At 62.2% G+C, this 57,671-nt stretch carries 43 protein-coding genes (1 of these 43 cut by a window edge); 16 read left to right on the top strand and 27 right to left on the bottom strand.

Annotation, left to right across the window (positions count from 1 at the left end; translation table 11 throughout):
• Positions 1 to 205: the final stretch of an NAD-dependent succinate-semialdehyde dehydrogenase gene (locus tag AC07OV_RS07005; protein WP_494997078.1), read on the top strand. The gene continues 1,229 nt to the left of window position 1, outside the view; the window shows 205 of its 1,434 coding nt (coding positions 1,230–1,434); its start codon lies beyond the left edge, outside the window; the stop codon is at positions 203 to 205.
• A 156-nt stretch (positions 206 to 361) separates the two neighbouring features.
• A complete protein-coding gene (locus AC07OV_RS07000; RefSeq protein WP_494997079.1) occupies positions 362 to 1,738 on the top strand; it encodes an MFS transporter in 1,377 nt (458 codons plus the stop codon).
• On the opposite strand, the gene AC07OV_RS06995 is transcribed toward AC07OV_RS07000, so the two are convergent.
• The 8 genes from AC07OV_RS06995 to AC07OV_RS06960 form a co-directional block, all read right to left on the bottom strand.
• A complete protein-coding gene (locus AC07OV_RS06995; protein WP_494997080.1) occupies positions 1,685 to 2,560 on the bottom strand; it encodes a LysR substrate-binding domain-containing protein in 876 nt (291 codons plus the stop codon). The two genes, AC07OV_RS07000 and AC07OV_RS06995, sit on opposite strands and share 54 nt — an antisense overlap.
• Positions 2,561 to 2,699: 139 nt before the next feature.
• A complete protein-coding gene (locus AC07OV_RS06990; RefSeq protein WP_176997503.1) occupies positions 2,700 to 3,869 on the bottom strand; it encodes a hypothetical protein in 1,170 nt (389 codons plus the stop codon).
• A gap of 84 nt (positions 3,870 to 3,953) precedes the next feature.
• Entirely contained in the window at positions 3,954 to 5,594 is a 1,641-nt protein-coding gene (locus AC07OV_RS06985; protein ID WP_495091887.1) for a dipeptide ABC transporter ATP-binding protein, read from the bottom strand.
• A gap of 2 nt (positions 5,595 to 5,596) precedes the next feature.
• Positions 5,597 to 6,433 carry an ABC transporter permease gene (locus tag AC07OV_RS06980; protein ID WP_495091886.1) on the bottom strand — a complete coding sequence of 279 codons (837 nt, stop codon included), beginning with the start codon at positions 6,431 to 6,433 and terminating at the stop codon, positions 5,597 to 5,599.
• The gene (locus AC07OV_RS06975; protein WP_176997500.1) at positions 6,430 to 7,383 is read right to left on the bottom strand and encodes an ABC transporter permease; all 954 of its coding nucleotides are present in this window, start codon (positions 7,381 to 7,383) and stop codon (positions 6,430 to 6,432) included. Before AC07OV_RS06975 ends, AC07OV_RS06980 begins: the two co-directional genes overlap by 4 nt.
• A 58-nt stretch (positions 7,384 to 7,441) precedes the next feature.
• The gene (locus AC07OV_RS06970) at positions 7,442 to 9,076 is read right to left on the bottom strand and encodes an ABC transporter substrate-binding protein (RefSeq protein WP_495091885.1); all 1,635 of its coding nucleotides are present in this window, start codon (positions 9,074 to 9,076) and stop codon (positions 7,442 to 7,444) included.
• A gap of 293 nt (positions 9,077 to 9,369) precedes the next feature.
• A complete protein-coding gene (locus tag AC07OV_RS06965) occupies positions 9,370 to 10,596 on the bottom strand; it encodes a M24 family metallopeptidase (RefSeq protein ID WP_178923425.1) in 1,227 nt (408 codons plus the stop codon).
• Positions 10,597 to 10,651: 55 nt separating this feature from the next.
• A complete protein-coding gene (locus AC07OV_RS06960) occupies positions 10,652 to 11,533 on the bottom strand; it encodes a HalD/BesD family halogenase (protein WP_495091884.1) in 882 nt (293 codons plus the stop codon).
• A 105-nt stretch (positions 11,534 to 11,638) separates the two neighbouring features.
• Here AC07OV_RS06960 and AC07OV_RS06955 point away from each other — a divergent pair, with 105 nt between their 5' ends.
• A complete protein-coding gene (locus AC07OV_RS06955) occupies positions 11,639 to 12,553 on the top strand; it encodes a LysR family transcriptional regulator (protein ID WP_495091883.1) in 915 nt (304 codons plus the stop codon).
• Here the strand turns inward: AC07OV_RS06955 and AC07OV_RS06950 are convergent.
• Positions 12,491 to 13,723 carry an MFS transporter gene (locus AC07OV_RS06950; RefSeq protein WP_495091882.1) on the bottom strand — a complete coding sequence of 411 codons (1,233 nt, stop codon included), beginning with the start codon at positions 13,721 to 13,723 and terminating at the stop codon, positions 12,491 to 12,493. The two genes, AC07OV_RS06955 and AC07OV_RS06950, sit on opposite strands and share 63 nt — an antisense overlap.
• 298 nt (positions 13,724 to 14,021) lie before the next feature.
• Here AC07OV_RS06950 and AC07OV_RS06945 point away from each other — a divergent pair, with 298 nt between their 5' ends.
• Positions 14,022 to 14,954, top strand: coding sequence for a LysR substrate-binding domain-containing protein (locus AC07OV_RS06945; RefSeq protein WP_176997494.1), 933 nt, complete (start codon positions 14,022 to 14,024; stop codon positions 14,952 to 14,954).
• A 495-nt stretch (positions 14,955 to 15,449) separates the two neighbouring features.
• Here AC07OV_RS06945 and AC07OV_RS06940 read toward each other — a convergent pair whose 3' ends face one another.
• Together AC07OV_RS06940 and AC07OV_RS06935 are read right to left on the bottom strand one after the other, a co-directional pair.
• Entirely contained in the window at positions 15,450 to 16,754 is a 1,305-nt protein-coding gene (locus AC07OV_RS06940) for an ATP-binding protein (RefSeq protein ID WP_494997084.1), read from the bottom strand.
• Entirely contained in the window at positions 16,751 to 17,491 is a 741-nt protein-coding gene (locus AC07OV_RS06935) for a response regulator (protein WP_176997492.1), read from the bottom strand. The genes AC07OV_RS06940 and AC07OV_RS06935 overlap by 4 nt, the downstream gene beginning before the upstream one ends.
• Positions 17,492 to 17,954: 463 nt before the next feature.
• On the opposite strand from AC07OV_RS06935, the gene AC07OV_RS06930 reads away from it, so the two are divergent.
• Positions 17,955 to 19,034 carry a sigma-54 interaction domain-containing protein gene (locus tag AC07OV_RS06930; RefSeq protein WP_495091881.1) on the top strand — a complete coding sequence of 360 codons (1,080 nt, stop codon included), beginning with the start codon at positions 17,955 to 17,957 and terminating at the stop codon, positions 19,032 to 19,034.
• Here the strand turns inward: AC07OV_RS06930 and AC07OV_RS06925 are convergent.
• The gene (locus AC07OV_RS06925; RefSeq protein ID WP_495091880.1) at positions 19,012 to 20,424 is read right to left on the bottom strand and encodes an aminotransferase-like domain-containing protein; all 1,413 of its coding nucleotides are present in this window, start codon (positions 20,422 to 20,424) and stop codon (positions 19,012 to 19,014) included. The two genes, AC07OV_RS06930 and AC07OV_RS06925, sit on opposite strands and share 23 nt — an antisense overlap.
• Before the next feature lie 123 nt (positions 20,425 to 20,547).
• On the opposite strand from AC07OV_RS06925, the gene AC07OV_RS06920 reads away from it, so the two are divergent.
• The 3 genes from AC07OV_RS06920 (at position 20,548) to AC07OV_RS06910 (ending at position 23,594) form a co-directional block, all read left to right on the top strand.
• Positions 20,548 to 21,180: a LysE family translocator gene (locus AC07OV_RS06920; protein ID WP_495091879.1), complete on the top strand. Its 633-nt coding sequence runs from the start codon at positions 20,548 to 20,550 to the stop codon at positions 21,178 to 21,180.
• 78 nt (positions 21,181 to 21,258) lie between these two features.
• Positions 21,259 to 22,317, top strand: a complete 1,059-nt coding sequence (locus AC07OV_RS06915) for a diguanylate cyclase (protein WP_495091878.1) — start codon at positions 21,259 to 21,261, stop codon at positions 22,315 to 22,317.
• 47 nt (positions 22,318 to 22,364) lie between these two features.
• The gene (locus AC07OV_RS06910) at positions 22,365 to 23,594 is read left to right on the top strand and encodes a M20/M25/M40 family metallo-hydrolase (protein WP_178923523.1); all 1,230 of its coding nucleotides are present in this window, start codon (positions 22,365 to 22,367) and stop codon (positions 23,592 to 23,594) included.
• Between the two features lie 169 nt (positions 23,595 to 23,763).
• Here AC07OV_RS06910 and AC07OV_RS06905 read toward each other — a convergent pair whose 3' ends face one another.
• From AC07OV_RS06905 to AC07OV_RS06885, 5 genes are all read right to left on the bottom strand, one after another.
• A complete protein-coding gene (locus AC07OV_RS06905) occupies positions 23,764 to 24,162 on the bottom strand; it encodes a hypothetical protein (protein WP_371319368.1) in 399 nt (132 codons plus the stop codon).
• Positions 24,163 to 24,253: 91 nt separating this feature from the next.
• Entirely contained in the window at positions 24,254 to 24,625 is a 372-nt protein-coding gene (locus AC07OV_RS06900) for a hypothetical protein (RefSeq protein WP_176997485.1), read from the bottom strand.
• Positions 24,622 to 29,373, bottom strand: coding sequence for an RHS repeat-associated core domain-containing protein (locus AC07OV_RS06895; protein ID WP_495091877.1), 4,752 nt, complete (start codon positions 29,371 to 29,373; stop codon positions 24,622 to 24,624). Before AC07OV_RS06895 ends, AC07OV_RS06900 begins: the two co-directional genes overlap by 4 nt.
• A 140-nt stretch (positions 29,374 to 29,513) precedes the next feature.
• Positions 29,514 to 32,597: an efflux RND transporter permease subunit gene (locus tag AC07OV_RS06890; protein ID WP_495091876.1), complete on the bottom strand. Its 3,084-nt coding sequence runs from the start codon at positions 32,595 to 32,597 to the stop codon at positions 29,514 to 29,516.
• A 2-nt stretch (positions 32,598 to 32,599) separates the two neighbouring features.
• A complete protein-coding gene (locus AC07OV_RS06885) occupies positions 32,600 to 33,706 on the bottom strand; it encodes an efflux RND transporter periplasmic adaptor subunit (protein WP_495091875.1) in 1,107 nt (368 codons plus the stop codon).
• A 101-nt stretch (positions 33,707 to 33,807) separates the two neighbouring features.
• Between AC07OV_RS06885 and AC07OV_RS06880 the strand changes: the two genes are divergently transcribed.
• The 7 genes from AC07OV_RS06880 (at position 33,808) to AC07OV_RS06850 (ending at position 43,361) form a co-directional block, all read left to right on the top strand.
• Positions 33,808 to 35,013: a multidrug effflux MFS transporter gene (locus tag AC07OV_RS06880; protein WP_494997094.1), complete on the top strand. Its 1,206-nt coding sequence runs from the start codon at positions 33,808 to 33,810 to the stop codon at positions 35,011 to 35,013.
• Positions 35,014 to 35,089: 76 nt separating this feature from the next.
• Positions 35,090 to 35,956: a pirin family protein gene (locus AC07OV_RS06875; RefSeq protein ID WP_495091874.1), complete on the top strand. Its 867-nt coding sequence runs from the start codon at positions 35,090 to 35,092 to the stop codon at positions 35,954 to 35,956.
• 166 nt (positions 35,957 to 36,122) lie between these two features.
• Entirely contained in the window at positions 36,123 to 37,568 is a 1,446-nt protein-coding gene (locus tag AC07OV_RS06870) for a mechanosensitive ion channel domain-containing protein (RefSeq protein ID WP_494997096.1), read from the top strand.
• Between the two features lie 122 nt (positions 37,569 to 37,690).
• Positions 37,691 to 39,115, top strand: a complete 1,425-nt coding sequence (gene aldA, locus AC07OV_RS06865) for an aldehyde dehydrogenase (protein WP_494997097.1) — start codon at positions 37,691 to 37,693, stop codon at positions 39,113 to 39,115.
• A 76-nt stretch (positions 39,116 to 39,191) separates the two neighbouring features.
• Positions 39,192 to 40,502: an MFS transporter gene (locus AC07OV_RS06860; protein WP_495091873.1), complete on the top strand. Its 1,311-nt coding sequence runs from the start codon at positions 39,192 to 39,194 to the stop codon at positions 40,500 to 40,502.
• A 1-nt stretch (position 40,503) separates the two neighbouring features.
• Positions 40,504 to 41,721 (top strand): mandelate racemase/muconate lactonizing enzyme family protein, encoded by a 1,218-nt coding sequence (locus AC07OV_RS06855; protein WP_017135452.1) that lies wholly within the window; start codon positions 40,504 to 40,506, stop codon positions 41,719 to 41,721.
• A gap of 26 nt (positions 41,722 to 41,747) precedes the next feature.
• Positions 41,748 to 43,361: a GMC family oxidoreductase gene (locus AC07OV_RS06850; protein WP_176999091.1), complete on the top strand. Its 1,614-nt coding sequence runs from the start codon at positions 41,748 to 41,750 to the stop codon at positions 43,359 to 43,361.
• 220 nt (positions 43,362 to 43,581) lie between these two features.
• On the opposite strand, the gene AC07OV_RS06845 is transcribed toward AC07OV_RS06850, so the two are convergent.
• Entirely contained in the window at positions 43,582 to 44,976 is a 1,395-nt protein-coding gene (locus tag AC07OV_RS06845) for a sodium:solute symporter family protein (RefSeq protein ID WP_494997100.1), read from the bottom strand.
• Positions 44,977 to 45,291: 315 nt separating this feature from the next.
• Complete coding sequence (locus AC07OV_RS06840) at positions 45,292 to 46,395, bottom strand: alanine racemase (protein WP_495091872.1); 1,104 nt, start codon at positions 46,393 to 46,395, stop codon at positions 45,292 to 45,294.
• A gap of 70 nt (positions 46,396 to 46,465) precedes the next feature.
• Here AC07OV_RS06840 and AC07OV_RS06835 point away from each other — a divergent pair, with 70 nt between their 5' ends.
• Positions 46,466 to 47,092 (top strand): helix-turn-helix transcriptional regulator, encoded by a 627-nt coding sequence (locus AC07OV_RS06835; protein WP_176999094.1) that lies wholly within the window; start codon positions 46,466 to 46,468, stop codon positions 47,090 to 47,092.
• On the opposite strand, the gene AC07OV_RS06830 is transcribed toward AC07OV_RS06835, so the two are convergent.
• From AC07OV_RS06830 to AC07OV_RS06795, 8 genes are all read right to left on the bottom strand, one after another.
• Positions 47,080 to 47,460 carry a RidA family protein gene (locus tag AC07OV_RS06830; RefSeq protein WP_176999095.1) on the bottom strand — a complete coding sequence of 127 codons (381 nt, stop codon included), beginning with the start codon at positions 47,458 to 47,460 and terminating at the stop codon, positions 47,080 to 47,082. The genes AC07OV_RS06835 and AC07OV_RS06830 overlap by 13 nt on opposite strands.
• 7 nt (positions 47,461 to 47,467) lie before the next feature.
• Positions 47,468 to 48,721 carry a dicarboxylate/amino acid:cation symporter gene (locus AC07OV_RS06825; RefSeq protein WP_176999096.1) on the bottom strand — a complete coding sequence of 418 codons (1,254 nt, stop codon included), beginning with the start codon at positions 48,719 to 48,721 and terminating at the stop codon, positions 47,468 to 47,470.
• A 136-nt stretch (positions 48,722 to 48,857) separates the two neighbouring features.
• Positions 48,858 to 49,817 carry a threo-3-hydroxy-L-aspartate ammonia-lyase gene (locus AC07OV_RS06820; RefSeq protein ID WP_495091871.1) on the bottom strand — a complete coding sequence of 320 codons (960 nt, stop codon included), beginning with the start codon at positions 49,815 to 49,817 and terminating at the stop codon, positions 48,858 to 48,860.
• A gap of 113 nt (positions 49,818 to 49,930) precedes the next feature.
• Positions 49,931 to 50,719, bottom strand: a complete 789-nt coding sequence (locus AC07OV_RS06815) for an ABC transporter ATP-binding protein (RefSeq protein ID WP_495091870.1) — start codon at positions 50,717 to 50,719, stop codon at positions 49,931 to 49,933.
• Positions 50,720 to 50,730: 11 nt separating this feature from the next.
• On the bottom strand, positions 50,731 to 51,492 hold the full coding sequence (locus AC07OV_RS06810) for an ABC transporter permease (protein WP_495091869.1): 762 nt from the start codon (positions 51,490 to 51,492) through the stop codon (positions 50,731 to 50,733).
• Between the two features lie 9 nt (positions 51,493 to 51,501).
• A complete protein-coding gene (locus tag AC07OV_RS06805) occupies positions 51,502 to 52,254 on the bottom strand; it encodes an ABC transporter permease (protein ID WP_495091868.1) in 753 nt (250 codons plus the stop codon).
• Positions 52,255 to 52,504: 250 nt separating this feature from the next.
• Positions 52,505 to 54,970 carry a TonB-dependent receptor plug domain-containing protein gene (locus AC07OV_RS06800; protein WP_495091867.1) on the bottom strand — a complete coding sequence of 822 codons (2,466 nt, stop codon included), beginning with the start codon at positions 54,968 to 54,970 and terminating at the stop codon, positions 52,505 to 52,507.
• A gap of 127 nt (positions 54,971 to 55,097) precedes the next feature.
• Complete coding sequence (locus AC07OV_RS06795; protein WP_176999102.1) at positions 55,098 to 57,338, bottom strand: TonB-dependent receptor; 2,241 nt, start codon at positions 57,336 to 57,338, stop codon at positions 55,098 to 55,100.
• Between the last annotated feature and the right edge of the window lie 333 nt (positions 57,339 to 57,671).

Raw genomic sequence — 57,671 nt, 5'->3', positions numbered from 1 at the left:
CTACTTCTACAGCCGCGACATCGGCCGCGTGTGGCGCATGGCCGAAGGCCTGGAAGCCGGCATGGTCGGGATCAACGAAGGGATCATCTCCACCGAAGTCGCGCCGTTTGGCGGCATCAAGGAATCGGGCCTGGGCCGTGAAGGCTCCAAGTACGGCCTGGACGATTACCTGGAGATCAAATACCTGCTGATGGGCGGTTTATAGACACAACACCGACCCCCCTGTAGGAGCCGGCTTGCCGGCGATAGCGGTCTATCAGTCCCCCACAGGCAAGCTGACCCACCGCCATCGCCGGCAAGCCGGCTCCTACAAGGGTGTTCCAACGTTACTCCGTCAAGAAAAACAATATGGAGAACACCCATGACTGCTCAACCCGTCAAAATCGACGACCTGCCCATCGGCCGTTTCCACCTGAAAATCGCCGGCCTCACATTTGGCGCGCACTTCACCGACGGCTATATCCTCGGCCTCATCGGCATCGCCTTCACCCTGCTCAGCCCACAGATGCAACTGGACGCGTTCTGGCAAGGCTTGATCGGCGCTTCGGCCCTGATCGGCCTGTTTCTGGGCAGCCTGTTTTTTGGCTGGATCTCCGACACCCTCGGCCGGCAAAAAATCTTCCTGGTCAGCTTTGTGCTGATCACCGTGGCCTCGGTGATGCAGTTCTACGCTGAAACCGCCATGGGCTTGTTGCTGTGCCGCATCCTGATCGGCATTGGCCTGGGCGGTGACTTCAGTGTCGGCCACGCGATGCTGGCCGAGTTCTCGCCGAAGAAACACCGTGGCGTGCTGCTCGGTTCGTTCAGTGTGATCTGGACCTTCGGCTACGTGGCGGCGACCTTTGTCGGCACCGCGATGCTCAGCCTGGGCGACGATGCCTGGCGCTGGATGTTGGCGTCTTCGGCGATCCCGGCCGGCCTGATCCTGATTGCGCGAATCGGCACCCCGGAATCCCCGCGCTGGCTGGTCAACCGTGGGCGCATTGCCGAAGCCCGTGCCATCGTCAAGAAACACCTGGGTGAACACGTGGTGCTGGATGAAGATCCCGCCACCCAAACCCGTTCCGGCTACGGCGTGCTGTTCAGCCGTGAATACCGCAAGCGCACGGCGTTCAACTGCCTGTTCTTTGTGTGCATCGTGATGCCGTACTTTGCGATCTACACGTTCCTGCCGTCGATCCTGCAGAAGATGGGCTTGTCCCAGGGCTTTGGCACTGAGTTGCTGCTCAACTTGCTGCTGATTGTCGGTGCGTTGATCGGTATCTGGTGCACGGTGAAATTCTCGCGACGGGGCTTCTTGATCAACTCGTTCATCATCCTCGCGGCGGCGTTGTTCCTGCTGGCGGTATTGCCGGGGAGCCTGGCGTGGCTGATGGTGCTGACCTTCGGCGTGTTCACCTTGGTGCTGTCTGCGGTGAGCAACCTGGTGGGCGTGTTCCCGGCCGAAAGTTTCCCCACCGAAGTGCGCGCCAGCGGCATCGGCCTGGCCACGGCGGTAAGCCGCCTGGGTTCGGCAATCAGCACGTTCCTGTTGCCGGTGAGCGTGGCCGGGATTGGCTTGAGCCCGACCATGGGCATCCTCGCGGCGATCCTGGTGTTTGGCGCGATCATCTCGTGGGCCTGGGCGCCGGAGACCAAGTCCCTGACCCTGAACCAGGCGTGCAAGGCCGAGGCGCCGCCGTTGTCAGGGGTTGCTGACCTGGCCCAGCCACTGCGTAAACAGGCGAACCTTGGATAAACCCTGTTTGTCCGTCGCCACATCCAGCCAATAGCCGTATGGGCCGATCACTTCCACGGGGGTGATCGGCACCAGGCTGCCGTTGGCCAGCTCGCGCTCGATCATCTGCCGGTCGATCACCGCCAGCCCACCGCCTGCCAGGGCGGTGTGGATCACTTGGTCCAGGGTGCTGAATTCCAGGCCCTGGTCCGCATCAATGTCGTCTCGGCCCATGGCCGCCAGCCAGTTCTCCCACACCTTCAAACGCTTGCCGTCGTGCAGGATATGCAGCAACGGAAAACGCCGCAGGTCGGGCGGCTGGTCGCCGGTGAACAGCTCCGGGCTGGCCACGGCAATGTGGCGTTCCATCACCAGCAACTCACTGCTGCACTGGGCGTTGGCCTCCAGGCCGAAGCGGATCTGGCAGTCGATCTCGGCCAGGCTGGCGTGGCTGTTCTGGTGGGTGACGCTGAGGTTGATGTCCGGGTAGCGCTCACAAAACCTGCGCAAGTGCGCCGACAGCCAACGCGTGGCCCAGGTGGGCGGGGCCACGATGCGCAGGCGCTGGCGCAGGTTGGGCACACGCACGGCTTGCAGGGCGCGTTCGATATGGTCGAAGGCGTCGCTCAGGTGCGGGGAGAGGGCAAAGCCGGCTTCGGTCAGGGACAGGCCCTGGGGCGTGCGGATGAAGAGGGCGACGCCGAGGTAGTCTTCCAGTTGCTTGATCTGACGGCTGACCGCGCCCTGGGTGACATTGAGGCCCACGGCCGCCTGGCTGAAGCTGCGGTGACGGGCGACTTCTTCGAAGACGCGGAGCATGTTGAGGGAGGGCAGGTGGCGCATGGTTCGGGTTCCACACATTGTTTTTATTGTTTTTTCACCGGCCCCATCGCAGGCAAGCCAGCTCCCACAATTGATCGGCGGCGCGGTCAAAATGTGGGAGCTGGCTTGCCTGCGATAGCGTCAGTGATGACGCCGCCTATTAGAAGTAATACCCGATGTTCATGTACAGCTGATTCTCCCACTGATTGCTACCCCCAGCCCCCAGGCTCTGGGTATAGCTGCTGCCACCAATGTACGGATCGTTCTTGCCGATCAACCATTCCGTGGCAATCCACAATTTGCTGAACGAAAACGACGTACCCAGGATCACCCGCTGCGAAGTCTTGAACTCATTGTCGGATTTGTCGAAGGCACTGTAGTTGGCGTACAGCTTCACGCCGCTGATCTGGTCGAACAGGTACTTGCCGCCCACGTCGTAGCTCAAGTCCGCCACGTACAGGTTGCCACGGCTGGCGACGTTGAACGTGCCGTCATACCCGCCCAGGGTCACCACGCCATCGGTGCCTTCGTTGCGCGGCGACATCTGCTGGCGCGCCGCCTGCAATTGCAGGCCCCACGGGCCGTTCTTGCCCAGGTAGTGGATGGCCACGGCGTTGCGGCGGCCGTCGTTGCCGGTGTCCTTGTTCTCCAGGGTCGAGGTCAGGCCAGACACACCGACTTCGGATTTCCAGTTCCCCAGGTCCATGGCCTTGGCCACCCGCACCACCACGGTGTTGCGCTCCTGGTTGTTGCTGCCGTCGGCCACGTAGCTGTCGGCCTCGGAAATCACGCTGGAGTAGGTCACGCCCTTGCTGGTGCCCTTGCCTTGCCACGCCGGGCGCAGGTAGTAACCGGCCTGGATGTTCCAGTCGCCACTTTGCTGGATGTACTTGGTACCGATCTGCTGCACGTCTTCCAGGCCGATCACGTTGCCCAGGGTTTCGTAGAAGGTGCTGCCGAAATACGGCTGCAGGCCGAACGGCACGGTGTTCAGGCCCACTTGCACCTGTTGGTCAGGGTTGAACTTGTAGCCAACCCAGGCGAACTTGGCGAACTGGATGTCGCCGTAGTTCTTGGTGTACTGGTACGGGTAGGAGCGCCCGTAGAAGCGGTATTGCGCCTCGCCGATCCAGGTGTCGGAGTTGTACTTGGCGCTGAGGAACGCGGTGTCCAGGCCGAACTTCTGGATATCACGGTCGGGGTCGTAGTCCCAGCGTGCGCGGATGGCGCCGCCGATGTCGAGGTTGTCGGTGACCTGGATCGCCATGGCCGGTGCCGCGAGGGCGCCGAGCACGGGGATCAGGGCGAAGTAGCCTAAGGTTGGTCGCATGGTTTGGCTCTCGTTATTGGTTTTTTTGGGCAACAGCAGCCCGTTGCCGCAGCGAACGCTGCGACGCAGGGAAAGGGGTGGAACTCAGTGCGCGGCGGGGCGGATCAGCCTCAGCGGCGGCCCGGCAGCCGGTAGTTGCGACGCCCCGGGCGCGGCCGCCAGCAGCGCCTGGGTGTAGCTGTTCTGTGGGCGCAGCAGTACCTGTTCAGCGGTGCCGTATTCAACGACTTCGCCCTGGCGCATCACCGCGATGTGGTCGCTGATCTGCGCTGCTACGCGCAGGTCGTGGGTGATGAACAGAATGCTCAAGTTCAACTGCTTCTGCAGGTCGGCCAGCAGCTCCAGCACCTGCTTTTGCACCGACACGTCCAGCGCCGACACGCTTTCATCGGCGATCAGCACTTCCGGGCGCATCGCCAGGGCGCGGGCAATGCCGATGCGCTGGCGCTGGCCACCGGAGAACTGCCGGGGCTTGCGTTGCAGCGCGTCGCGCTTGAGGCCGACCTGCTCGAGCAAGTCACCGGCCTCGGCCCAGGCGTCCTTGGCCGACAAGCCGCGCAACTGGGCGGCACGGGCGATGATGTCGCCGACGCGATGGCGCGGGTTCAACGAGCCGTAGGGGTCCTGGAAGATCATCTGGATGCGCCGACGATTGGCCGCCAACGCCGAGCCGTGCAGCGCCAGGAAGTCGGTGTCACCCACCCATACATGGCCACTGTCGCTGTCCACCAGGCGGATCGCGGCCTTGACCAGGGTGCTCTTGCCCGAGCCCGACTCGCCGACAATCGCCAGCGTCTTGCCCCGTGGCAGGTTCAGCGACACATTGCGCAGCGCCGCCACCGAGCTGCCGCCGACGTTGTAGGTCTTGGTCAGGTGTTCGATGCGCAAGGCCATTTCGCCGTCGGCACTCGGTACATGCAGTTCCGGGTGCAGCGCCGGCACTGCCGCGATCAACTTGCGCGTGTAGGCGTGGGCCGGGGCATTCAGCACCTGGTCACGCTCGCCGATTTCCACCAGGCGGCCGCCTTCCATCACTGCAATGCGGTCGGCAATCTGCGCCACCACGCCGAAGTCGTGGGTGATGAACAAGATGCCGTGCTGGCCACGCCCGCGCAGATCGCGCACCAGCTTCAAGACCTGGGCCTGGGTGGTCACGTCGAGGGCGGTGGTGGGCTCGTCGGCGATCAGCAGGTCCGGGTTCATCGCCAGTGCCATGGCGATCACCACCCGCTGGCATTGGCCGCCGGACAGCTGGTGCGGGAAGCTGTTGGCGATGCGCGGCGGGTCCGGCAGTTGGGTCGATTCGAGCAGTGCGAGCATGCGCTCACGGCGCTCGGCCCCTGGCATCTGCGGCGCATGGATGTCGAAAATCTCCTCAACTTGCTTGCCGATGCGAATCGCCGGGTTCAACGCCGCCATCGGCTCCTGGAAAATCATCGCGATGCGGTTGCCGCGCAACGCACGCAGGCGGACTTCATCCAGGGTGCAAATGTCGTCACCGAGAAAGTCAATCACGCCACCGGCATGCTTCAGGCCCTTGGCGTAGTCGCCCATGATCGCCGCCGACAGCACGGATTTGCCCGAGCCTGACTCGCCGATCACACACAGGATTTCACCCTTGCGCACGTCCAGGCTGATGCCCTGCACGGCGTGGCTGCGGTCGGCGCCCTTGGGCAGTTCGACGCTGAGGTTGTCGACCCGCAAAACGGTGTGCTGGTTACTCATGCTCAACTCCTTGCGCCTTGCTGCGCGTGTTCATCCAGCCCGTCGGCGAGCAAGCTCAGGCCGAGCATCAGGGTGGAGATGGCGATGCAGGGGAAGATCACCAGGTGCGGGAAGGTAATGGCCATGGCGCGGCCGTCGTTGATCATGCCGCCCCAGTCCGGGGTGGGCGGCGGCAGGCCGAGGCCTAGGAAACCCAGGGCGCCGATCATGATCGCGGTGTAGCCGATGCGCAGGCAGAAATCGACGATCAATGGGCCGCCACAATTGGGCAGGATCTCCACCAGCATGATGCGCAACGAGCCTTCACCCTGGGTGATGGCGCTGAGCACGTAGTCACGCGAGCGGATGTCGATGGTCAGCGCGCGCATGATGCGAAAGATCGCCGGTGCGCTGGTGAACGTCACCGCAATCAAGATGTTCAGCGCCGAGGCGCCGAGGGCGATGATGATCACGATGTACAGCACCAGCACCGGGAACGACAGCACGGTGTCGGCCACGTAGGACAGCACGGCATCCACCCAGCCATTGAAGTAGCCGGCGCACAGGCCCATGGCAATGCCCACGGCAAACGCGGTGAGCGTGGCCAGGATCGACCAGAACAGCACGGTGCGCGTGCCCCAGATCAGGCGCGAAAGAATGTCGCGACCGATCATGTCAGTGCCCAGCAAAAAGCTCGCGCCGTCGTCACCGGCGGTCATCGGGGTGAGCAGCGGCGTGAAGCTTTCCAGCGGGTCATGGGGCGCCAGCCACGGCGCGCAGAGCGCCACCAGCACCCAGCCGCCTACCAGCAGCAGGCCGAGCAGGGCCAGGGGGTGTTTGAAGGATTTGAGCAGGTTCATTGGCTGCCTCCGCCGAGACTGCGCAGGGTGATGCGCGGGTTGAGCCAGGTGTAGGCCAGGTCCGAGAAGATCTTGCTGATGCCCACCACCACGCCGCTGATCATCGCGCAGGCTTCGATCAGGTAGACGTCATGGTTGAGGGACGCGGTGTAGAGCATCGAACCGAAGCCCTTGTAGGCGAAAAATACCTCCACCACGATCACGTTGGACAGCAGCCACGGGATGTACAGCATGATCACCGTGACCGGCGCGATCAGCACATTGCGCAGGGCATGGCGCAACACGATGCGGGTGGTCGAGGCGCCCTTGAGGCGTGCCGTACGGATATACGGCGCCTGCATCACCTCGACCATCGACGCCCGCGTAATGCGTGCCAGGTAACCGATGCCGAACAGGCACAGCACCATCAGCGGCAGCACCAGCTGCACGGCGCTGAAACCGTCGCTCATGCTGCTCACGCCCGGCAGCCAGTTGAGCCAGAACACAAAGATCGCCGAGACGAACACCGCACTGGCAAAGTCCGGGATCGAGGTGGTGACGATCGACAAAAACGACACCAGCCGGTCAATCAGCGAGCCTTGGCGCACACCGGCCAGGATGCCCAGGGTCAACGCCACGGGCACCATCACCAGCAAGGCCAGCCCAGCCAGGGTCAGGGTTTGCCACAGGTTGGGCAGCAGCAGCTTGAGCACCGGCTCGCGAAAGTACACCGAGGTGCCCCAGTCGCCGGTCACGAAGTCCTTGAGCCACACCAGGTAGCGCCACACGAACGGCTGGTTGTAGCCATGTTCCAGCAGCCAGGCGGCACGCTGGTCGGCGGCGGAGTAGGGGCCGAGGACGTTGATTGCGACGTCCTCGATATTGAGTTCCAGGGCCAGGAACACAATCAGCGATACCGACAGCAGGGTCGCCAGCAGCATCAGCAATTTGCGCAGTAGAAAATGAGCCATCAGGTACATGCTCCGACGGGTGATGGGAAACCTGCCCGCAGGTGCGGGCAGCGTCGACTCAAACGCTCAGCCAGACATTGCCCATGGGGTAGAAGTCGGAAGGGTGCACCTGGAAGCCCTGCACCTTTTTGCTCACGGCGGTGAATTTGTCACCCCAGAACGGCTGCACGATCACGCAGGCGTCTTGCAGGATCTGCTCCACGCTTTGCATGGCCACGGCCCGCTGTTTCGGGTCGATGATGCCCATGGCTTTGTCCAGCGCGGCGTCGAAGGCCGGGTCGCTGTAGTGGCTTTCGTTCCACGCGCCACCGCCGCGATAGGCCAGTTCCAGGGACATCACCCCCAGTGGGCGGTGGGCCCAGTAGGTGAGGCTGAACGCGGCCTTGTCCCAGATCGGCCAGTACTGCGCCGCAGGCACCACCTTGAGGTTGATGCGGATGCCGGCTTCCAGGCAGTTCTGTTGCAGGATCTGCGCGCAGTCCTGCTCATAACGGCCCTGGGTATTGCCGACGATCAGGTCGATGTCCAGGCCCTTGGGGAAGCCCGCTTCGGCCAGCAGTTTTTTCGCCGCCGCCACGTCGCGCTCGCGCTTGGGCAGAGGGAAGTATTCCGGGTGGGACGGCGCCACATGGTGGTCTTCGCCGAGGGTGCCCATGCCGCGATACGCCACCTTGAGCATCTGTGCGTTATCGGCGCAGAGCACCACGGCTTTGCGAATGCGCAGGTCGGTGAAGGGCTTCTGGTCGCAGGCCATGCGCATGACCACGGTCTGCGCCGATTTGCAGCTGAGCAGTTGTGCGCCGGGCAGTCGCTTGGCCAGGTCCAGCTCGGCCACGGTGACGCGGTACAGCACGTCGACCTGGCCGGCTTGCAGGGCGGCCAGGTGGGTGGACACGTCGGTGCCCATGTCGATGTAGCGCAGCTCGTCGAGGTTGGCGGGCTTGCCCCAATAGTCGGCGCGCTTGGCGAAGGTCGCCTGCTTGTTCACCGCGAACGACACCAGCTTGAACGGCCCGGTGGCCAGCGGGTTTTTCGCCCAGTCGTCACCGGCCTTGAAGCTGCGGTGTACCAGGGCGCAGGTGAACGCATTGAGCATTTCCGGGATGGCCAGGATCGGCCGCTTGAGTTGCAGGCGGAACTGGTAGTCGCTGACTTTTTCGAAGGCCTTGATGTCCTGGAACGCTGTGCGGTTGACCGACTTGGAGTCGGCGGCGATCCAGCGCTCGATGTTGTGCTGCACGTCGTCGACGTTGAAGCTGTCGCCGTTGCTCCACTTCACGTCCTGGCGCAGGTTGAAGGTCCAGGTGGTGAGGTCTTCGGACGGGCTCCAGCTTTCGGCCAGGTATGGGTGGGTGATGTTGTCGGCATCGACCCAGGTCAGGTATTCGAGGGAGTTGCGCAACAGGTTCGAGGCTTCGATCCAGGTGATCAGCATCGGGTCCTGGATTTCCTGGATCGCACAGGCAAAGCGCAGGCTGCCGCCCTGGCGGGCCGGCGTGCCATCGGCGGCGTTGGCGTCGTTGCCCAACAGGGCCGAGCCGATAAAGGTGGACGCGCTGGCCACGGTAACGCCCAGCAGGGCGGCGGTGCGCAGGAATTGGCGGCGGTTGATCTCGCCGCTTTGCACCTGGGCACACAGGTCGTTTACGGCTGGATGCGGCAGGCTGCCGTCCAGGGTCGTCAAGTCTTTCATAAGCCTCTCCGGTACTTGCGAATATGCGTTTTTGTTGAACCGCAAGGGTCAATGGCAGGCGCCGATCAGGCGCAGCACAGACCGCTGTGAAGCCGGCAGGAGAACAAGGCGCAACGTAGTCAGGAGGCGGGCAATGAGGTAGGACATAGGGCAGCTCTCATGTTGTTTTTATTAGAGATGCCCGCAGTTTTGTCATTTGCGCAAAGATCGACAAACGACAAATTCTGCGCAGTAACCTTCTATAAATGCATGTTACTGGTCCTTCCCAGGGCCGCCTGTGGGGCTAGACGGGTTCAGCGCGGCAACAGGCGCGGATCGAACGGGTAATCGGAGAGCAACTCGATGCCGTGTTCGTGGATGTAGATCTGTTCTTCGAGCTTCACGCCTTCGCCGCCGTCATCGTGGCCGATGTAGCTTTCCACGCAGATGGTCATGCCGGCTTCGAACACGCCGTCGTAGCCCAGCGCGTCGATGTCCTCGCGGTGCACCACGTAGGGGTATTCACCGGTCATGCCAACGCCGTGCACCAGGGCGAAATAGCGGTTGTTCTTGTAATGGTCGGGGATCTTCCAGGCCATCTCGGCGTATTCCTTGAAGCTGCGCCCGGCCTTGAGCATTTCGACGTTGGTCTGCACCTGCTCGTAGGCGAGCTTGTACAACTCCTGCTGCTTGGCCGTGGCGGCCTGGTCGCCACACAGGAAGGTGCGCGAAAAGTCCGCGTAGTAGCCAAAACGCCCGACCACGTCGGTGTCGAGGGCCACCAGGTCACCCGCCTCGATAGGGCGCGTGCTGCATTCCTGGAACCACGGGTTGGTGCGCGGGCCGGAAGAAAGCAGACGGGTTTCCACATAGTCGCCATCGGTGGCGATCACGTGCTGGTGCAGGTGTGACCACAACTGGTTCTCGGTGATGCCGGGGGTCAGCTTGCTTTCCATCAGGCGCACCCCGGCCTCGGTGGCGCGCAGGCTGGCGCGGATCATCTTCAATTCGTTGGGCACCTTGATGCAGCGGGCGCGTTCCAGCGGTTCCTGGGCGTCGAACACCTGGTAGCCGAGGCGTTGCAGTTCAAAGGCGGCGGCCGAGGTGGCGCTTTCGATGGCGATGCGTTTACCGCCACCGCACTTGCGCACCAGTTCGTCGATTTCGGCAGCCCAATCGGCGGTGACGTTGCCCAGGAAGCTTTCGCAGAAGTAATAGGAAATCGCCTTGGCCGGGCGCACTTCGTCCACGGTGTTAAGGGTTTCGGCCAGGTGCAGGCAGCCGCCGAATTCGAAGATCACCACCGGGCCTTCTGCCGGGATAAAGGCGTAGCGGGCCGGGTTGCGCGCCGAGTACACCTGCATGTTGCGCGAGCCGGTGGCATAGCGCATGTGGGTGGGGTCGAACAGCACGCAGGCGGCGTAGTCGCGTTTCTTCAGTTCGTTGCGCACCCGTTGCAGGCGGTCCAGCTGAATCTGCTGGATCTCGTCATAGGTGGGTTCGCAGTCGGCGGGGTTACGGTTCGGGCCGGACAGACTCATGGGTGTTCCTCGCAGGGCAATTACGGTTTTTAGTTTTTTGGGGGGGAGAGGCGAATCAGTCGAGCAACTGGTCGCTGCGCACCAGGTTGCGTTCGGCTTGCAGGTGGGCTTCGGACAGGCGTCCGTAAAGCTGCTTGGTGCGCTGGGCGCGGCCGATGATTCCGGGCTTTTCCGAGTAGGCGAAGATCGCCGTGTTGCGCTCGGTGGCGCCTTGTACGCGGGTAACGCGGTGCACCGAGAAGCGGCCCTTGAAGATCTGCAGGTCGCCGGGGTTCAGCTCCAGCTCCTGCACCCGCGAGCGGTCTTCACCGCGTACCACCTGGCCGACTGCGCCGAGGTTTTCCTGGCTGCGCGAGCGGATCATCGGTGCGTATTCGAACAGGCCGCCGGCCTCTGGCTTCTGGGTCATCATGCTGACGATGAATTCGTTGGTGTCGAAGTGCCAAGGCTGTTCGGTGCCTTCGGGCATCACGTTGATCACCAGCCCGGCGAAGGGGTCGGCGTATTCGAAAATCTCCGGTTCGTCGAGGCAGGCGCCGATAAAGCGCTTCATCATCGGCGACACGTACAGGCGGTGGATGATCGCGTCGGGGGCGATCATGTCGCGGGTCACAAAGCCGCTGGTGCGCTCCATGAATGTGCGGCGCGGGTCATCCTGGGGCAGGGAGGCGTCGTCTTCGGTGAAGTAGGCGTTGACCTTGCGCACCGAGAAGAAAGTTTTGTCTGACAGCGCCAGGCCTTCCAGACGCGCCTGTTCCAGCGCTTCGGGGCGCAGGAAGTTCTTCAGCAGGCAGCAGCCGTCTTCGGCCAGTTCGGCGCGGGCATGTTCGATCAATGCCTGTAATTGAACATGGCCCGAATCATGTATGGGATACAGCTCGGTATTAATGATGTCGCTGATATCACCGGTTTCGGCATCGGCAAGTTTAAGACTCATACACGGCTCCTGAATGAGGTTGTTGTGTTGAGTCGATAGTTGCGTAAATGAGTTTTAAGGGGAAATTACAAGTTGTGATCGAATCCATCGGCAGGGGCGATAGTTATGTCAGGCGAATTGGATGGCAGTTTACTTAAAGTGTTTGTGGCAATTATCGAGTGCCAGGGTTTCTCGGCCGCAGCCGAGCGTTTGCACAAGACCCAGTCGACGGTCAGCCAGAGCTTGCAGCGCCTGGAAGAGATCGTCGGCACGCCGTTGATCCGTCGCACCAGCCGCTCCGTCGGGCTGACCCCCGGCGGGGAAACCTTCCTGATCTACGCGCGGCAGATCCTCAAGCTGCACGGCGAGGCGGTCAGCGCGGCGCAATTGCCCAATGAACAGGTGTGCATCCACCTGGGCATGCCGGAGGACTACGCCGACTATTGCCTGGGCGGCATGCTCAAGGACTTCCAGGCGCAGTTTGCTCAGGTGCGCCCGGACATCTGCTGTGAAATGTCCACGGCGCTGGTCAGCCGCCTGAACCGCGGTGAGCTGGACCTGGTGCTGGGGGTGGAACACGCCGGCCTGCAACCCGGTGAATACCTGTGCGATGAGCCGTTGGTGTGGGTGGCGGCGCCGAGCTGGAGTTGCGTGGGGCGCCAGTCTGTGCCGCTGGCGGTGTACGCCGAGGGCTGCGCGTTTCGGGCGAATGCCGTGCAGGCGTTGGCCCAGGCCGGGCGCTCATGGCAGGTGGTGTACACCAGCCAGAGCCCGCGGGGCATTGCGATTGCTATCGAGCAAGGCTTGTCGGTGGGGGTGATGGCGCGACGCTTGGTGCCGGCAGGCTGGCAGATCCTGGATGAGCGTCAGGGCTTCCCGCCGATTGCACCCGCGCGCCTGATGTACTGGCGCCCGGCCGGTTGCCAGGTACCGGAGGTGGAAGCGCTGGTGGAGATCCTGCAGCGCCAGCTGGGGCACTCAGGGTATGTGGAGCGGCAGCGTCACGGCGAACTGTCGATGGGCCATGCGCTTGAGCATTAGCAGGCAGGCGAGCACCCAGGCGGCGATCCAGGCGTGCACCACGGCAAACTCGCCGCTGGCTTGCAGCAGCCAGCCGCACAAACCATTGGCCAGGGCGCTGGCCAGGCCATAGCTGACCATGCTCAGGCTCACCACTTGCAGGCTTTGCACGGGGTTGAGGCGGGCGCTGAGGTAGGCCGCCATCAAGCCCCAGGACGGGAAGTAGAACAGCGCAAACAACCCGGCCGCTAGCCAGCTCAGCAGCAGGTTGGGGTGCCATAACATGCCCAGCATCGCCAGGCCGAAGGCGCCGATGCTCAGCGCCAACACGCGCAGTGCGCCCCAGCGATCGGCCAACGCGCCGAGCAACAGGCCGCCAATGGCGCCGCCGAGGCCGATCAATGTCCACATCGAGCCCGTCACTGCTGCGCTGGCGTGCAGGCGATCGCTGACAAACGCCGACAGGAAATTCAGAAACGGCCCACTGATGGCGCCGATAAACCCGCTGAGCAACACGATCTGCATGGCCACGGGGTGTTCCAGGCACAGGCGTAGCCACTGTTTCAACACCTGGTTGAAGGCCGGCGCTTCGGCGGTGCGGGGGGCTTGCTCGGTATGCGGGGCCAATGCCCATAGCGTCAGCAGCGTGACCAACAGCGTCAGGCCGGCACAGATCAACCAGAACTGGCGCAACGACAGGCCCTGCAACAGCGCGATCAACACGCCGTTCAGGCAGATCGCAAAGGCAGCCCCCGAAGACGCCAGCCCCAGCACACGACTGCGGTGCGTGGCCGGAATGACCTCCCGCGCCAGGGCGGCGATTGCGTTCCAGTTCGACACCGCGCACGCCGACACCAGTGCCAGGCACGCCGCGAACGGCACCACCCAGGGCGTGGCGACGGCCAGCGCCAGCAGCGCGGGGCTGAGGAGCATGGTCAGGCGCACCATGTTGCGCGGGCTGACCCACGCCGCCGCAATGCCGCTGGCGATGGAGGCGCCCATGTAGAACAGCTGCAACAGCGCGGCAATCAGGGCGGCCTGGCTGTAGCTGAGTTCAAATGCCTGGCGGATCTGCGGCAATAACGCCGAATAAAGAAAAATACTGAAGCCGTGGGTGGTGGCATTGCAGGCGGTAAATATCAGGGCCAGCAGGCCAATACTTCGCCGTGATGAAACAACGGTGTTCGACATGGCGAGGCCCCGATTTAATAAACGGTGAATAATGATGAATTAGTTGCAGGGCAGACTAACTTTTGTGGCGCATTGGCGACCAATGCTTAATTGTCTTAGTGTGCATGCGTAATACGCGTGCTATTTATGCGTGAACGACGAAATACGCTGAAAAACGACATAAAGGGTTTTCGTCGGTTTTTTCATCGTCGGCAGAGGGTGCTACCGCTGGCCCGATACAAAAAGGTATGTTGTGTGCGAATTTTCCCGCGTCGTCGTGGGATTTCGTCTCCTTGCCAGCCGCTGTCGAGTGCCCTCCATGAAACGCAAAATGCCCGGTCTCAATGCTCTCAAAGCCTTCGAAGTGGCCGGCAGTACCGGCAGCTTTACCCGGGCTGCCGAGCTGTTGAACGTGACCCAGAGCGCGGTCAGTCGCCAGGTACGGCAGTTGGAAGAACAATTGGGCGAGCACCTGCTGGAGCGCCGTCACCACCACTTGGAGCTGACCAGCGCCGGGCGCGTGCTGTTGCGGGCGTTGCACCAGTCTTTCGACAAGATCGAGCTGACGGTGCGCAGCATCCAGCAGAAAACCCACTCCAATCGATTGCACGTGAATGCACCACCGACCTTCACCAGCCGCTGGCTGATGCCGCGCCTGGGGCGTTTGCGCGAGGCCCATCCGGAGCTGGAACTGAGCATCACCACCTGTTTGCAGGACAGCCTGGCCCAGACCAGCACCCTGGATTGCGCCATCCGTTTCGGCAATGGTGAGTGGGATGGCCTGGACAGTTCACTGCTGGTGCAAGAGCGGCATATCGCGGTGTGCGCGCCGTCGTTGTACGCCCGTGAATGCAGTGATGGGGTGGACCTGAATCGCATGACCCTGCTGCACGTGTTGGCCAGCGAGGACCAGCGCTACCTCACCTGGAAACACTGGCTGGACGCGGCGCGCATTCATGGCGTGGACACCCAGGGCGGTTATGAGTTCGACCTGCTGGACCTGGCCATTCGTGCGGCTACCGATGGGTTGGGCATCACCATTGCCGACTGGCACATGGTGGCGGCGGAGTTGGCGTCGGGGCAGTTGACCCAGGTGATGAACGTGCACGTGGAAGGGCACCAGTCCTACTGGCTGGTGACACGCCCGGAGCAAACGGACCTGCCGCAACTACAGGTGTTCAGCCAGTGGTTGCAGGAAGAAATCTGGTTGGCGCAGCGCCAGTTGCAACCGTCCACCGCCGCGAGCGCCTGACCGCCCACAGATCCCTGTAGGAGCCGGCTTGCCGGCGATGCAAGCGCCCAGGTTTTTCAGGTACACCGCGTTGATGCCATCGCAGGCAAGCCAGCTCCCACATTCGACGGCATTTCAAAGGATGGACCCGGCCACCTGTGGGAGTTGTCGAGCCTTGGCGAGGCTGCGAAGGCGGTGGTTCAGGCGACATCACTATTAGCTGTGCCGCCGCTTTCGCAGGCAAGCCAGCTACCACATTCGACGGCATTTCAACGGATGGACCCGGTCACCTGTGGGAGTTGTCGAGCTTTAGCGAGGCTGCGAAGGCGGTGGTTCAGGCGACATCACTATTAGCTGTGCCGCCGCTTTCGCAGGCAAGCCAGCTCCCACATTTGACGGCATTTCAAAGGATGGACCCGGCCACCTGTGGGAGTTGTCGAGCTTTAGCGAGGCTGCGAAGGCGGTGGTTCAGGCGACATCGCTATTGACCGTGCCGCCGCTTTCGCAGGCGAGCGCCTACAGGTTGATCGTGATCTGCGCACACAGCCCGCCACCGGGGCGGTTGCTCAAGGTCAGTGAACCGCCAATGGCCACGGCCAGTTGCTGGGCAATCGCCAGCCCCAACCCGGTGCCGCCGGTGCCGCGGTTGCGTGAGCTTTCTACCCGGTAGAACGGCTGCATCACCTGTTTCAGCTCGTCTTCGGCGATGCCCGGGCCGTTGTCGAGCACCTTGATCGACAACTCGCCACCCGCCGTCGAGCCCACTTCCAGTTGTGCAGAACCGGCGAACTTCAGGGCGTTGTCCACCAGGTTCACCAGCACCCGGCGCAAGGCGTGGGGGCGGGTGTCGAGCACCACGGCGCTCTTGCCGGTGAGGCTGACCTGCTTGTTCATGTCCTGATAGTCGAACACCAAACTGTCGAGAAAGGCGTCTAGGTTGATGCGGTGACTGGCTTCGGTGGCACCGTGCACGCTGCGCGCATAGGCCACGCCTTCACGCACCAGGTGCTCCATTTCCCCGAGGTCGCTCCACAGTTTGTCGCGGTCGACCGAGTCTTCCATGAACTCGGCGCGCAGTTTCATTCGGGTGATCGGGGTTTGCAGGTCATGGGAAATCGCCGCGAGGATCTGCATGCGCTCCTTGAGGTATTCGGCAATGCGCTTTTGCATTTCGTTGAACGCCGCCGCTGCGTGGGCCACTTCGGTGGGGCCTTTTTCGTCCAGTGGCGTGGGGTGGGCGTTGGGGTCGAGGGTTTCCACGGCACGCGCCAGGCGCGTCAACGGGCGGATCGCCAGGCGCACAGCAAACCAGGTGCAGCCCAGCAACAGCGCCAGTTGCAGGATGAGCACCACCGGCAACCAGTAGGCCACGGGCTGGGCGGCGGGGCGCACGTCGAGGGTGATCGGGTTGCCGTCGGCCAGGGTCAGGTGCGCCTGGAAGTGCTTCTGCTTGCCGGGGATGTCACGAAAGGTCAGGGCATAGTGCTCACCCAGCGCATCGCTGATCGAGGTGGCTGCCATGGGTACATCGTCGCTGCGCATCGGCTCGCCGGGCTCACCGGCGTTGAGCAGGTAGCGGTAGTTCTGCCGGTCCAGGCGCGGCAGCCAGCTGGCGCGTTCATTGGCGGGCAGGCGGTCGAGGATCGCCACCGAGGTGGCCACGTCGTTTTCCAGGTTGCCCAGCATCACCGTGCGCGCGCTGATGTAGCGCTCGTAGAACTGCGCGCTGAACGACAACCCGTGGGCGCACAGCAGGCTGATCAGGAAGATCAGCGACAACTGCGACGCCAGGGTACGCGGCCAGCCCCACTTGAAATTCATTGGTCAGCCCCGAGGATTTCCACCGGCAGGGAGAACACATAACCTTCGCTGCGCACGGTCTTGATGTAGGCCGGTTCCCGCGCATCATCCAGCAAGCGCTGGCGCAGGCGGCTCACCAGCAGGTCGATGGAGCGGTCGAACAGGTCGGCGTCGCGGCCTTGGGTGAGGTTGAGCAACTGGTCGCGGTTGAGCACGCGTTGCGGGTGGTCGAGGAACACCCGCAGCAGGCGGTATTCGGCACCGCTCAGGGCCACCAGCGTGTCGTCTTCGTCGAGCAGGTGGCGGGCGGTGGTGTCCAGGCGCCAACGGCCAAAACGGATCAACCGCCCGGTTTCGCTGACCACCAGGTTGGGCGGCAACATCCGCGTACGGCGCAACACGGCGTTGATGCGCGCCAGCAATTCGCGGGCGGCGAAAGGCTTGACCAGGTAATCGTCGGCGCCCATTTCCAGGCCGATGATGCGGTCGGTTTCGTCGTTGCGCGCGGTCAGCATCAGCACCGGCGTAGCCTTGTGTTTGCCCACCCGCAGCTCGCGGCACAGCTGCAAGCCGTCATCGCCGGGCATCATGATGTCGAGCACGATCAGGTCCACGGGGGTGGTGTCGAGGAAGCTGCGCATCTGCCGACCATCGGCGACCACGGTGGTGCGCATACCGTTTTTCTTCAGGTAATTACCCACCAGTTCGCGGATCTCCCGGTCGTCATCGACGATCAGGATGTGATCGACATGATCCATGCTGCCTTCCTCAATAAGTAGTCAATGGTGCGCAGTCTAGCCACTGCCCGAGGCCTTGCCTTGTGCCCTTTGTATTGCAGTGTATCTGGCGTTGGGGAGATACACGACGACGCAAAAAAGCCGATACAGAGGGGGGCATTGGTACCTTTACGCGCTACGGACGCCATCGCTTGCAGGCGCTGGCTTGCCAGCGATGGTGGCCGCAAGATCACCGTTGTGTTCAAGGACGCCATCGCCGGCAAGCCGGCTCCTACGGGATTGATGGTGATATCCAGCCTTACGCTGCCCCCTGTAGGAGCTGGCTTGCCAGCGATGGCGATTTCAATTTCACCACTGAGCTCAGGTGGGCTTTCGCCGATGATCATGTCGGTTATGTGCTAATGAATTTTAAGTATTTCTGGTTATAACCGGTGATGAGTACAGTTGCCCATCATTCTCCATCCTCGCCGCCGGGAAATTGTTCATGAACCGTCCCCACGGGCAGCCCACGCCGATCCTGACTTTGCCCCAGGGCGAAAAAGACCCGTTGTCGATCCGCGCCAAGGCCCTGGTATTTTCCGACCCGCGTTCGCTGCAACTGCTCGACTACCTCAAGCGCGTTGGCCCCAGCGAAGCGCCGGTGTTGATCAATGGCGAGACCGGCACCGGCAAGGAGCTGGTGGCACGCTACATCCACAGCGCCAGCGGGCGTACCGGGGCGTTTGTGCCGGTGAACTGCGGCGCCATCAGCGAAACCCTCGCCGAGAGCGAATTCTTCGGACATGAGGCCGGGGCGTTTTCCGGTGCGGTGGGCCGGCGTGGCGGCTGGTTCGAAGAGGCGGACGGTGGCACGCTGTTCCTCGATGAAATCGGCGACCTGCCGCTGCCCCTGCAGGTGAAGTTGCTGCGGGTGCTGCAGGAGCAGGAAGTGGTGCGCGTAGGCTCGCGCAAGCCGATCAAGATCGATATTCGCCTGGTGACCGCCACCAACATCGACCTGGAACAGGCCGTGGAGGCGGGCAATTTCCGCCTGGACCTGTTCTACCGCATCAACGTCGCCCAGGTGCAGGTGTTGCCCCTGCGCGAACGGCCGCTGGATATCCTGCCGCTGGTGGAACACTTCCGTCGGCTGTACAGCGCCAAGCTGAAGATTGCCGAACCGATGCTGTCTGAATCCGCCACCCAAGCCCTGCTGGATTACCCGTGGCCGGGAAACATCCGCGAGCTGGAAAACGTGGTGCACCTGGCGCTGCTGGTAGCCGGTGACAAGCCGATCATGCCCAGCCATCTCAAGTTTTCCGCCGGCCTCAGCGCGATGCACGCCAGCGTCAACAACGGCGCGCCGCGCATTCCCCAAGAGGTGATTCGCGAGCAATTGTTGCGCTTGTTCGAGGTGCCGGGGGACACGCTGCTGCACGACATCGAAGACCTGATCGTGCGCGAGGCGTTCGGGTTCTGTGGCTTCAACCAATTGCGCACCGCAGATTTGCTGGGGATTACCCGCAATGCCATGCGCACGCTGCTGGTCAACCACGGCATGCTCAAGGGGCGCGCGAAGCCTTGAGCAACAGGGCTTCAAACACCTTTTGCATCGACGGCTCATTGCTGTGGGCCACGTTGAAGCGCATCGAGTCGCGATGGGCCGGGTCATAACCGAACAGCACCCCCGGCGCGAGCACCAGGCCTTGCTTCAAGGCGTCCTGCGCCAACTGCTCGCCGTTCACCCCTCGGGGCAGGCGCGCCCAGATAAACATCCCGCCTTCATACGCCATTGGCAGCTCGCAGCCACAGCGCTTGAGCCATTGCTCGACACGCCCACCGACCTCCAGCAACCGCTGCACCATACGCTTGCGGTGTTTGGCGTAACTGCCTTCGCTGAGCATGCGGTACACGATCTGCTCGAACAGCTCCGACGTAATGCCGCCGCTCATCAGCTTCATGTTGGTCAGGTTGGCCGCCAGTTGCGGTGCGGCCACCACGTAACTCACACGCGCGTTCGCGCTCAGGACCTTGGAGAAACCTGACAGGTAGGTGACCTGGTCGAGTCCGGCGAGGGCGGCCAGGCGCGGGGGAGGGTTGGGGTGCAGGTCGCCGTAGAGGTCATCCTCGATGATGTGGCACTGATACTGCCGGGTCAGTTGCAGCAGGCGAAATGCCTGGCTGGGGCTGAAGGAGTGGCCGGTGGGGTTGTGCAGCACACCGGTGGTCAGGTACAGACTGGGTCGATGCTCGGCCAATAGTTGTTCGAGGGCCGCGAAGTCGAAGCCGTCGGGGCGACGCTCGAGGGTCACCACCTTGACCCCATGCAGGGCCAGGTTGGCGTGGAAGTTGAAATAGCACGGCGCGTCCAGCAACACGGTGTCGCCGGGGCGGGCGAGCAGGCGCATCAGCATGTCCAGGCCCTGCACGGTGTTGGGGGTGGTGATGATCTGTTCCACCGGCACCGACACGCCTTCAGCGTGCAGTTTCTGTTGCAGGGCCTGGCGCAACGGCAGCAGCCCGGCCGGTGTGCCCAGCCCGGCGACGCGCAACGACGGCGCGCGCACCACGCTTCGCATGGCCTGGCGGATGGCTTCGCTGTTGAGCCAGTCTTCCGGCAGGTGGCCGCCCCCGGGGCGCAGTTCGGCGCCGACGGTGGCCAGGGGGCGACGCAACACGCTGAGCAAATCCTGGGGCAGCAGGTCGACCCAGTTCGCGCTGGTCGGGCGCACGGTGTCCATCGCCACAAAGTAGCCACGGCCCTGGCTGGACGTGAGCAGGTTGCGCCCGCGCAGCCGGTCCAACGCCTCGTTGAGGGTGAACTTGCTCACGCCCAAAACCTGAGTCAGCTCACGCACCGACGGCAACTTGCTGCCGGGGGCCCATTCGCCGTTCTGGATGGCCTGGCTGAACGCCTCGACAATCTGCTGCACTTTTGGGGTGCCTGGCGTAAAGGCAATGGCGGATACGAACATAAACCTTCCTTGCGTTTGCCGGTGATTTTACCGGTAAAGTTCGGCCGGATTAGGCCTGACTTTACCTGCCTTGTGCAATGCCGTTTGCCTAGACTGCGCGCTCTCTTCCTCGGGTCCATGGTCATGACAAGCGCGTTAACCCTGTCTTCGTTTCTCTACTTCCTGCTGTTTTGCGCGGCCATGACCTTCAGCCCCGGCCCCATGACCCTGATGTTGTTGAGCCTGGGCCTGCGCGACGGCTTGCGCAGTTCGATCCCGGCGCAGATCGGGGCGAGCGTGTCGTACCTGATTTCGATCCTGATCTTTGCCGTGGGCTTTTCCGAGTTGATCCGCGGCTACCCGGTGATCACCCAGGTCATCCAGGTGGTGGGCGTGGCGTACATCCTGCACCTGGCTTACAAACAGTGGACCAGCGGCGGCATCGCGATCGACCGGATCGGCCATGTGGAGGCGGCGCGCAGCCGGTTCGGCAAAGGGCTGCTGACCGGCTTCTCCAATCCCAAGACCCTGATCATGTTCAGCGCGGTGTTCCCCCAGTTCGCCGGGAGCGGGGGGCACAGTTCAATGGTCGACATTGCCATCCTCGGGCTGACGTTCCTGGTGCTGCAGTTCATCAGCGGTTGCCTGTACTGCTATTTCGGCCAGCGCATCAAGCATGTGCTGGAAAACCCCCAGCGGCAGAAAATGCTGCAACGGGCGACAGCCGTGCTGCTGGTGGGCGTGGCGCTGATGCTGGCTCGCGGTTTGACGCATTGATCGGGCTTATGAGCGGTAGTGGCGATTTGACGCCCCCCTGATAGACTCCAGGCATTCATCAAGGATCACACCCTCACCATGACGGCTGCCGGAGGAAATGGACTTCCGCTCGCTTCACGGTTGTACAAGTCGCGCACACTGGGGCTGACGCTCGGTTTTGTGTGCGTGGCGTTTGGCATGTACCCGTTGCATCCGCCCACCTGGGTCTGGGTGTGGATGGTGATCAACGCGTTTGTCTGGCCACACCTGGCGTTCCGCCTGTCGCTGCGCGCTGCCCATGCGTTGCGCAGCGAGCGTCGCAACTTGCTGTTCGATTCGTTCTGCGGCGGGTTCTGGGTGGGGGCGATGCACTTCAACCCGCTGCCCAGCGTGACGACCCTGTCGATGATGACCATGAACAACGTCGCCATCGGCGGGCCGCGCTTCATGCTTGCCGGGTGGGTGGCACAGGCGTTGGGGATGGGTACATCGTTGCTGCTCTTTGCCCCGGCTTTCATCGCCGTCACCACTTCGGCACAGCTCTATGCGTGCCTGCCGATCCTGATGGTGTATCCCCTGGCGCTGGGTTGGATCTGCTACCGCCAGGCGGTGACCCTGGCCCGGCACAAACGCGAGTTGCTGGCCCTGAGCCGTACCGACAGCCTGTCCGGCCTGCTCAACCACGGCGCGTGGAAAGACCATCTGGAAATCGAATTCCAGCGTTGCCGACGCGGCCCGGCGGGCGCTGCGATTGCCTTGATCGACATCGACCACTTCAAGGTCATCAACGACACCTACGGCCACGTGACCGGCGACATCGTGCTGCGCCAGCTCAGTAAGGTATTGCGCCAGAACCTGCGCGCCACCGACCTGGCCGGGCGTTATGGCGGTGATGAATTTTGCGTGATCCTGCCGGACATGCCGCTCAACCGCGCCACCGAAGTGATGGACGCCTTGCGTGATCGCTTCAACGCGTTGGCCTATGCGCAGGACCCGACGTTGCGCGTGAGTTTGAGCATCGGCCTGGCGCCCTACCAGGCGGACCACGCCGATTCCACCAGTTGGCTCAACGATGCCGACCAGGCGTTGTACGAAGCCAAGAGCAGCGGGCGCAACCGGGTCAGTTCGGTACAGGGAAGTTGGTTACGCTCGGTTTAGTGGGGTAGGGTGTTGCGGCACCTCATCACAAAAACAAGGATCGGTTCATGCTCTTCACCTTCTCCCGTACCCTGCTGGCCGCCACCCTGGCGTTGTCCTTTGCCGTGCCAGCCTACAGCGCCGAACCCCACAAACAGATCCAGGCACAGGCCGAGCAGTACAAGCCCGACGCCCTGAAACTGCTGGAGCGTTTGGTGAATATCGATTCCGGTTCTGGCTACGAGCCAGGCCTGACCCAAGTGCGTGACATTGCCGTCGACGAGCTGAAGCAACTGGGTTTTTCCATTGAGCTGGTGCCGGACAAAGCGGCCAACAACAGCCATGTGATCGCCACGCTCAAGGGCACCGGCAAAGCCAAGATCCTGCTCATGGCCCACATGGACACCGTGTTCAAGGAAGGATCCGCCGCCGAGCGCCCGTTCCACATCAAGGACGGTCGCGCCTATGGGCCGGGCGTGATGGATGACAAGGGCGGCATCGTCGCCGGCATCTACGCGCTCAAAGTGCTCAAGGATCAAGGCTTCAAGGACTACGCTCAGATCACCTTCCTGCTCGACGCCAGCGAAGAAACCGGTTCTGACACCGCCTCCGACCTCATCCGCAAAACCGCCAAGGGCCACGACGTGACCCTCAACCTGGAACCCGGCCGCCCAGCCGATGGTTTGGTCGTGTGGCGCAAAGGCAGCGCGACCGCCGTGGTCGAAGTCAAAGGCAAGGCCGCTCACGCCGGCGTCGCGCCAGAGCTGGGCCGTAACGCCGCAATGGAAGCTGCCCATCAGATACTGCAACTGGGCAAGCTCGGGGATGAAGAGAAGAAAACCACCATCAACTTTACCGTGCTCAAGGCGGGCGACCGGGTCAACGTGATCCCTGATCAAGCCACTGCCAAGGCCGACGTGCGCGCGGCGTTGCCGGAAGAGTTCGACCGTATCGAGAAAGACCTAGCGCGGGTATCGGCCAACAAGCTGATCCCGGAAACCGAAGTGAAGACGTCGTTGCAGCGCGGCCTGCCGCCGATGCCACAGACGCCGGAGTCGGACAAGCTGGTGGCGATTGCCCAGGGGATTTATGGCGAGTTGGGCAAGAAACTCACGGTTGAAGGCAGCGGCGGCGCGGCGGATGCTAGCCTGTCGGCCGGGGTCGGGACGCCGACGTTGGACGGGTTTGGGATTGTGGGTGGCAACATCCATACGCCGGAGGAATACGCGGAAGTGGAAAGCGTAGCGCCGCGTATCTACCTGCTGAGCCGGATGATCATGGAACTGAGCAAACGCTAGTCCTTGTAGTGAGCAGGCTTGCCCTGCGCTGGGTTGCGAAGCAGCCCTAATCCATCCGACGCGAATCTGTCTGAAGAAATGCGGCGTCTGGGTTGGGGCTGCTTTGCGGCCCGGCGCGAGCAAGCTCGCTCACTACAGGGGGTGTGGATTACGTTTGCTGGTATGGGGGTTACCACGTTGATGGGTCTTCAAGACTGGCTTTTTGGAGGTCGTCTTTCCAGACCTCATTGGCGAGTCGGTAGATGTCGGCGAAGAAGCCTCGGGGGTCGATGATTTCGGTTTCGTCCCATGCCATGGTTGTGTGTTCATCGTAGTTGCTCTCGAACTCTTTAGAGAAAATATAGTCTGGACTATTTAGTGCGTCTTTAAGCAAGGAGATCAGGACGTATCTATGTCTGTAGGATAGGTATAACAGCTCTTTTAAAATAAACTCTCTAATTATTATTTTCCGCTGTTCAGCATTGTTAGGGTCGTACTTCCATAGGGCCGCGCCTTTGGTTTCTTCAAGGTCGTATATCGATAGCGCCCCTAATACGTGCGAAATTCTGGGGATGTATGGAGCTTTCATGAAGGGGCATTTCAGCATTGGATGCTCACGTGGGAAAGTGGCAAGTGATCGAGTCAGGATGTTTATTTAATGCTTGAAAGATTTAATGTTTTTATTTTATTGTCCCTGATTGAATTTTTGCCTCGCTGCTGTAGCGCTTGAGGCTTTCAAGCAGTACTTTCATGAATTGTCTTTTGTCCGTTATTTCATCTTCAAAGTATGTGTCGAACAGATAAAATACGGCCTCAAAGTCATCGCCTTTTGAAAGGTATAGTTCAATGGTATCTATAAACCAAATCTGTTCATCCTCTCTGTATGAGAGGAATTCCGGCTTTGTTAAAATATTGAAAAGCTCTGAGAGCTCAGTCTCACTGTTGACGTTTTTTGAAACTATGATTTCTTCTCGCTCTAAATTTTTGTTGTTTTCCGTGCAATATGTGAACAAAAGGCCTTTGAGTATTTCGAGATTTGGTTTGTTTTTCATTTGTCAAATTCTGCATACGCTGTAATTGGGTGTCCGTCGCTATTTAAGTGTACGGTGGCCTTGGCTTGTCTTCCATATTCTAATCCGTCTCTCTTATAACCTTCGCCGATAATTTTCCCCATGTCCATTGGTATCGGAGCCTGCGCTCGGCCATTTAGTTTAAATATCAAAATTGCCCGTTCAATTGCATTAAATTGATCTCTGTGGCTAAGGAAGTGCGTGGCAGCACTTGGCGGTCTTGGCAGGCCCGCTCTCCTTCCTGTATCGAAAATCTCGATTTCGCCGGTTGTCGGGTTTTTAGCCGTTATTACGCGCTCAAGCTGGGATTCTAATGATGTTTGAGCTCCATGTTTTTCCAAGAAGTGTGCATCAGGTATGGCCTTTTCAAGCTCGTCTAGACGCCTATAGGCGTTAGCCTCAGCAAGCTCATCAATTCTTGCCTGTCGCTGCGCACGCGTCAGTTGCGGTAGCGCAGGTTCTCCGTGATTAACACTTTCCGTGGGAGATGGATTTGTGGTGCTTGGCTTGCAGCCATCGCCTCCAGGACATGTGCTTAAACCTAACGGATCTACCCACCCCGTAGGATTCGGCACGTACTGATAGGCATTGATCCCACCCGCCAACTTCACCGGGTCCGGCGTCAGGTAACGACCAATATCCGGATTGTAGTAGCGATGGCGGTTGTAGTGCAGCCCGCTTTCCTGATCGAAGTACTGGCCTTGGAAACGCAGTGGATTGTCGACTTTTCCGACGTCGAGGCGGCTGATTTCGCCGTAGGCGCGGTAGTGGGCGGACCAGACGATTTCGCCGGTGGGGGCGGTGAGTTCTTGCGGGGTGCCCAGATGATCGAGTTGGTAGTGGTAGGGCTTGGTTTGTTTGGGGCCGAAGCCTTCCAGTAAAGCCAAGGGCCGGAAGCTACCGGGTTCGTAGAGGTAGCTGCGGTGCCGGTCCTTGTGGTGCTCGGCGACCAGCTTGTCGCCTTGCCAAAAGAACTCGGTCGTTATCGCATCAACGGTTTTGCTGATACGCCGCCCAAACGGATCATAGCGATAGCTAGCAGTCTGTCCGTTGGGTTGTGTGATACCGATCAGCCGATGCTGGCAGTCGTAACGGTACTCGGTGACCAGTGCGTGCCCACGGCCCCGACGTTCACGGATCAAGTTACCAAAAGCGTCATAGTCGTAATGCCTATCCCCCTGAATCATCAACCGATTGCCCGCGACGATGTCCGGGCCGGGGCGGTTTTGCATGAGCAGGTTGCCGGCCGGGTCGTGGGCGAAGCGTTCTTGCAAGTCCTGGGAGTGGTCGGCGCGGGTGAGGCGGTTCAGTGGGTCGTAGGTGTAGTCGTGCCGGCCTTTGCGGGTGTCGAGCAGGCGGGTGAGGTTGCTGGACTTGTCGTAGGTGTAGTGGCGTGCGTAGAGGTGGTGTTCCTGCTGGGTGACGGTGTGGGCATGCAGGCGTTGTTGGTCGTCGTAGTGGTAGTGGCTGAGCAGTTGGCCTTGTTGGCGTTGGTGTTCCTGGCCGGCGTTGAACAGGTGGGAGGTGAGGACTTCGCCATTGAGTTCGACGGTGGCGAGGTGACCGCCCTTGGCATGATTAAAAACAAGACGGTTGTTGTCGGGCAGGCGCAGGTGCTGGAGTTGGCCGCAGGCGTCGTAGCCGTAGCGCAAGGTGCCCCATCCCTGGTGTTCGGCGGTGAGGCGGTTTTGGTTGTCGTACTCGTAGGCTAAAGCCCAGTGACCGTCCTCGACACCGAGGAGGTTGCCTTGGCGGTCGTAGGTGTAGTCGACGGTTTTGCCGTCGGGGAGGGTTTTTCTTACGAGGCGGCCAGCAGGATCGCGCTGGTATTTAGTAACCAGCTGACTGCCGTCGTCGCCGTGTTCGGTCTTTTCCTGCAGATTGCCGTTGAGGTCGTAGACGTAGGCCGTGCGCTGTCCATCGAACCCAACTTCCTGCTGGATCAAGCCGTTTAGGTGGTAATCGAGTTTGTAGGTCTCGCCAACCTCGTTTTCGATCTCAGTCAGCAATAACCGCGCATTGTCGTAGCGATACTTGACCTGGGTGCCATCCGCATTGATGCGACGACTGATCAGGTGCAACCCATCCGCATACTCGTAGCGGGTAACGCGGCCTAACTCATCCCGCTCAGACGTGATTTTTCCATAAGGGTTGTAGCTGTATTCCCTAAAAGAGCCCCCCGGCAACACCACCCGAACCAACCGCCCCACGCTGTCCCACTGATACTCGGTCAGCGCGCCATGTTCATCCTCCCGCGCCACCTGGCGGCCAAGGTCGTCATAGCGATAACGCTTGATCCCACCCTCCGGCAGATGCTCCTCAAGCAACTGCCCCCGCTCATTCCACACCAGCCGCAGACAACTGTTATCCGGGAACCAAACCCTCGTCAGCTGCCCATATTTGTTGTAGCTGTAGTTGGTGCTGTGGCCCTCAGGATCAATCCTGCGGGTGATATCGCCCCTGTCATTTCGCTCATATTTCCAGACCGCCTGACCGCGCCTTACAACCCGTACGAACCCATTGTCATGCTCGTAGGAGGTCGGCTCATCGTCCCCCGGAAACAGCGCCACCAAACGTCCAGCGTCGTCGTACTGATAGGCCGTGATCGCGCCCAGTGGGTCCTGCTCAACCGTCAGCCGGCCTTTGTCATCGTAGGATTTGAAGTGCTCGGCACCGTCCGGATCAACACGCTGCACCAGCCGCGCACGCCCGTCATGCACATAGACTTCCTGGCTGCCATCGGCGTTAAACACCGTGACCTGGCCGTTGTCATCCCAGGCATAGCGCGTGTCCATCTGCGAAAAGCTGGCCCAGTGCCGGACACAGCGCGCCGCCTTGCCAGACCGTTCCCACTCCCAGAAGAAACTTGCCCCACCGGCCAACTGGCGTTCGAGAATGACGTGCTGGTCGTCGTAGCGATAAACCTCGCTTTCACCGACAGCGTTAGTCGCACACACAAGTCGGCCAAGCTCGTCATAGGCGTAGGAAACGACGGTGTACTCGGTAACCCAGACAAACTCACCCGGCCCTTCAGCCCGATGAATCTGGTAGTCCACGCCAACAATGCGGCCCGACGAATAACGCAAAAACAGCGACCGCCCGACGCCGTTATCCACCCGCTCAATACGCCCCCTGAAATCTCGGGAGATACGCAGCCGGTTGTCATACGCATCGCTGATCGCCGTCAGAAAACCATTAACGAAATGGTAGAAACGCGAGCCTTGCGCCAGCACCAATTCATCGGGCGACGCCCCCAAATAAATCGCTGCTTCGGCCAAGCTATTGGTGATCGCAGGGCGCGATGCAGTGGGCAGCGGAAACTCAGTCGAACGGTTCTCATGATCCGTCCACACCACTGACTCACCGGAAACATCCAGCCGATGCGCCAGCGCATGGCTCCAGCCAAACCCCAACCCGCAATCCACTTCCACGGCGCTGGTGCGATACAGCCGGGCCCACTCAAACGGCAGCATCCCATCGAGCGTGCCGTCGGTAAGGGTGAGCAACTCCTCGCCGGTGACCATCGACACCGGACAGCCGTTCTTGCACGTAGTCGCCGAACAGGTTGCCGCATCGCCGTTCTGGTTCTTCCCCGACGCAGGCACATCATCCACATGCTCTTTCTGCGTCAGCACCGCGTTCTGCCGTGCCCGCCAGCGCATCTGCATCGTGCCTTGCTTCAACCCGCCGACCACGCCGCGAACCGCCACGGCCTTGTAGCGATCCACCGCCTGCATGAACTTCGTCAGAATCGCCAAAAGGCTCTTAACAAAACCCACCGCCGCATCAAGGATCTGCGCACCGTACTTGACCAGGCGCAACCCCAGGTAAGCCACGCCCGCCGCGGGTAATGCGATGGTCAACACCGCGCCAATCACCAGGTCAATCAGCAACGACACCGCCAACCCGGCCGCCTTCTCGGCCATCTCGCCGGGTGGCAGCGCGTTGAGCCAGAGCATCGCCGTGCGCAGCATCAGGTACAGCGCCGCCTCGTCACTGGCCAGCAACATGGCCTGTTCCATGACTTTGGGCGTGTCGGTGGCCAATTGCGCCAACTTGGCAGCCTGATCACCGAGTTGCTCGCCGAACTTCAACGGGTCTTCAAGAATCGCCTGGACCAGCTTGATGCTGTCCCACACCTCTTTGATCGCCGCCCAACTGCCAGCCAAAACACCGTTGCCAATGGCGCTGGCGGTCGAGCGCTCCCAGTGCGGCTTAAACCCGGACCATTGCGATCGCAGCCACTGTTCCAGGTCAGCCGTCAGCCCGGCGTAGGAGGCAAACAGCGCATCCATCTGTTCCTCGGAAACGCCCCCTTGCACCCGCACCTGATAGCGCTTGCCCGCCGCGCAGTGGTGCGAGCCTTTGCCGTGCTCATCGAGCATGACCACGGTGGAGGTGCCGTCATCGAGCCCAATCACCTCAACCGGGATGTTGCCGATCGGCACGTCATACACCGATTCAAACAGGCTCTCGATGTTCAGCTCGCCGCCCAGCGAGCAGTGGGTGACGGTCGAAAAATCGGCATCGGACACACTCACCGAGATCTGCGAATCACCCACCCGCAACACCCGCTCCATGTCCAGCAACGAAGGCAAGTCAGCGGCATGGCTGGCTGAATCCAACGCCTGCGCGTACCAGGCGCCCATCTGCTGGCGATACTCCGCCAGGCTCTGATGGAAGCCATCCAGCTCGTGTTCGATAAACGCTATGTGGGAGTCGTTGGTCATGCGCGACGCCTCCCGATGAGAGAGGCGTGTGAGACAGCCCCGGCAATCAGGGCGCTAACAAGATAATCCATCTGCAATCCTTCGCACTGTGTGATCAGGCGAAGGACTTTGCAGTGGTTTTCAGGCGATATCTGTAGAGCTTATCCGGCCGTTACGTGCGAGGTTTCAGCTGCATTTGTACGCTTGCGGCTCAGGACCAAACTGCACAGTGCCGGCAGGAACAACAGCGTCAACACCGTGCCCACCAACACCCCGCCTATCAGCACATACGCCAGCGACGACCAGAACACCGACAGCGTCAGCGGAATGAACGCCAGCGCCGCCGCCAGCGCGGTCAATATCACCGGTCTTGCGCGGCGCACCGTGGCTTCGATGATCGCCTCGCGAATGGCCATGCCGTGTTCCTCGTTCTGGCGGATCTGGTCGGTGAAGATCAGCGTGTTGCGCATCAAAATACCGCCAATGCCGATCAACCCCAGGATGGCGTTGAAGCCGAACGGCTGGTTGAACAGCAGCAAGGTCGGCACCGCACCGATCAACCCCAGCGGGGCGGTGGCGAAGACCATGAACATCACGCCGAACGAGCGCACCTGGAACATGATCACCGTGAGGGTCAGCAGGATCATGATCGGGAACAGCGCCGCCAGGGCGACGTTGGCCTTGGCGCTTTCTTCCACGGGGCCGCCGATGTCGATCTGGTAGCCGGCCGGCAACTTGGCAATCAGCGGTTGCAGGTCTTTGTAGGCGGCCATTTCCACGTCGGGCGGTTGCACGCCGTCGATGATGTCGGCGCGTACTTCCACCGTGGTCGCGCGGTTGCGACGCTTGAGGATGGGCTCCTCCATCACCGCCTGGAAATGCCCGACCTGGGCCAGCGGTACCGAGGTGCCGGCGCTGTTGGTCAGGGTCATGTTGTTGAGGTTACCCAGGTTCTCCCGCTGGTTGCCCTGGGCACGGGCAACAACCGAAACAGTGCGGTTACCTTCGCGCACTTCGGTGATCGGGTTGCCACTGAGCAATGCATTGAGCTGCGACTTGACCTCATTGGGCGTGAAACCCAGCAGGCGCAGACGGTCCTGATCCAACACCAGGCGATAACCGCTGGTGCGCTCGCCCCAATCGAGGAAGGCGTCCTTGGTCAGTCTGTTGGCGGCGACGACTTTGCGCACCTCTTCAGACAGACCGCGCAGTACGTCCACGTTCGGTCCGGAGACACGGAACACCACCGGGAACGGCACTGGCGGGCCGAACAGCAGTTGCGTCACGCGCACCCGTGCCGACGGAAATTCACCCGCCGCGATGCGTTCACGCATACGCAGCTTCAAGGCGTCACGGGCATGGGAGTCCGGGGTCTGCACAATTAGCTTGGCAAAGGCCGGGTCCGGCAGTTCGGGGTTCAGCGACAGGAAAAAGCGTGGCGCGCCGCCGCCCACATAAGTGTCCACCAAGCTGGTTTGCGGTTCTTCCAACAGGGCTTTTTCCAGCTGCGCGGCCACCGCCTCGGTGCTTTTGAACGCACTGCCAGGCGGCATGTACACCTCCAGGATCAGCTCTGAACGGTCGGAGTTGGGGAAGAACTGCTTCTTCACCACCCCCATGCCCAGCCCGCACAGCACAAACGCGGCCACCACCAGTCCGGTGACCAGCCAACGGCCGCGCACGCAGGCCTCCACCAGGCGGCGCAGCTTCTGGTAGTAGCGCCCGGCATAGATCGCGTCGTGGCCACCGGGCACGGGTTTGATCTGCGGTAGCAGTTTCACGCCGAGGTAGGGCGTGAACACCACGGCCACCAGCCAGGACGAAATCAGCGCAAAGCCGACGATCCAGAAGATATTGCCGGCATATTCCCCGGCGCCCGAGCGCGCAAAGCCCACGGGCAGGAAGCCGATGATCGTGACCAGCGTACCGGTCAGCATCGGCGCCGCCGTGGAACTCCAGGCAAAGGTCGCGGCATGGATCCGGTCGAAGCCTTCTTCGAGCTTCACCACCATCATCTCGATGGCGATGATCGCGTCGTCCACCAGCAACCCCAGGGAAATGATCAGTGCGCCCAGGGTGATACGGTCGAACTCGCGCCCGGTGAGCAGCATGATCACGAACACCACCGACAAGGTCAGCGGCACCGCTGCGGCCACCACCAAGCCCACGCGAAACCCCAGGGCCAGCAGGCTGATGACCATCACCACGGCCAGGGCGACAAAGAACTTGAGCATGAATTCATTGACCGCCAGGCTGATGTTCTTCGCCTGGTCGGACACCTTGGCGAAGTTCACGCCCAGGGGCAGGTCGGCCTGGATTTTGGCTTCCTGGGCCTTGAGGCTCTTGTCCAGTTCGAGGCCGTTCCAGTGCTTCTCCATGATCACCCCGAGCATCAGCGCCGGGTCGCCCTGATGGCGAATCCGATAGCTGGGCGGGTCCTCATAACCCCGGCTGACGCTGGCCACATCGGCGATGCGCAGCACGCGGCCGTTGACTTCCAGCGGCACGTTTTCAATCAGCGCCAGGCTGTCAAAAGCGCCGTCGATGCGGATGTAGGCGCGGGCGCCGGCGGTTTCCACGAAGCCCGAAGGAGCCACGGCATTCTGGGCGGCGAGGGCGGCGAAGATCTGGTCGGGCTTGATGCCCAGGGTCGCCAGGCGTTCATAAGAGAACTCGACGAAGATGCGCTGCGCCTGCTCGCCGAGGATATTGACCTTCTTCACCCCCGGCAGGTTGAGGAACCCCTGGCGCAGGTCCTCGGCCATTTGCACCTGTTGCCGATGAGGCAGGTGCTCGGCCTCCAGGGCGTACAGCGCAAAGTAGACGTCGGAATACTCATCGTTGAAGAACGGTCCGATCACGCCCTTTGGCAGTTTCGAGGCTTCATCGCTGAGCTTCTTGCGGGTCTGGTAGAACAGGTCCTGGATCTCGCTGGGCCGCGTGGACTCCTTGTAGGTCATGCGCATCGAGACAAAGCCCGGTTGGGCGATGGTCTCGACGCGGTCGTAGTAATCCAGTTCCTGCAGGCGTTTTTCCAGGCGATCGGCCACTTGCTCCTGCATCTCCTGGGCGGTTGCCCCGGGCCAGGCGGCGGTGATGGTCATGACCTTGACGGTAAACGAGGGGTCTTCAGCGCGCCCCAGCTTGCCGAACGAGAAGATCCCGGCCGCGAGGATCGCGATGATCAGGAACAGCGTGACGGCGCGGTGCTTGACCGCCAGTTCCGAGAGGTTGATGCCGCGCATGCTCAGTGGTCCTGTTTACGGTTGAGGGCCAATTGCTGGGCCGGCAGCAGGCGCACGCTGTCACCGCTGTGCAGCAAATGCGCGCCGAGGGCGACGATGGTCTGGCCGGGCGTCACGCCGCTGTCGAGCAGGGCGTCTTCCTGGCCGAGGCTGGCGACTTTCACCGGGGCGAAGGTGACCTTGTCGTCCGCGCCGATCAGCCACACGCCGGTGCCTTGTCCCGCATCCTGCAACGCGCCGATGGGCACCCGGGTTTGCTGGGCCTGGCCGTTGCCTTGCAGGCGTACGGTGATGGTGGAACCGAGGGCGAAGCGGTCGACGGCGCCGTGCAGCACGTAGCGGGCGCGGTAGGTACGGGTGGTAGGGTCGGCACTGGCGGACAGCTCGCGCAAGGTGGCGGTCACGGCCTGGTCCGGGGCGCCGAAGGGGAAGGCCAGGGCTTTCTGCGAGGCCTGGTCGCGGCTGTTTTCCGGCAGGTTGACGATGGCTTCACGGGCACCGTCATGGGCCAGGCGCGCGACGATCTGCCCTTCGGCGACCACTTGCCCACGGTCGACCCGCACGTCGGTGATGATGCCGTCCCCGTCGGCCTTGAGGATGGAATAGGTGCGCCGGTTTTCGATCTGGCTGGCGTCAGATTGCGCGGCGGCCAGTTCGGCTTCGGCCACCCGCAGGTTGGTTGCCGACTGGTCGAAGATCTGCCGCGACACGGCGCCGGTGCTGGCCAGGCGCTGGTAGCGGTTTTCATCGTCGCGGCGTTGGCGCAGCTGCGCCTGGGCGGCGTTGACGCGGTTCTTCGCCGAACGCAGGGCCAGTTCGAAGTCGCCGATGTCGAGCACCAGCAAGGTGTCGCCACGGGATACGTGCTGGCCCGGGTCTACTTTGCGTTCGATGACCTTGCCGCTGACCCGGAAGCCCAAATCGCTTTCCGTGCGCGCCGCCACCACGCCGGTGTAGGCGCTTTGTTGGGTGCCGGCGGCTTCGACATTGGCCGCCAATACCGGGCGGGGCAGGGGCACTTCGGCGGCGGTGTCGGCCTTGCTGTTGCAGCCGCTAAGGGTGATCAACAGGGCCAGGGGCGTGAGAAGACGCAGGGGGAGAAGGTTCATGACGGGCTCCGGGGGTAACCAGTGGGCAAAAAATTATGGACATAATTTTTTACGCATATTATGGTCGAAATATAAATTAATCCAGCCCCCGGATATTCCCCATGGCAAACGCCCCGGTACCGTCACGCCGCTTGTTGTTTCTACTGGTTGCCCTTACCGCCTTGGGTGAGGTTTCGACCCAATTGATCATTCCCGGCCTTGGCGCTATCGAGCACGCACTGGCGGCGCCAGCGGGTTCGGCATTGCTGGCGTTGTCGGCCTTTGTGGCGGCCTTCGGTCTTGGGCAATTGCTGTTCGGGCCGCTGTCGGACCGTATTGGCCGTCGCCCGGTTCTGATCGGCGGCCTGGTGCTTTACGTGCTGGCGACCTTGTCGATGCTGTTGGTCCACGACATTCACCAATTCATCGCAGCGCGCGTGTTGCAAGGCTTGGGCGCCTGCGCCGCATTGGTACTGGCGCGCACCGTGGTGCGGGATGTGTGGAAAGCCGAGGCGGGGCCTGCACTGGCCCTGACCATGATCGGCATGCTCTACGCCATTGTGGTGGCACCGATGGTTGGTGGCCTGTTGATCAAGCTGTTCGGTTGGCACGCGCCGATCATCCTCGCGCTGGTGATCGGCAGCGTGGTGTTACTGCTGGCCTTGCTGTTCTTTCGCGAGAGCAACCACTTCCTCGATCCCAAAGCCGGCCACTGGCGCACGCTGGGCGGGCAATACCTGGACCTGCTCAAGGGCCGCCAATACCGCGCATTCGCCGTGGCCCTGGCGTGCACCTATGGCGCCATGTTTGCGGTGATTGCCGGTTCTTCGGCCGTGTTCATCAATCTGCTGGGTTTCAGCAGTCTGGAGTACGGCATCAATTTCGGCCTGATCGTGTCGATGCTCATCGTTGGCTCCACCTATACCCGGCGCAACATCATGCGCCTGGGCCCGCAGCGGATTGTGGCGATCGGTGTGACAATGGTGGCTGTCGGCGGCGTGTCCGCCGTGGCCATTTACGAGCTGTTCGGCTTGTCGGTACTTGGCCTGGATGTTCCGATCGCGCTGGTCACCCTTGGCGGTGGCCTGGTGTTGCCGGGCTCGGTCACCGGTGGCGTCATGCCCAATGCGCACCGCGCGGGTCTGGCTGCAGGCTTGATGGGCTTTGCGCAGATGTTCGGCGCCACCTGCAGCGGCGTATTGCTAAGCCAGCTGCGCGATGGCAGTGCCGCGCCGATGATCATCATCCAGGCCTGTTTTGCGGTGACGGCCTTCATCGCGTTTCACCTGCTGCGTCAGCGCCAGGTCAAGGGATTGTCCTATACATAGAACGATCAAGGCCGCTTTTGCCGGCTAGTGCTCACCGGCCAACCGACTTAAGGTGTACTCACTTTGGAGGTACACCATGAAAAAATTGATCGGCATCTACACCAGCCCCCGCGCCCATTGGGTCGGTGATGGCTTCCCGGTGCGCACGCTGTTTTCCTACGACTCGGTGGGCAAGCACATCAGCCCATTCCTGCTCCTGGATCACGCCGGCCCGGCCGATTTCACACCCACCGAACAGCGTCGCGGTGTCGGCCAACACCCGCATCGCGGTTTTGAGACCGTGACCATCGTGTATGACGGCGAGGTCGAACACCGCGACTCCACCGGTGCCGGCGGCAAAATCGGCCCTGGCGACGTGCAATGGATGACGGCGGCCAAGGGCATCATCCACGAGGAGTTCCATTCCGAAGACTTCGCCCGTCGCGGCGGCGCCTTGGAGATGGTGCAACTGTGGGTCAACCTGCCCGCCAAGGACAAAATGGCCGACGCCGGTTACCAGACGATTGTCGACGGCGACATCCCTGTGTTGCCCCTGGCTGACGGCGCAGGGCACCTGCGCCTGATCGCCGGTGAGTTTGCCGGTGCCCGGGGCCCGGCGCGCACCTTTACGCCTATCGACGTCTGGGACTTGCGCCTCAACGCCGAAAAACCGGTCACCCTGGACCTGCACGCCGGCCGTAACACCGCGCTGGTGATCCTGCGCGGCACGGTGCTGGTCAACGGCGAAGAAGTCGCACGCCAAGGCCAATTGGCGCTGTTCGAGCGTGATGGTCGCCAGCTCACCCTGGAAGCCAACGACGACGCCAAGGTGCTGCTGCTCAGCGGCGAGCCGATCGACGAGCCCATCGTCGGCCACGGCCCGTTTGTGATGAATACCGAGCAGGAGATCCACCAGGCGTTCGAGGACTTCCACTCGGGCAAATTCGGCCAGATGCACGCCTGACCGCTCACCGTAAAACCCTGTAGGAGCCGGCTTGCTGGCGATAGCATCAGCGCGGTGTAACTCATACACCGAGGCGTCTGCATCGCAGGCAAGCCAGCTCCCACATTTTGTTTCCAGCGTTTTCATTTCATGCGATCTTCTCGGCATGTCCCCTGGAGCCGCCTGGATGCCCTCATTTATCGCTGAACACCCGATGCTGTGCGCCCTGGCGCTGATCTTTATCGACATCGCCGTGTGGCGCCTCATCTCCGTCAACCTCGCCAGCTGGAAGCTCGCCGCACGCCTGGCGATCTTCGCCGTGTACAGCGCCGTGCTGTTCAACGACGGCATGAACCCCATGCAAATGGCGCCCTATGCCGACAACACGGCCTTGCACCTGGCGGCCACGGCCTTGCAGATCGGCTGGTGGCTGTTCGCGGCACGCACCCTCACGGTGTTGCTCGGCACGGTCATGATGCAGCGGGTCGGCCACACCGGGCGGTTGTTGCAGGACCTGGTGGGCGCGGTGATCTTCCTGATCGCCATCATTGCCGCCATGGCCTACGTGCTCGACCTGCCGGTCAAGGGCGTGCTCGCCACCTCCGGCGCGGTGGCGATCATCGTCGGCCTGGCCTTGCAAAGTACCCTCAGCGACGTGTTCTCCGGGATCGTCCTCAACACCACCAAGCCTTATCAGATCGATGACTGGATCTCCATCGACGGCACCGAAGGCCGGGTTACCGACATCGATTGGCGCGCCACGCGTCTGCAAACCTCCCAGGGCAGCCTGGCGGTGATCCCCAATTCCCTGGCGGCCAAGGCCAAGATCATCAACTTTTCGCGTCCGGCCGATATGTTCGGTTTGTCGGTCAGCCTGCAAGTCAGCCCTCATGCGCGCCCGCAAATCGTGATCGAGGCGCTGGAGCGGGCGATGCAGGGTTGCCGGCCGCTGCTGGCCAAACCGGCGCCCAGCGTGGCGTTCAAGACCTCTGCCAGTGGTGGCGTCGAGTACGAAATCAGTGGTTTCGTGCCGACCATGACCCTCAAGCGCGAGGTGCGCAATCAGCTGTACGACCTGGCGTTCCGGCACTTGCAGGCAGCGGGGGTGGGGCTGTTGTCGGCCACTGAAAGCAGTGCACCGCCGGCCATGTCTGCGGCGCGGGCGTTGCTGGAGCGTTCGTCGATCTTCTCCACCTTGCGCCAGGAAGAAAAAGACACCTTCAGCCAGAACATGACCCTGCACACCTACCGCACCGGCGAGATGATCTTGCCGGCCGGGGAGGTCAGCGATCACTTGTTCATTGTCGAGTCCGGCGTGGTCTCGGTGATGCTGATCAAGGGCGGCCATAAGTTTGAGGCCGGGCGCATGGGGCCGGGGGAGGTGATTGGCGAGGCGGGGATCTTGTCGGACCAGGCCGCGCTGGCGGATTTTTCGGCGAAGACCTTTTGCACCCTGTACCGCATCGAGAAGGAATACTTGAAGCCGTGCCTGGACGCGCGCCACGACATCAGCGAGGCGATGAAGGCGTTGCTCGATTTCCGCGTGCACGCCGCGCAGGCCCTGACCCAGGAGGCGCCGGTGGTGCCGGTGAAGAAGGGCTTCCTGCAGTGGCTGCGCCAACGCGGCTTGTGAGGGCCAAAACCGACTAACCTGCATTTTTCGCACGTTACCCCACGCAATAAATCGTTTGTCCAACGGCTGGCCGATGACAAAACTGCATGTCACTCGGATAACAACAACGTTGGGCGAACCACATGCAACTCGAGCGCAATTTTTTCAACGGTCAATTTGTCGAACCTGCCAGCGACGCGCTGATCGCCGTCTACAACCCGGCCACCGAAACCCTGGTGGGCCACGTCAGCGCGGCCACCGCCGATGAGGCGATTGCCGCCGTCGACGCCGCCGCCATCGCCCAGAAAACCTGGGGCAAGCTCACCAGTATCGAACGCGCCGAACACCTGCGGGCCTTTGCCGATGCTCTGGACGCTTGCGCCGAAGCCATCGGCACGGCCCTGGCCAGCGAGTCGGGCAAGAGCGTCAGCGACGCCAGCAACGAAGCGCGCTACGCCGCCCAGATCACCCGTTACCACGCCGAATGGGCGCGCCGTATCGAAGGCGAGATCATCCCCAGCGATACCCCGGACGAAAACCTGTTCCTGCAACGCGAGCCGATTGGCGTCGTGGCCTGCCTGATTCCGTTCAACTACCCGGTCTACACCCTGCTGCGCAAGATCGCCCCGGCGTTGATCGCGGGCAATACCGTGGTGGTGCGCCCGAGCAACAACACGCCGCTGTCGGCCTTCGAGATTGCCCGCGCGGTGGTCAAGGCCGGCATTCCGGCAGGCGTGATCAATATCCTGACCATGGACCACGGCACCGCTGCCAGCGTCTGCACCCACAAAGCGGTGGGCCTGATTACCCTCACCGGTAGCGTGAATGCCGGGCGCATCGTGCTGGATTACTGCAAGGCCAACATCGCCAAGCCGTCCCTGGAACTGGGCGGCAAGACCCCGGCGATCATCGAAGCCGACGCCGACCTGGAAAAGGCCGCCAGCGCCATCGTCGCCTCCAAGACCACCCACTGCGGCCAGCTCTGCACGGCGGTGGAGCGTGTCTACGTGCACGAGGCTGTCTATGAAAGGTTCCTGGACTTGCTGAAAACAAAGATCAGCGCGGTGAAGTTCGGCGATCGCGCAACCGACGCCAGCCTGATGGGCCCGCTGGTCAACGCCAGTTCGCAAAAGAATATCCACGCCATGGTCGAGCGCGCCGTCGCCGCCGGTGCTGTACTGGAAACAGGCGGCGTGCTGCCCGAGGGTCCGGGCCATTTCTACCCGCCGACCCTGCTCAGTGGCTGCCGCCAGGACATGGAAATCATTAGGGAAGAAATCTTCGGCCCGGTGTTGCCGGTGCTCAAGTACCGCGACATCGATGAAGCACTGGCCATGGCCAACGACCATCAGTTCGGCCTGTCGTCGGTGCTCTACACCGAGAACTACCGCACGGCGATGAAAGTGGCGAATGCCATTGAGGCCGGCGAGTTGTACGTCAATCGCACCCCGGCCGACCCTTACCAAGGGTTCCACGCCGGTTGGAAGCGCTCAGGGCTGGGCGGCGATGACGGTAAGCACGGGATGCTTGAATTCACCCAGACCCGCTTGGTGGTCATGAAGTACTGATCCACGAACACCTGCTGCACCTTCAATAAAAACAATTATCAGGGCACCCGCGCATCGGGTGCCTGAGGTCCACACGATGTCCAAGCCTGCACCCGTTGCCCAGGTTTCCGTTGCCGTGTCCGCGGCAAACAGCGACAAAGCCAGTCGCTACGTCCAATTGCTGTTGCTGGTACTGGCCGCCGGGGCGATCTACCCGATCCTCTACCTGCGCCAGGTCTACCAGACCACCATGCTGGAAGTGTTCCACATCAACCACAGCGAGCTGGGCTACCTGTACTCCATGCTGGGCACGATCTTCCTGCTCAGCTACCTGCCCAGCGGCTGGCTGGCCGACCGTTTGCCACCGCGTTTCCTGATCTTCTTCTCCCTGGTCGCCACCGGCGCACTGGGCCTGTGGTACGCCAGCGTGCCGTCGATGACCGGCCTGATGATCATCTTCGGCAGCTGGGGCCTGACCACCGGCCTGACGTTCTGGGCCTCGGTGCTCAAGCGCGTGAAGATGATTGCCCACCACACCGAACAGGGCCGTTTCTTCGGCATCCTCGACGGCGGCCGTGGGTTGGTGGAAGCCTTGCTCGCCACCGTCGCCCTGGGCTTGTTCGCCTACGCCACCGAGACCCGCAGCGAGTCGGCCGCCGAAGGCTTCAAGCATGTGGTGTACATGTACTCGTTCATCTGTATCGCCATCGGCTGCGGCCTGGTGCTGCTCAAGGACCCCAAGTCCCTGGCCGAGACCGCCGCGGTGGAGAAGGGCAAGTTCAACCTGATCGCCGACCTGACCACCCTGGCGAAAATCCCCGAGCTGTGGCTGGTGACCGCCATCGTGTTCTGTGGTTACCACATGTTCTGGGCCACCTACAGCTTCTCCGACTACCTGCAAGGCAGCGGCATGACCGCCGTGATGGCCGGCACCATCACCACCATCAAGCTGTGGATGCGCCCCATCGGCGGCATCGGTGGCGGCTGGCTGGGGGACAAGTTCTCGAACATCTCGGTGCTGATCGTCGCCCTGGCGCTGGTGACCCTGGCGATGGTCGGGCTGATCGTGTTCCCGGCGTTCAACAGCCTGGGCCTGCTGATCGGCACCGTGATCTTCATCGGCCTGATGACTTACGCGATCCGTGGCCTGTACTGGGCGATCCTCGACAGCTGTGACATCCCGCTGCGCATCACCGGGCTGGCCATCGGCATCGTCTCGGTGGTGGGTTATCTGCCCGACACGTTTATCCCGCTGATCAATGGCTACCTGACCGACGCCTACCCGGGCAAGGCCGGTTACAACCTGTATTTCGGCTACATCGCCTTCATCGGCGTGCTCGGCACCCTCGCGGCCCTGACCCTGCGCGCTCGAATCAACCGTAAAAAATTCAACCAGACAGGTGCCTGAGATGAAAATCGTCGCCCTTGAAACCCATATCGTTGCCGTTCCACCGCCGCACATCGGCGGCATGTACTGGCTGTTCGTCAAGCTCAAGACCGACTGCGGCATCGAAGGCGTCGGCGAGATCTACGCCGCCACCTTCGGCCCCAAGGCCATGCTGCCGATCATCGAGGACGTGTTCGAGCGCTACCTGCTCAACCATGACCCGCACCACATCGAGCGTTTCTTCCGCCAGGCCTACTCCAGCGGTTTCACCCAGCGCCCGGACCTGACCATGATGGGTGTGGTCAGCGGCCTGGAAATGGCCTGCTGGGACATCATCGGCAAGGCGGCGAACAAGCCGGTCTACGAACTGCTCGGCGGCAAGGTCAACGAGCGCCTGCGCTCCTACACCTACCTGTACCCGGTCAACAGCAAGGGTGAGTACGACTACGACGACCCGGACCTGGCGGCCGAGTGCGCCATCGAGAACATGAACAAGGGCTTCACCGCCGTGAAGTTCGACCCGGCCGGCCCGTACACCGCGTACTCCGGTCACCAGATCTCGCTGGAAGTGCTGGAGCGCTGCGAAACCTTCTGCCGCAAGATCCGCGAAGCAGTGGGCGACAAGTGCGACCTGCTGTTCGGTACCCACGGGCAGATGGTGCCGTCGTCGGCGATCCGCCTGGCCAAGCGCCTGGAAAAATACGACCCGCTGTGGTTCGAAGAACCGGTGCCGCCAGGCCAGGAAGACGCCATGGCCCAGGTCGCGGCCAAGACCAGCATCCCGATTGCCACCGGTGAGCGCCTGACCACCAAGTACGAATTCTTCAAGCTGCTGCAAGCCGGTGGCGCGTCGATCCTGCAGATGAACGTGGCGCGCTGCGGCGGGCTGCTGGAAGCCAAGAAGATCGCGAGCATGGCCGAGGCCTACTACGCGCAGATCGCCCCGCACCTGTACAACGGGCCGATTGGCGCGGCCGCCAGCTTCCAGTTGGCCACTTGCACGCCGAATTTCCTGATCCAGGAAAGCATCATGACCTGGGGCGGGTTTCATGCCGAAGTCCTCACCAAGCCGCTGCAATGGGAGGACGGCTACATCATCCCGTCCACCGAGCCGGGCCTTGGGGTGGAGCTGAACATGGACGTGGTGCGCAAACACACGCCGTACACCGGCGAGCGCCTGCACCTGCAAATGGCGCCCACACCAGCTGACGTGAAAGACACTTCGCCCGCCAAGGGCTAAAAAAAACGACTACGCGGTAACCGTGAATGACATATGACTACATCATCGCCGGGGCTGGCGCCGCAGGCTGCGTGCTGGCCAACCGGCTGTCCGCCTCGGGCGAACACTCCGTGTTGCTGCTGGAAGCGGGTGGCAAGGACAGCTCCTGGTGGTTCAAGATCCCGGTCGGTTTCGCCAAGATGTATTACAACCCGACCTTCAACTGGATGTACTACAGCCAGCCGCAAAAGCAGCTGGCCGACCGTGCCATCTATGCTCCACGGGGCAAGGTGCAGGGCGGTTCGGGCTCGATCAACGCCATGATCTATGTGCGTGGCCAGGCCCACGACTTCAATGATTGGGCGGCCAACGGCAACGACGGCTGGGGCTTCAAAGACGTACTGCCGTACTTTCGCAAGCTGGAAAACCACCCGCTGGGCGACACCGAATACCACGGCAGCAGCGGCCCCATCAGCATCACGCCGATGAAGGGCCAGACCCATCCAATCTGCGACGTGTTCCTCAAGGGCTGCGAGCAACTGGGCTATGCCCACAGCGACGACTTCAACGGCCCGAACTTCGAAGGCGCCGGCCTGTATGACGTCAACACCCGCAACGGCGAGCGCAGTTCCAGTAGCTTTGCGCACCTGCACCCGGCGCTGGGGCGCTCCAACCTGACGGTGGAGTTGCATGCCCTGGTCGACCGCGTGTTGTTCGACGACCAACAGCGCGCCACCGGCATTGCCGTGACCCAGCACGGCGTGAGCCGCACCTTCACTGCGCGCAAGGAAGTGATTCTCTGCGCTGGCGCGGTAGACACGCCGAAGATCCTGCAACTGTCCGGCGTGGCCGATCAGCAGCTGCTGGCCGAGCACAATATTCCGCTGGTCAAGCACCTGCCGGCCGTGGGTGAAAACCTGCAGGACCACCTGTGTGCCAGTTATTACTACAAGGCCAATATCCCGACCTTGAACGATGAGCTCAGCTCACTGTTCGGCCAGTTCAAGCTGGGCCTCAAATACCTGTTCACCCGCAAGGGCGCACTGGCGATGAGCGTCAACCAGGCCGGTGGTTTCTTTCGCGGCAACGAAGAGCAGAAAGACCCGAACCTGCAGCTGTACTTCAACCCGCTGTCGTACCAGATCCCGAAAAACAACAAGGCCAGCCTCAAGCCCGAGCCGTATTCCGGCTTCCTGCTGTGCTTCAACCCGTGCCGGCCGACCAGCCGGGGCACCATCCGCATCGCCTCGAAAAACCCGCGTGATGCGGCGCTGATCGACCCCAACTACCTGAGCACCCAGAAGGACATCGACGAGGTGATCCAGGGCAGCCGGTTGATGCGCAAGATCATGCAGGCGCCGGCGCTCAAGGGCATCACCGTGGCCGAAGTCTTGCCGGGCGCGGCGGTGCAGACCGACGAAGAAATGCTGCAATACTTCCGCGAGAACAGCGGCTCGATCTACCACCTGTGCGGCTCCTGCGCCATGGGCTCGGACCCGCAGGTGTCGGTGGTGGACAAGCGCTTGAAGGTGCACGGGCTGGAGGGGTTGCGCATCGTCGATGCGTCGATCTTCCCGAACGTGACCTCGGGCAACACCCACGCGGCGGTGTTGATGGTGGCAGAGAAGGGCGCCGACCTGATCCTGCAAGACGCCGGCTAACCCGTCGCCCTGTGGGAGCTGGCTTGCCTGCGATGGGGCCCTCAAATCATGTGTTGATTTTGCGGACGCCATCGCCGCGGTGCGACGATTCGACAAGCCGGGCTCCTACAAATCCCAGGGCATCACCTCTCTCTGTGGGAGCTGGCTTGCCTGCGATGAGGCCCTCAAATCATGTGTTGATTTTGCGGACGCCATCGCCGGCAAGCCGGGCTCCTACCGGTCAGGTGGCTTGTGTGGTCAGCGGGGTGGGGCGCTGCATCACATGGCTCAAACTCATGATGATCAACGGCGTCAGCAACGCCACGTAGGCGTTATCAACCCCCCACGGGTTCCCCGCCAGAAACCATCCCACCGTCGCCACCAATGACGCAATGATGCTCAGGAACGCCCCCGTCGCTGTGCCAAACCGTGGTGCATAGAACACCAGCAACACCAGCACTGCCAGGGACGCGCGCAGGGCTTTGCCGAGGAAGGCGATCATCAGCACCTTGTCCGAGGTCAGCGCCAGGGCAATGGGCAGCAAACCCACTGCAATCGTCGCCAGGCGCACGAAGCGCAGGTTCTTCACGTCGCTTTTTTCCGGGTTGAACCACGGCTCGTAGAAGTCGCGTAGCAACAACGTCGCCGAGCCCATGCTCACCGCCGAAATGGTGCCGAACAGCGAACCGGCAAGGCCCGCCACCACCAGGCCTGCGGTCAGTTGGTCCATGCTGGCGATCAGGCTGGGAAAGGCTTGCAGCGAATCCACCTGGGGAAACAGCACCGCGCTGCACATCCCAATCAACGCCGCGCCGATACCAAACGGCACCATCAGTACCGCCACATAGAAACACGCCCGCTGGGCCTTGCCGGCATGGCTCACGGTGTTGACTGCCTGGATCACGTACTGGGTGGAGAAGATCGAACCGATGCCGGCGATCATCCACGCGATGATCTGGCCCCAGCCCACAGTGGTCCACTCAAACATGCTGGCCGGCAACTGCGCCTGCAACTGACCGATGCCGCCCACCTGCTTAAGGCCGAACCACAGTGCCAGGCCAACCCCCAGGTACTTGAGCGCCGCGTGCACGAAGTTGGTGTAAATCACCGAGCGCATGCCACCGATGCTCACGTACACCACCGAGACCACGCCGACGATGACGATGGCCAGGGTGCGGTCCACCTGCATCACGCTCGCCAACACCGCGCCGCCGCTGGCGTAGATCGACACGGCGACGATCTCCAGGGCAAAAATGGTGATGATGGACGTGGCAAAGCGCGTGCGCTGGCCGTAGTTGCGCGAGAGCACGCCGGAGATGGTGTTGTCGCCCAATTCCTTGTACTTGCGCGCCAGCAGCCAGGCGAACAATACAAAACCCAAGGCCAGGGCAAACAGGTTCCACGCGGCCGACAAGCCAACCTTGAACCCGGTCTGCGCGGTACCAATGCTCACCGCCGTGCCGATGAACTCCGAGAGCATCAGGAAGCCGATCAAAAAGGCCGGAAAATGCCCGCCACCGGTGGTGTAGTTGGTAGCACTGCGCGAGTGCCGACGCACGCCGTAGCTGATCAGCGCGAGGCTGAGCATGTACAGGCCGGTGATGGACAGGACGATCCAGGAGGAATGGGAGGGCATGGTTATACTCTTTAGGTATTTTTATAATTGGCGCTAGTTTCACCCCTCTGTTTTGTTGGCGTCTAATATCAAGTGAGTATCAGGTGATACCCACCAGGTATGTAGGAGCCGGCTTGCCGGCGATGGGTCCCTCGAATCTTCTGCCGGCCTTGCGGACGCCATCGCCGAATGCCCGGTGCATCACCTCTCTCTGTGGGAGCTGGCTTGCCTGCGATGGGGCCCTCGAATCTTGCGTAGACCTTGCGGGCGTCATCGCCAGTAAGCCGGCTCCTACAGATCCCGGCGTATCGCAACCCATCGATGGGCATGCTGGGTTTACCAGCCGCGCAAGCGTTCCCACACTTCTACGTCGCCACTCTCCAACACCGCGTTGTAACTGCCGAACTGCGCCCCTGTGGCACACGCATGGTTCGGCAAAATCCGCAGGCGTGTCCCCAGTGGAAACTGTGCAACCACCTCCGCCCCGTGCCCCTGGAACCGCGCCACACCGTGCTCCTGATTGGCACTGCTCAACAGCAACCCATCGATCAGCTCACCGGCCTCGTCACACACTTGGCCATAACCAAAATCGCGCTTCTGCGTTTGCGTGCCACGGTCCCGGCTCATCGCCATCCAGCCTGCATCGGTGATGATCCAGCCTTTTTCCGGCTGGTGGCCAATCACCGTCGTCAGCACGCTCAGGGCCAATTCATCGGTGCGGCATACGCCGATGTTGTGCATCACCAGGTCGAAAAACGCATACACACCAGCACGCAGTTCGGTGACGCCTTCCAGGCTCACCGCCGACAGCGCAGTCGGCGTGGAGCCCACGCTCACCTGTCCACAACGCATCCCGGCGGCACGAATGCACTCGGCCGCTTCCACGCAGCGGGAGCGCTCCAGTTCGGCGATGGCCTGTAAGGCCTCGGGCGTGTCCAGCCCGTAACTTTCACCCGCATGGGTCAGCACACCCACCAGGCTGTCGCCTAGCACGCGGGCAATCTCCAGCAAGACGGGATCCTGCGGTTTGACCCCGGAGCGATGGCCGTCGCAATCGATCTCGATCATCACCGCAAAGGTTTCGCCCTGTTCGCGGCCGAAATCGACAATCGCCTGGGCCCCGGCGAGGCTGTCGGTGATCAGCGTCAAGGTACAACCGCGACGGCGCAGTGCCAGGGCCTGAGGCAGCTTATGCGGTGCCATCGCCACTGCGTAGAGAATGTCAGGGATGCCCAGATCAAAAAAATACTCGGCTTCCTTGAGGGTCGACACCGTGATGCCTCGGGCGCCCGCCGCGATTTGTGCAGCCACCACCTGGGCACACTTATGGGTTTTGACATGCGGACGTAACTGCACGCCCAGGGCGTCGGCCCTTTGCTGCATACGCTGGAGATTGCGCTGCATTTTCACGGTATCAATCAGTGCGGCAGGGGTGTCCATGGTTGAAGCTCCACGATAGGGGGCAGGGTCGAAATTGACGCCCTGTCCAGGACTGGATATGTTGTCTTGCATGAAAAAGACCTCGCTTGAAGAAACCACCCTGATCAGCCAGCTCGAACAGATCGCCGAAGGCTTGAGCCAAACCTTCAGCCCGTTCTGCGAAGTGGTGCTGCACGACTTGCGCGACCCGCAGCACGCGATCCTGGCCATCCACAACAACCTCTCGGGCCGTGCGCCGGGCGATCCGGCCACCGAGCTGGGCCTGGCGCGCATCGCCGACCCCGAGTACCCGCAAATCATTGCCAACTACCAGAACCAGTTCAGCGATGGCCGCCAGGTCAAAAGCACCTCCATCGGCATCAAGGACGCCAGCGGCCAATACGTGGCGGCCCTGTGCATGAACGTCGACCTGTCGTTGTTCCGTGGCTTGCAGGGCCTGCTTGAACAGTTCGGCTCGGTGAGCGGCGACAAGCCCGGCGAATCCCTGGACCCGTCCGGGGCCGACGCCATCCGTGCGCGCATCGACCAATTCGCCGCACGCCTGGCCACCACCCCGCGAGCCCTCAAGGCCGCAGACCGGCGCCTGCTCATGCAGGAGCTCAAGGACTCCGGGTGCATGGACGTGCGCCGGGCCATGGAGACCGTGGCCTCGCACCTGGGCGTGTCGCGCGCGGCGGTCTACACCTACGCCAAGTAGCGCGCCACCGCTTCAATTTCTACCAAGTACCCATGATGCAACTCCGGCACCGGCACCACCGCCCGTGCCGGCCGATGCTCGCCCAGCGCGGCGGCGTACACGCGATCGAATTCCGGCCAGTGCCGAACCCCGGCCACATACACCGTGACCTTCACCAGGTCCTGGGGCGTGCCGCCGGCGGCCTGCAAAATTGCCAGCAGGTTATCCAACGCCAGCTGGGCCTGTTCGGCAAACGGGGCCGACAAGTTATGGCGCCCGTCGGGGCTCACCGGCAATTGCCCGGAGATGTACAGCGTGCCGTTGTGGCTGGCGGCCTGGGAATAATGGCCGGCAGGCGGCGACGCGTTTGGGGTGTGATGCAGAGTCATAGTGGTCTCAAGCAAGGGAGGGAAGGGGAGCCGGTTGAGGCTGTTCGTCGGGTGTGGTGCTGCCGATCACTGCCGTGGCCACGCCACAGCCGAACACGTTGGTGGCGGTGCGGCCCATGTCCAGGATCGGGTCCACTGCCAGGATCAGCAGCAAACCGGCTTCCGGCAGGCCCACCATCGGTAAGCCGGCCGCGAGCACCACCAGCGAGCCACGGGCCACGCCGGCCGTGCCTTTGCTGATCACCAGCAAGGTCAGCAGCACCATCACCTGGTGGCCGAAGCTCATGTCGATGCCGTAGGCCTGGGCGATGAACATCACGATAAAGGCCTGGTACATCATCGAGCCGTCGAGGTTGAACGAGTAACCCAGGGGCAGTACAAAACTGGTCACGCGCTTGGGCGAGCCGAAGTTGTCGAGTGCGGCGATGGTCTTGGGGTAGGCCGCCTCGCTGCTGGCCGTGGAGAACGCCAACAACACCGGGCTGCGCAGCAAATGCAAAAGGCGCTTGAAGCGCGCGCCCAGGGCGATGTAACCAGCGCCGCCGATCACCAGCCAGAGCAGCGCCAGGCCGAGGTAGAACTGCGCGATCAACTTGCCGAAGCTCACCAGCATGCCCAGCCCGTACAGGCTGATGGTGGCGGCGATGGCCGCAAACACCGCGAGCGGCGCCACCCACATTACGTACTCGGTGATGCGGAACATCACCTGGGTCAGCTCTTCAAGTACGTTCAGGATGCTCGACTTGCCCTGGCCTTTGACAAACGCCAGGCCCGCACCGAAGAACAGCGAAAACACCACGATCTGCAGCACCTCGTTATTGCCCATGGCCTCGACGATGCTGCGCGGGAACACATGGGACAAAAAGCCCGAGAGGTTGAAGCTGGCGGTGTTCAAACCACTGGCGCCGCTGGTGGGCGTATTCAGGCCAAGCCCCACGCCGGGCTGGAACAGGTTGGCCAGCAGCAGCCCGATCAGCAGCGACACCACCGAGGCCAGTAGGAACCAGCTCATCGCCTTGAGGCCCACACGACCAATGGCGCCGCTGTCGGCCATGCTCGCGACCCCGCTGATCAGCGTGGCCAGCACCAGCGGCGCGATCACCATCTTGATCAGGCGCAGGAACACATCGGTCACCAGGTTGAAGTAACCGGCGAGGGTCTTGGCGGTGTCGGCGTCGAGTTGCGCATGCAACACGGCTCCCACCAGTACACCCAGGAGTATCGCAATCACGATGGCCCGGGCCAGGTAACGGTTTTTCATAAGCACCTCTTGTTGTTGAGGCCCGGGGCACGCCCGGGCGTTTTTTATCGGCGGCAGTTTTCAGCAGGCAAAGCGGGGCCGTCAGCGCCTCGGCGGGCGCTTTTCGGCCATTAATCAGGTGTGTGCGGGGTGCGGGTCAGCCTTGTAGCAGGCTCGCGTATTTTTCGATGTCGACGTTGCCACCGGTGACGATGATGCCCACGCGCTGGCCCTTGAACCGGCCGTTGGCATTGCGCAAGGCCGCCAGGCCCAGGCAACCGGTGGGCTCTACCACCATCTTCATGCGCTGCATGAAGAAGCGCATGCCGTCCACCAGTTGCGCGTCGGACACCGTGAGGATGTCGTTCACCTGGTCACGGATGATCGGGAACGTATGCTCCCCCAGGTGCTGGGTCTGGGCGCCGTCGGCAATCGTGGCCGGGGTCTCGATGTGCACGATGCTGCCCGTCTGGAATGAACGCTGGCCGTCATTGCCGGCCTCGGGTTCGACGCCGTACAGCAGGCAATCCGGCGCCAGGGCGCGGGTCGACAGCGCGGTGCCCGAGAGCATGCCGCCACCGCCCAGGCCAACGAACAGCGCGTCCAGAGGGCCGGTGAATTCCAGCAGTTCCTTGGCGGCGGTGCCTTGGCCGGCGAGCACGTCGGGGTGGTCGTAGGACGGGATCAGGGTCATGCCGTGCTCTAGCGCCAGGGTCCGGCCGATCTGCTCGCGGTCTTCAGTGACGCGGTCGTAGAACACCACGCTGGCCCCGTATTCACGGGTGGCTGCGACCTTGGCTGCCGGCGCATCGGTGGGCATGACGATGGTCGCCGGCATCTGCAGCAGGCGCGCGGCCAAGGCGATGCCCTGGGCGTGGTTGCCGGAAGAGAACGCCACCACCCCGGCCTTGCGCTGCTGCTCGTCAAAGCGCGAGAGGGCATTGAACGCGCCGCGAAACTTGAACGAGCCGGTGCGTTGCAGGTTCTCGCACTTGATGAACACCTGGGCGCCGGTCTCGGCATCCAGGGTGCGCGAGGTGAAGACCGGCGTGCGATGGGCAAAGCCTTCCAGGCGCTGGGCGGCGGCGATGACGTCGTGGTAGGTGGACAGTTGCATGGGACGGACCTCTGGAAAAGTACCCGGGCACGGAAGCCCTGTTGTCTATGTTTGGATAAAATATCCATATCAAGACAAATTGTAAAGTTCCGTCTGTCACATGCGCTTTGGCCTCAGTGGCCCACCAGTTCCTCCAGCAACTGTTCCTTGTAGCCTTGCAGCACCGGCGAGGCACGGTCCCGTGGGTGGGGCAGGTCGACGCGGATTTCATGCTTGATCCGCCCGGGGTGGGCGTCCATCACAATCACCCGGTCACCCAGGTACAGCGCTTCTTCGATGTCGTGGGTCACCATGATCACCGTGCAGCGCTGCTGCACCCAGATGCGTTGCAGCTCCCGTTGCAGGTGCACGCGGGTCAACGCATCCAGGGCGCCCAGGGGTTCGTCCAGCAGCAACACCTTGGGCTTGTTGATCAGCGCCCGCGCGATTGCCGCACGTTGTGCCATGCCACCGGAGAGTTGATGGGGATAGGCGTTCTCGAAGCCGCTGAGGTTCACCAAGGCAATATGCTCGGTCACCAAACGGCTTTTTTCGGCCTGGGGCAGAGTGTGGTTTTTCAGGGCCAGGGCGATGTTCTGGCTGACGGTCATCCACGGGAACAGGCGGTGATCCTGGAACACAATGCCGCGCTCCAGGCCTGTGGCAGCAATGCGCTTGCCGTCCAGCAGAATATCGCCCTGATACTCGGCTTCCAGCCCGACGATCAGACGCAGCAAGGTGGATTTACCGCAGCCACTGGCGCCGACAATGCTGATGAACTCCCCCGGGCGCACGTCGAGGTGGATGTCCTGCAACACCGGCAGGTCGCGGCCTTCGATGCGATAGGCCTTGTTCAGGCCGCGAATCTGCAGGGCGCCGGTCTGCACGTGCTGGTGGAGGGTGTGGTGGGCAATGGCATTCATATCGGGACCTTTCAACGGAGGTTGCGCCAGCGCAACAGGTGGCGGCTCAGCAGGGTGAACAACAGGGTCATCAAGTAGCCGAGCAAACCGATGCACAACACGCTCAGCACGATCACCTCCATGCGCGAACCGGCTTCGGCGTTCATCATCAAGTTGCCCAGGCCGGCGCCGGAGGACAGGAACAGCTCACTGCCGATCGCCGTGACCCAGGCAAATGCCAGGGCGTGCAATACGCCGGTGGCGATGCTCGGCAGTGCGGCCGGCAACAGCACCTGGGTGAACTGTTGCAGCGGCGTCAGCCCCAGCACCTGGCCGACTTCACGGTAGCGGCGCTCCACATGGCTGAAGCCTTGATAGGTGTTGAGCACCATCGGGTAAAACGCCGCGAGGCTGACGATCAGCACCTTGGAGAACTCGCCGTTGCCGAACCACATGGCAATCAGCGGGATCCAGCCGAGCATCGGCACCTGGCGAATCGAATGGAACAGCGGGCCGATCAAGCGGTTGGCCACGCCTGACAGCGCCATCAGCACCCCCAGCGTCACGCCGAACAAAATGCCCAGCACCAGGCCGGTGCTGGTGCGCGCCAGGCTGGCCAGCAGGTTGACCAGCAACTCGCCGTTGCCGAGCATTTCCCACAGCGCCGAGCCAATCGCCGACAGCGGCACAAACGCATACGCGCCTGCCGCGTTTTGGCGCGAGGCGTATTCCCAGGCCAGGATCAACAGCAGCGGCAGCAACAGGCCGCGTGATTTTTTCAACAAGGGCAGCATGGGGAACTCCTAGCGGGTCTGCCAACGGAACAGGCGTTGTTCGAGGCGTCGAAAGCCGTAGTCGAGGCCGAAGCCGATCACTCCGGTGACCACCACGCCGACCATCACCACATCGATGCGCAGCATCTGCCGGGCCATTTCGATCATCTGCCCCAGGCCACTGTCGGCCGCCAGCAACTCAGTGGCCACCAGCACCACCCAGGCGCGGGTCAGGCTGATGCGAAAACCGGTGATGATCGGCGGCGCAGCGGCGGGCAGGGCCACCAGGCGTACAAAGCTCGGCCAGCGCAGGCGGTACACATCGGCCACTTCAAAGTAACTGCGCGGGATGCCGCGCACGCCTTCGCCGGCCGCCAGGGCCACCGGGAAAAACGCGGTCTTGGCGACGATGATGATCTTGAAGGTTTCATCAATGCCGAACAGCAGCACAAACATCGGGATCAACGCGATGCTCGGGATCTGGCGCAGGGTGTGAAACAGCGGGCCGCAATACGCCTCGACGTTTTTCGACAGCGCCATCAGCACGCCAAAGGCCAGGCCGCACAGCGAGCCGATGCCAAACCCCAGGCCCAGGCGCGACAGGCTGTTGCCCAGGTGGTCGAGCAGTTCGCCGCTGGCAAGCAGGGCTTCAAAGGTTTGCAGCACCTGGGCCGGTGGTACCAACAGGTTGCGCGGGAAGATGGCGAGGTGCGCCACCAGGGCCCAGGCGAACAGCAGGGCCAGGGGTGAGATAAGCCAGGTGAGGGGGCGGAGTCGGCGCATGGCAGGTCTTAATTCAGCTGAATACCCGACAGCTATCGCAAGACATGTGCCATGTACGAATCCCGAACACCCTGAAGATCCCCTGTAGGAGCTGGCTTGCTAGCGATAGCGATGTTCCGGTCGACATCATGGTTGGCTGTGCCGCCGCCATCGCTGGCAAGCCAGCTCCTACAGTGGATCTTCAGGGAGATGGGTTGATGCCTGGGCAGCAGAAGGGTGCTGCTGGAGCAGCACCCCTTCAGCAGTCGCCTCAGAAGTCGTAGCTCACACTGGTGTAGTAGAACGCACCCTGGGCACCTTCGGGGCTGGTGATCGAGTACTTCGGCACGCCGTACAGTTGCGCGCCGTCGGCCTTGTCCGGGTGGGTGTCGAATAGGTTGATCGCGCCCACCGAAACCTTGATGCCTTTGTGGAAGGTGTACGACAAGTCCACGTCGGTCACCCATTGCGGACTGAAGGTCTGGTCCAGGTTGGGGTTGGTGGCGTTGAGGCTTTTCCATTCGCCATACCGACGCTGCGCCACGGTGAGGCCCCAGTTCTCATACAGCCAGTTGGCGCTCAAGGTCAGCTTGGAATCCGGCGTGCCGTCCTCGATCAGGCCCTGGGTGTTGCGCCCGACAATCTGCGAGCCCTTGATATTGCCCACGTCGCGCAAGCCGGTGATGGTGGTATTGGTCTTGGCAAAGCCGCTGCTCAGGTTCAGGCGACCCCATTGCTGCAAGTCCCACTGATAGTTGCCGGTCAGCTCGATGCCGTCGGTGCGGGTGTCGGCCACGTTGGTGTAGAACGCCGCGCTCTGGATGTTGGCGTAGGGCGTGCCGGCAAAGATCGGCGTCACCACGCTGGCCGGCAATTGGTCGGAGAGGGTGATGCGGTTGTCGATGTTGATGCGGTAGGCGTCCACTGTCACCGAGGCGTTTTCCAGGGGGCGCCACACCAGGCCCAAGGAGTAGTTGGTCGACTCTTCCGGCTTGAGCGCCTTGCCGCCCAGTGCCTGGGCTTCGGGGCTGTTGGCGCGCAGGGTGCGTTGTTGCACCTCCACGTAGTTGCCGCTGCCCGGCGGCTGCTCCACCACCTGCACACTGAACGACGACATGCCGCTCTGCACCAGCGACGGCGCACGGTAGCCGGTGCTGGCAGTGGCCCGTGCGGCGATCTGCGGGGTGAAGTCATAACGCAGCGACAGCTTGCCGTTGGTGGTGTCGCCGAAGTCCGAATAGTGCTCGGTGCGCACCGCCACGCCCGCCTGGAACTTCTCGGTGATCTGGCCTTCGACGTCGATGTAGGCGCCGAGCACCTTGCGCTCCAGGGACGCCGCGTCCACCTGGGTAATACCCGAGTAATAGCCGGGAATGCGCCGCCCGGTGATCGGGTCGACCGTATTGAACAACGGCCCGTTCTGCCAGCCAGCCGCCTCACCGGCACTGAGTTGGTAGTTCTCTTTACGCCAGGCCAGGCCAGCCGACAGCGTCAGCGGCTTGTACAGCAAGTCGGTGGGGAAGTCCCGCACCCAGTCCAGGGTCAGGTTGGTCTGGTCGTTCTCGCGCTTGCCGGTGTAGATGTTCGACGGGCTGTTCACGCCATAGCTGGGGTTGATCGCGTTGCGGTCATCGGACTTAAGCGTGTTGTTGCCATGGTTCAACGCCAGGTCGAACTTGCCCAGTCGATCGTCCTCGAAGCGCAGGCCACCGGTCACGGCATAGTCTTCCAGGCCGTAGCGGGTCACCGGCAAGCGGCCGTCCGGGTAACGTTGCAACGCGGTGCTGCCGTAGTTGTTGCGCAAGGTGGTGGGTGGGTCGAAGAAGCCTTCGGCGTCAGTGTTCTTGTGGGCGTAGGTGGCGAAGCCGTAGGCGGTGAAACCCTCGCCGAGGCCGATCTCGCTGTTGGCCACGACGTTGTACTGGTCCGAGATATTGCCCGAGCCCCAGCGCCAGGTGCGGTAGCGGTTGTTCTGCTCGCGCGGCGTGTTGACGCTGGTGTCGCCGGGGTAAAAGATCCGATTGTCAGGGTTGGTGTCGCTGGCCGGGTCCTGGCTGCCGGCGTCGAAACTCAGGGTGAGGAAGCCGTCGTTGGGCAGGGCAAAGCCTTTCCAGCCACTGAGCTTGCGCTGGATGCCGTCGCCTTTGTCATAGCCACCGAAGCGGTAGCCGAGGTTGCCGCCGTCGTCGTTTTCCTTGAGCACAATGTTGATCACCCCGGCGATGGCGTCGGAGCCATATTGCGCGGCGGCGCCGTCGCGCAGGATTTCCACGCGCTGGATCGCGCTCAGGGGGATCAGGCTCAAGTCCACCGCTGCCGCACCGCGTCCGTTCACCAGGCTCTGGCGGGTGATGTTGGCGCTGCTGTGACGGCGCTTGCCGTTGACCAGCACCAGCACCTGGTCCGAGGCCAGGCCGCGCAGCGACGCGCCTTGGGCGATGGAACCGGCGAACGCGCCCTGGGGCGACTGCGGGAAGTTGAACGACGGCGACAGGGCGGTGAGGGCGCCGGACAGGTCGGTGGCGCCGGTTTGCTGCAGTTGCTCGCCGGACAACACGTCGATGGGGGCAGCGCTCTGCAGGGCGGTCAAGTCACTACGGCGGGTACCGAGCACCACGACGGTGTCCAGGTGATCGTTTTTTGCGGTGGGCTGGGTAGTGTCTGCGGCATAAACAGGCACGGCAAGGCTGCCCATGACCAGCGCAATGGCGCCGGCCAACGGAGTGCGTTGGAACATAAAAGTGGTCCTTAGAGAAAATCACACCATCCCTTGTAGGAGCCCGGCTTGCCGGCGATAGCGATCTTAAGGCCGCCATCGCCGGCAAGCTGGGCTCCTACAGTGGGTTGGGGTGTGAACGAGAAGGTTAGAAGCGGCTGGTCACGCTCAGGCCCACGGTGCGGGGGTCGCCATAGGTGATCACGTATTGGCCAAGGCCACCGTTGGGCCGGCCATGGACTTGGTAGCGGCGGTCGGTGAGGTTGTTGACGAAACCGGTGACACTGAGTTTTTCGTCGGCGCTGTACCAGGTCAGCCGGCTGTTGGCCAAGGTGTAGTGGGGCTGGCTCAGGTCTTTGTCGGCGCTGCTCTGGCGGTCGGCGAGGAAGTATTCCTTGTCGCGGAAACTCACGTCGGCACCGGCCACCAGCTTGCCGCCGATTTCCAGCGGGAAGGTGTAGTCGCCGCCCAGGGACACCACGTTACGCGGTGAACGCACGAAGCTGTTGCCGCTGTAGTCGCCGGTGACCGCGCCGGTGTTGGGGTTGGTGTTCTTGAAGTCGGTGTATTCGGTGTCCAGGAACGAGATCGCCGCGCGCAGGTGCAGGTAGTCGGTGGGTTGGCCTTCCAGCTCCAGTTCGGCGCCCTTGACCTTGCCCTTGGCGCCGTTGGTGAGCGCGGTGGTCAGCACGCCGTTGTTGACCGTCAGCAGGTTCACCTGAATATCCGAGTAGTCGTAGTAGAAGATATTCGCGTTGGCCGTGAGGCGGTGGTTGAACCACTCCGACTTCACACCGAACTCATAGGCGTCGAGTTGTTCCGGGTCCACCGTGGTCAACTGCGACAAGCTGGTGGACAGCCCGGTGTTGAAACCCCCGGAACGGAAACCATGGGCGTAGCGGAAGAACACGCGCACGTTGTCGTTGATGCGGTATTCCGGCGTGAGGTCGTAGGTCCAGGCTTCCCAGGTCTTGTCTTCCTGGCGATTGCCGTTGGTGCCCACACCGGCCAGGGGGATCAACGGGCCGTTGGCCGTGGCGCGGGTCAACTGGGTGAGGTTGAGGTCGATGTCTTTCTTTTCCTGGGTCCAGCGCAGGCCACCGGTGACGCTGAAGTTGTCGGTGAAGTCGTAGGTCAGGTTGCCGAACAGCGCGTAGCTGTCGGTCTTGTGGTCGTAGCTCAGGTCACGAAAGTCCGTGGCGCCGCCGATCTGGTTGGACCCGGTGCCATTGGGTGTCGGCCCCGGCACGATAAAACGCCCAGCCTGGCTGTCGAGGTCCTCATGGAAATAGTGCGCGCCGGCCAGCCAGCGCAGGGTCTCTTGCTGGGGCGAAGCCAGGCGAATCTCCTGGGAGTACTGGGTGTATTTGTTGTCGGCGGTGGACGTGCCGTTGACCTCGTACGGCGTGTAGTCGGCGTCACTGCTGGACTGGCCGCGGATGTAGTCGTACGCCGTGATCGACGTGAGCGTGTAGTCGCCCAGGTGCCAGTTGAGGGTCAGCGAGGTGCCGTCGTGGTTGAGCTTGGAGTCGTCATCCACGTTCAGCGCGATGTTGCGCCCGGCCGGGCGCTGGTAGCCCACGTTGTAATAGCGGCCCAGGGTCAGCGCACCGTTGGCGCCGTCGCCCTTGAACTCGCGGCTGTGGATCTTCCACAGGGCGTCGAGGTCGTCGTTGAGCTGGGCGAAAAACTGCAGGCGCACGGCCTTTTTATTCACGTCGCCGTAGGTGTGGTCGTCCACCAGGTTTTTCTGGAAGCCGTCGCGTTCTTCCGAATACAACGAGATTCGCGCGGCAAGTTTTTCGTCCACCAGCGTGCCGCCCAGGGCGCCGCTCAAGATGCGTTCGTTCTTGCTGCCAAAACCGATGGTGCCGAAGCCGTCGGTATCGAAGGTGGGCTTTTTCGAGATGATATTCACCGCGCCCGCCGTGGTGTTCTTGCCGTACAGCGTGCCTTGCGGACCGCGCAGGATCTCGATGCGCTCCAGGTCCCACAGCGGCCCACCCCCGGCAATCGGCGCGTTGAGGTAGACATCGTCGGCATAGATACCCACCGGGTACACCGTGGCCGCGCCGGTGTCGCCGGTGCCCAACCCACGGATGTACCAGCGCGGGCGGCCATCGCCGTCCGGGTTCTTCGCCGAGGCGTTTGGGATGAAGGTGGTGATGTCGCCCATGTTGCGCACGCCGTCGGCGACAATGTTGGTGCCCTGTACCGCCGACACCGCCACCGGAACCTCTTGAAGGGTTTGCTCGCGGTGTTGTGCGGTGACGGTCACGGTCTTGAGTGCCGGTTCGGTTTTAGTGGTGTCCTCTTCAGCGGCGTGAGCGCCGCCTGCGACGAGTAAAGCGAGCCATAAGCCCTTGGTGATTGGATTGATGGTATGCATGAAAATCTCCCCCGGAAAATGTGTCCTTGAAGGGGGTAGAGCAGAGATCGTGCCAAGAGGATTTCAGGTTTGATACGTATGGATAACATGCTGTTTTATAAGTAATAAAATGTTGGAGGTGAGGTTTTTTTACGGATAAAACAAGGCCGTGAAAACAGCCTGTCGAAGATTCAGCAGGAGTTGCTTGGAGGGTGCTGCTGGAGCAGCAGGGAGGGTGTTGCCAGGCCAACACATTTTTGTTGGTTCACACCGACCTTGTAGGAGCAGGGGGGGGGGGGGGGGGGGGGGGGGGGGGGGGGGGGGGGGGGGGGGGGGGGGGGGGGGGGGGGGACG

This window comes from Pseudomonas sp. GW821-FHT09A09, from assembly GCF_059418405.1.
Note: the sequence above shows the minus strand (reverse complement) of the source record. Positions and strands in the feature narration are given on the sequence as shown.

Bases quoted from the DNA above. Each gene is read 5' to 3' on its own strand.
- AC07OV_RS06875 (WP_495091874.1), top strand. From the start codon at position 35,090: ATGAAAAAATTGATCGGCATCTACACCAGCCCCCGCGCCCATTGGGTC.
- AC07OV_RS06970 (WP_495091885.1), bottom strand. From the start codon at position 9,076: ATGAAAGACTTGACGACCCTGGACGGCAGCCTGCCGCATCCAGCCGTA.
- AC07OV_RS06890 (WP_495091876.1), bottom strand. From the start codon at position 32,597: ATGCGCGGCATCAACCTCTCGGAACTGGCGGTCAAGCACCGCGCCGTC.
- AC07OV_RS06905 (WP_371319368.1), bottom strand. From the start codon at position 24,162: ATGAAAGCTCCATACATCCCCAGAATTTCGCACGTATTAGGGGCGCTA.
- AC07OV_RS06805 (WP_495091868.1), bottom strand. From the start codon at position 52,254: ATGCGCCGACTCCGCCCCCTCACCTGGCTTATCTCACCCCTGGCCCTG.
- AC07OV_RS06885 (WP_495091875.1), bottom strand. From the start codon at position 33,706: ATGAACCTTCTCCCCCTGCGTCTTCTCACGCCCCTGGCCCTGTTGATC.
- AC07OV_RS06850 (WP_176999091.1), top strand. From the start codon at position 41,748: ATGACATATGACTACATCATCGCCGGGGCTGGCGCCGCAGGCTGCGTG.
- AC07OV_RS06915 (WP_495091878.1), top strand. From the start codon at position 21,259: ATGACGGCTGCCGGAGGAAATGGACTTCCGCTCGCTTCACGGTTGTAC.
- AC07OV_RS06940 (WP_494997084.1), bottom strand. From the start codon at position 16,754: ATGAATTTCAAGTGGGGCTGGCCGCGTACCCTGGCGTCGCAGTTGTCG.
- AC07OV_RS06880 (WP_494997094.1), top strand. From the start codon at position 33,808: ATGGCAAACGCCCCGGTACCGTCACGCCGCTTGTTGTTTCTACTGGTT.
- AC07OV_RS06955 (WP_495091883.1), top strand. From the start codon at position 11,639: ATGTCAGGCGAATTGGATGGCAGTTTACTTAAAGTGTTTGTGGCAATT.
- AC07OV_RS06945 (WP_176997494.1), top strand. From the start codon at position 14,022: ATGAAACGCAAAATGCCCGGTCTCAATGCTCTCAAAGCCTTCGAAGTG.
- AC07OV_RS06835 (WP_176999094.1), top strand. From the start codon at position 46,466: ATGAAAAAGACCTCGCTTGAAGAAACCACCCTGATCAGCCAGCTCGAA.
- AC07OV_RS06815 (WP_495091870.1), bottom strand. From the start codon at position 50,719: ATGAATGCCATTGCCCACCACACCCTCCACCAGCACGTGCAGACCGGC.
- AC07OV_RS06830 (WP_176999095.1), bottom strand. From the start codon at position 47,460: ATGACTCTGCATCACACCCCAAACGCGTCGCCGCCTGCCGGCCATTAT.
- AC07OV_RS06995 (WP_494997080.1), bottom strand. From the start codon at position 2,560: ATGCGCCACCTGCCCTCCCTCAACATGCTCCGCGTCTTCGAAGAAGTC.
- AC07OV_RS06855 (WP_017135452.1), top strand. From the start codon at position 40,504: ATGAAAATCGTCGCCCTTGAAACCCATATCGTTGCCGTTCCACCGCCG.
- AC07OV_RS06825 (WP_176999096.1), bottom strand. From the start codon at position 48,721: ATGAAAAACCGTTACCTGGCCCGGGCCATCGTGATTGCGATACTCCTG.
- AC07OV_RS06985 (WP_495091887.1), bottom strand. From the start codon at position 5,594: ATGAGTAACCAGCACACCGTTTTGCGGGTCGACAACCTCAGCGTCGAA.
- AC07OV_RS06920 (WP_495091879.1), top strand. From the start codon at position 20,548: ATGACAAGCGCGTTAACCCTGTCTTCGTTTCTCTACTTCCTGCTGTTT.
- AC07OV_RS07000 (WP_494997079.1), top strand. From the start codon at position 362: ATGACTGCTCAACCCGTCAAAATCGACGACCTGCCCATCGGCCGTTTC.
- AC07OV_RS06990 (WP_176997503.1), bottom strand. From the start codon at position 3,869: ATGCGACCAACCTTAGGCTACTTCGCCCTGATCCCCGTGCTCGGCGCC.
- AC07OV_RS06870 (WP_494997096.1), top strand. From the start codon at position 36,123: ATGCCCTCATTTATCGCTGAACACCCGATGCTGTGCGCCCTGGCGCTG.
- aldA (WP_494997097.1), top strand. From the start codon at position 37,691: ATGCAACTCGAGCGCAATTTTTTCAACGGTCAATTTGTCGAACCTGCC.
- AC07OV_RS06950 (WP_495091882.1), bottom strand. From the start codon at position 13,723: ATGTCGAACACCGTTGTTTCATCACGGCGAAGTATTGGCCTGCTGGCC.
- AC07OV_RS06820 (WP_495091871.1), bottom strand. From the start codon at position 49,817: ATGCAACTGTCCACCTACCACGACGTCATCGCCGCCGCCCAGCGCCTG.
- AC07OV_RS06895 (WP_495091877.1), bottom strand. From the start codon at position 29,373: ATGACCAACGACTCCCACATAGCGTTTATCGAACACGAGCTGGATGGC.
- AC07OV_RS06860 (WP_495091873.1), top strand. From the start codon at position 39,192: ATGTCCAAGCCTGCACCCGTTGCCCAGGTTTCCGTTGCCGTGTCCGCG.
- AC07OV_RS06975 (WP_176997500.1), bottom strand. From the start codon at position 7,383: ATGGCTCATTTTCTACTGCGCAAATTGCTGATGCTGCTGGCGACCCTG.
- AC07OV_RS06930 (WP_495091881.1), top strand. From the start codon at position 17,955: ATGAACCGTCCCCACGGGCAGCCCACGCCGATCCTGACTTTGCCCCAG.
- AC07OV_RS06925 (WP_495091880.1), bottom strand. From the start codon at position 20,424: ATGTTCGTATCCGCCATTGCCTTTACGCCAGGCACCCCAAAAGTGCAG.
- AC07OV_RS06900 (WP_176997485.1), bottom strand. From the start codon at position 24,625: ATGAAAAACAAACCAAATCTCGAAATACTCAAAGGCCTTTTGTTCACA.
- AC07OV_RS06965 (WP_178923425.1), bottom strand. From the start codon at position 10,596: ATGAGTCTGTCCGGCCCGAACCGTAACCCCGCCGACTGCGAACCCACC.
- AC07OV_RS06980 (WP_495091886.1), bottom strand. From the start codon at position 6,433: ATGAACCTGCTCAAATCCTTCAAACACCCCCTGGCCCTGCTCGGCCTG.
- AC07OV_RS06910 (WP_178923523.1), top strand. From the start codon at position 22,365: ATGCTCTTCACCTTCTCCCGTACCCTGCTGGCCGCCACCCTGGCGTTG.
- AC07OV_RS06840 (WP_495091872.1), bottom strand. From the start codon at position 46,395: ATGGACACCCCTGCCGCACTGATTGATACCGTGAAAATGCAGCGCAAT.
- AC07OV_RS06845 (WP_494997100.1), bottom strand. From the start codon at position 44,976: ATGCCCTCCCATTCCTCCTGGATCGTCCTGTCCATCACCGGCCTGTAC.
- AC07OV_RS06960 (WP_495091884.1), bottom strand. From the start codon at position 11,533: ATGAGTCTTAAACTTGCCGATGCCGAAACCGGTGATATCAGCGACATC.
- AC07OV_RS06935 (WP_176997492.1), bottom strand. From the start codon at position 17,491: ATGGATCATGTCGATCACATCCTGATCGTCGATGACGACCGGGAGATC.
- AC07OV_RS06810 (WP_495091869.1), bottom strand. From the start codon at position 51,492: ATGCTGCCCTTGTTGAAAAAATCACGCGGCCTGTTGCTGCCGCTGCTG.
- AC07OV_RS06800 (WP_495091867.1), bottom strand. From the start codon at position 54,970: ATGTTCCAACGCACTCCGTTGGCCGGCGCCATTGCGCTGGTCATGGGC.
- AC07OV_RS06795 (WP_176999102.1), bottom strand. From the start codon at position 57,338: ATGCATACCATCAATCCAATCACCAAGGGCTTATGGCTCGCTTTACTC.